This is a genomic window from Nesterenkonia pannonica (genome assembly GCF_019575955.1).
GTDB lineage: Bacteria > Actinomycetota > Actinomycetes > Actinomycetales > Micrococcaceae > Nesterenkonia > Nesterenkonia pannonica.
In genome coordinates this window covers 2,143,806-2,197,698 of the sequence record NZ_CP080575.1, presented here as the reverse complement: position 1 = coordinate 2,197,698, position 53,893 = coordinate 2,143,806, and the positions used below count along the sequence as shown (strand labels likewise).

The window sequence follows — 53,893 nt, the reverse complement described above, 5'->3', positions numbered from 1 at the left end:
GGATACAGCTGCGGCCCCGACCCGAGGAGGGGTTCGGGGCCGCAGCTGGAAGAGCGGTGCGGGTGGGATTTGAACCCACGGTAGGGATTGCCTACACGACATTTCGAGTGTCGCACCTTCGGCCGCTCGGACACCGCACCTCACCACTGCCCGGAGGCAGTGCCTGTCCACTATAGGCGCTTGGGCGGCTTCGGCTCAAAGCGAGGTCGCTCGCGACGTTTCGCGCCAGCGTCAGCAGTGAAAAAGTGTGTGCACGTCGTTTAGCGATCTCATGGCCCCTGAGGGCATCGACCTGCATCACCACTCCGACGCCGATGCTCTGTGCCCCCAGCTCGGCGATCAGCTGGCGGCAGGCGGCGATGGTGCCTCCGGTGGCGAGCACATCGTCGACGATGAGCACCCTGTCCTCAGGGGTGAGCACGTCCGGGGCCTCAATGGCGGCGGTGCCGTACTCCAGGCTGTATTCGACCCGAGCCGCAGGTGACGGGAGCTTGCCCTCCTTGCGCACGGTCAGAACTCCGGCCGGGCGGCCGCGTTCTGCGCAGAGGCCCGCCATGACGCCTGCCAGCAGAAACCCGCGGGATTCGATGCCTAGCAATATGTGTGAAGCGGCCCGCAAACGGCGCAAGCAGTCCTTCGGCGATGGTCCGCAGCCCCGTCGGGTCCGCCAGGACCGGAGTGATGTCCTGGAAGCTGACGCCCTGCTGCGGAAAGTCAGGCACGGTGTCGAAGAGGGAGCGCGCGTGGTCGAGGGCCTGACTCCGGGCATCGGGAACGATGAGGCTGGCATGGGGCGCAAGTTTAGCGGCGGAACGTCTCGAAGAAGGCGCGCAGAAGCTCCGCAGACTCCTCGGCCCGCACCGAGGGGATGGTCTCGGTGAAGTGGTTCAGCCGCGGCTCCCGCAGCACGTCGAAGACGCTTCCGGCCGCGCCTACTTCTCATCCCAGGCGCCGAAGACCACGGCCGCGATGCGTGTCTGGCTGATGGCGCCCGCGCACATCGGGCACGGTTCGAGCGTCACGACGAGGCCGCATCCGTCGAGGCGCCAGCTGCCCAGGGTGCGAGCCGCGGCCGCCAGCGCGTTCATCTCTGCGTGCCCGAGAGGGTCCCGGTCGCGCTCGCGGGTGTTGTATCCTCACCCAGCACCTCACCGTCCGGGTCCGTGACCAGGGCGCCTACGGGAACGTCCCCTGAGGGGGTCGCCTGCCCTGCCAGCTCGAGGCATCGGCCCATGAGGCGGTGCTGGACATCCGCGCTGCGCAGAATCATAGGGTCAGGCTACGCGGCGGGTGCGGTAGTTTTGCCCTATGCAGGTCCATGTTGTGGAGCATCCGCTCATCGCCCATAAGCTCACCCAGCTCCGTCGTACGGAGACGCCGTCGCACCAGTTCCGCGACCTCACCAAGGAGCTTGTGATGCTCCTGGCCTACGAGGCGAGCGAATCGCTGCCGACCCAGGGGTGGAGATCGAGACGCCGGTGACCCGTATGACGGGCACCAGGCTGGCCGGGCCCAAGCCTCTGGTGGTGCCGATCCTGCGTGCCGGGCTCGGCATGCTCGACGGCATGGCCGCCATGATCCCCACCGCAGAGGTCGGCTTTCTGGGCATGGCTCGGGACGAGCAGACGCTCGACATCGTGACCTACGCCGAGCGTCTTCCGCACGACCTGACCGGTAAGCAGGTGTTCGTGCTGGATCCGATGCTGGCCACCGGCGGGACCCTGGCGGCCGCTTTCCACTACCTGAAGGAGGCCGGGGCGGCGAGCATCACGGCCATCACGCTGCTGGCCGCTCCGGAGGGCATCGAGCGGCTTCAGCGGGAGGCCGGGGAGCTCGACGTTCGGCTGTACACCGCGGCGATCGACGAGAAGCTCAACGAGAAGGCCTATATCGTTCCAGGCTTGGGAGATGCTGGAGATCGGCTGTACGGCCTCGCCGAATAGCCGCTGAATCGCGGGAGAAGTCCGTCGAGACCGTCTAGACGTCTCACTATGTGGAACCTCCGCGCTTATGTTACTTGCATTCGAGATTTATTACATGGATGCTTGGGATCGCACATTTCCGGTCGTCACCGCCAGAAAGCTTGAGATTCCATGCCTGCATCGCCGAACTCGAACCCAGGCTATGTCCATGTGTCGGTTCGAAATGCGGCGCGACGGGCTGAGGCTGCGCGGCGCCGCCGTGACGGCAGCGGGGAGCGGGCGCCAAGAACGGCGTGCATCCGCCCCGCACCGCCCCTGTGCCCGTCGTAGCTTGCGCCGGGAGAGGAGCTCCGCGGCGCATCCTGATGTGGTGGCCCGCGGTTTCGTGATCTATGTGGGGCTCGATGAGGACACCGCTGCTGCGGAGGGAACCTCGCTGCACAAGATCGCCACTGAGCTCAGGGACTATGTGGAGCACATCGCCCCTGAGTCGCAGGTTCACATCGCTATGGCCATGGCCTCGGCGGCAGCCGAGGGCTCCGACTTGGAGGTGGTCCGGCAGGCGTTGGGCGACCCCACCGTCGCCCACCGGTAGGCGGACGCCCCATCGTCGCCTCAGACCGCGGCATCCCAGCCCGCCTCCAGCAACGGTGTCCTCATCGATCTCGCTCGCCGAGAAGTCCGGCTGGACGGGCAGGCGCTGAATCTCACCTATAAGGAGTTCGAACTGCTGAACTACCTGGTGGACAACTCGGTCCGCACGGTGGGCCGCGAGGAGCTGCTGAAGGCGCTGTGGCGCAGCATCGATGACGAGCAGATGCCCAACGAGCGCACCATCGACGTCCACATCAGGCGGCTGCGGTCCAAGCTGGGGCGCCTGGCCAACACGGTGCGCACTGTTCGCGGCCAGGGCTACAGGTTCTACGAACACCCTGAGGTGACCGTGTGGGCGGCCCCTGAGTACAGCATCTGATCGGGGCTGACTCGATGAAGAAGCTCCTCGTCCTTCGCCACGCCGAGGCTGGCATGAGCCTCTCCGGCGGGGACCATTCGCGTGATCTGACCGCCCGCGGTGAGGAGGAGGCGCGTCAGGTCGGCCGCCTCCTGCTCGAGCATAGCTATTGGCCTGATGCTGTGCTGGTCTCTGACGCGATGCGCACTCGGCAGACGGCGATCTGGATCGGTTCCGTGATGGGGGAGAAGGGCTCCACTCCTATGTGGATCCGCGTCTGTACCTCGGCTCGTCCCGCACTCTCTGCTCGATCCTCAATGAGACTCCTGAGACCGTGGACACGCTGCTTCTGATTGCCCATATGCCGGGCGTCCAGGATGTCAGCATGGAGCTGGCAAGCGTGAATTCAGTCGAAGAGGCTGTGATCAGCATGGCTGAGAATTGGCCTCCGGCGGACTGGCCGTGTTCGGCTTCCGCGGCATGTGGGCGGAGCTTGATCACCGCAACGCCGATCTTTTGGATTTTCACCGCCCTGCGGTGTGAGCAGGGCTGAGCACGGCAGCGGCCGCCCTCCCGCTGAGGAGAGAGCGGCCGCTGCGGCTGAGGGCCGTTCAGCCCACTCGGCGCTTGAGCTCGTCAAGCTCGGCGGTGATGGATGAGGGAAGGAGTCGCCGAACTCGTCGAACCATTCTTCGATGCCGGTGACCTCCTCCTTCCACTCCTCAGGCCGCACCGTGATGGAGTCTTCGAGCTCGGCCTCGCTGATGTCGAGGCCGTCGGTGTCGATGGCGTCCATGGTGGGGTTGTGGCCCAGGACGGTCTCCTGGGCCTCGGCGGTGCCCTCGAGGCGCTCGATGATCCACTTCAGCACCCGGGTGTTCTCGGAGAACCCGGGCCAGGCGATCTTGCCGTCCCGTCCGCGTCGGAACCAGTTCACCAGGAAGATCTTGGGGAGCTTGTCTGCCTCGGCCTCGCTGGAAACCTCGACCCAGTGCTTGAGGTAGTCCCCGGCGTCGTATCCGATGAACGGAAGCATGGCCATCGGGTCACGCCGCACGTTGCCGACTGCGCCCTCCTGCGCCGCAGTGGTCTCGGAGCTGAGGGTGGCACCGAAGAAGATGCCTTGGTTCCAGTCGCGCGCCTCGGTGACCAGGGGAACGGTGGTCTTGCGGCGTCCGCCGAAGAGGATCGCGTCGAGCTTCACGCCCTCGGGGTCGAAGTACTCGTCGGCGAGCATGTCGGTCTGGTCGATGGGCGTGCAGAACCGCGCATTGGGGTGAGCTGCCGGACGGTCCGCGTCGGGGGTCCAGTCGTTGCCCTGCCAGTCGATGAGGTGGGCGGGGGCTCTTCGGTCATCCCCTCCCACCACACGCCGCCGTCGTCGGTGAGGGCGCAGTTGGTGAAGACGGTGTTGCCCTTGGCGATGGCCCGCATGGCGTTGGCGTTGGTGTGCCAGCCGGTGCCGGGGGCGACGCCGAAGTAGCTTACTCAGGGTTGATGGCTCGGAACTCGCCGTTCTTCCCCGGTTTGATCCAAGTGATGTCGTCCCCGAGGGTTTCGGCCTTCCACCCCTCGAGGGAGGGGTCGATGAGAGCGAGGTTGGTCTTGCCGCAGGCGGAGGGGAAGGCCGCAGAGAGGTGGTAGCTCTTGCCTTGGGGCTGGTCAGCTTGAGGATGACCATGTGTTCGGCGAGCCAGCCTTCGTCCCGGGCCATGGCGGAGGCGATGCGCAGGGCGTAGCACTTCTTGCCCAGCAGGGCGTTGCCGCCGTAGCCGGACCCGTAGGACCAGATCTCACGGGTTTCGGGGAAGTGGACGATGTACTTCTCTTCGTTGCACGGCCACGGCACGTCCTCTTGGCCCTCGTCGAGGGGTGAGCCGACAGAGTGGACGGCTGGGACGAAGAACGCGTCGAGCTGCTCCATGCGGCGCAGGACGTCGGTGCCGATGCGGGCCATGATCCGCATGCTGGTGACGACGTAGCCGGAGTCGGTGATCTCGACGCCGAATTTGGGGTCCTCTGCGTCGAGGTGGCCCATGACGAAGGGGATGACGTACATGGTGCGCCCCTTCATGGCGCCTTCGAAGACGCCGCTGAGGGTTTCGCGCATCTCCTCGGGGTCCACCCAGTTGTTGGTGAACCCGGCGTCCCGCTCGTTCTCGGAGCAGATGAAGGTCCGGGATTCGACGCGTGCGACGTCGGCCGGGTCTGAGAAGGCCGCGAAGGAGTTGGGGAACTCGGGGCTGGTCAGCCGAGTGAGGGTTCCCGCGTCGACGAGCTCGTCGGTGAGGGTCTGGTATTCCTTCTCGGAGCCGTCCACCCAGTGGATGGCTGCGGGGTGGTGAGGTCAGCGATCTGCTGCACGAAGGCCAGAAGGCCTTGATGGTCTGTGGGGGCGTTCTTGGAAATATCCCTGGATGTGCTGAACCGGGCGCCGTTGCAACGGTGGTCACTGTTTTCCCTCCATTGGGTTACAGGTTGCTGTCTTCAATTGGGGTGGCTGTCTGCGCTGAGGGCTGTGCGGCGAGCGGGCCCGGCGAACCGGTGCGCGGACGTCCTTGTCCGTATTGACCCGCTGTCCGCTCAGGCTCCTGAGTGATGAACAGCTGCTCCAACTGTAACCGGCGTGTGTGACAGCCGCATGACAAGGGGCTTCAATGTGCAGGCTCACAGTCAGTGCGGGGATTTGTTGCCCGGGACCTATGGCGGTATAGTCTTAGAGGTCCACAGGGCAGTACGATGTACAGCTCAGGAACATGCGCCTATAGCTCAGCTGGATAGAGCGTCGGTCTACGGAACCGAAGGTCTGGGGTTCGAATCCCTATGGGCGCACCGAAGCGAAAAGCCTCGATCTCACCAGGGATCGGGGCTTTTCTTTCGTCTGTCGGGATGGTCTGCTGCATGGTCGCTTAGTAATGTCGCCGTGGTGGACCCGGCACCTGCGGGGTTGCAGAGCGTGCGCGGACCACCTCACCGGGTGGCGTTATGCACGCGCTCGAGTTCCTTAGTTTGAATGCCGGGGAGCTGCTCCTTGCGAGCCCGGTCGAACGCGGCCTGGTAGCTCGCTGCGGCACCGTCAAACTCGGCGACGTATGCCGCCCAGTGGGTCGCCTTCCTCAGGCTTGCCGCGAGATTCTCTGTCCCTGCGCAGAGTCCCGTCAGCAGAACACCGCTGAACGCATCGCCGCAGCCGGTCGTGTCGCGTGCCGAGACGGAAGGAGCGGCGCAAGTGACACGCTCTCCCTCTGCGGTATCCAGGATGGCACCGTGCGAGCCCCGCGTCATGACGACGGCGTCCACCCCGAGGGCCGTGGCCAGGTTCGGCTCCTCATGCCAAGCCTTGCCGAGGAGCTGCCCTGCCTCTCCCTCGTTGACCATGACGAGGTCAACGTAATCCAGGTCAGGGATGCTCCCGGAAAGAGGGGATGCATTCAGCGCTACCCGACACCCCGCTTGGCGGGCGAGCTCTGCCACCCGGTGTGCCGTCACCAGGGGATTTCCAAATTCAGCAGCACCCAGCTGTAGGCTGCGAAGCCTTCCACTGTGAAGCGGTCCACTGTGACCAGGGCGTTTGCGCCCGGATCAACGACGATGAAGTTCTCTCCGTCGCCACGGACGCAGATGTACGCAGAGCCAGTCGGTGCCGCGGGGGTTCGGACTACGCCTGCCGAATTGACCCCGTGAGCAGCGAAGAGCGTGAGCGCCTCATCGCCGCCCGAGTCCTGGCCCACGCAGCCGATCATCTCTACCTTCGCGCTTACCATGGCAGCGGCCAAGGCTTGGTTGGCGCCTTTGCCCCCAATGGTTCGGACTGAGTTTCGAGCCAGCAGTGTCTGACCTGCCGCAGGAAACTCCGCGACGCTCAGCGTCACGTCCTGATTGATGGAACCCACGACGGCGACGGTGGACGGGGCGTAGATCATGGGAGGACCCTTTCGGTGCGGCGGGCAGTGGATTCGCGAGGTCTCAGAGTGGGCTCAGGAGCCTGCACCACGCGAGGCTGGCCGCCGGGGTTGTCGAGGCAGTCGAGCAGGAGCTGTCCTGCGGTCTCCGCCATTTCAGGAAGATGCAGATCCAGGGCGGTCAGCGGGGGCTCGGATGTAGTCGCCCGAGGGCCGTCGAAATTGGTGCAGATCATGACATCGGTGGGAATCTGGAGGCCTGCCTGCCGCACCGCGTCAACGGCACCCAGCGCGAAAGCATCGATCGGAGCGTAGATGGCATCTGGCGGAGACGGCGACTGGAGGGCTTCGCGCGTTGCCCTGTAACCTCCGCTGACCCCGTCCGCAACTGGGATGTGGAGAACCTGCGTCTCCATGTGCCCCGCGTGCGGGTTCTGCTGGAGGTAGCGCTCGGCAGCGCCTGCAACCGTGTATCGCTCCACGGTCTGCAGGACGAGGACGCGTCGAGCGCCCTGCTCGAGCAGATGCTTAAGAGAAGTGTCCGCACCCCCATGGGCGCGATCCACCACCCCTCTTGCTGCGACGCCCTCCGCACGTCCGATCGTGACCAACTGGACCCCACGGTCCTCGAGCTCTCTGCAGCGCTCGTCGTTCGCCAAGGGTCAATGACGACAGCCCCATCAACATCGAGGTGCGCCAAAGCCTCGGATGGGTCTGCCACAGGGGGAAGAAGCAGTGTGGAGTACCCACGTTCGAGCAGCACTTTAGAGAGCGGGAGGGAAATCGCGAGAAGGAAGTTCAAATGCGACTCCTGCCTACCACGGCGTCAGGCAGCGCGCTCATGAGTGCCACTGACTCCGATGCCCCGCCACGCAGTCGACGGCCGCGCAGGCTTGGTCTGTAGTTCAGCTCGGTTGCAGCCTCCTTCACCCTCTTCCGGGTCGAGTCCGCCATGCGGCCCTTGCCATTGAGTGCCAGTGAGACGGTGCCTCGCGAGACTCCAGCCGCCGCAGCGACATCCGCAATAGTGGCCCGTCTTCCCGTAGCAGGCACGGTCCCTCCTTAAGTGCGTAGGTGCACAGCCACCGTAGTCTCCCGGCTTCACTTTGATGTAACACCAGGGTGGCGCGGATGAAACATTCGTTCCATACGTTGGGCGGAGCGCAGATGAAAAATCGATTTTGCAAGTGTATCGACCGAACTCTCTCCCGAGAACCGAGGTGATAAATCGATTCATCACTACGCAGCTCTCCACCCTGAAACAACCGAGGTCACTTTTGAAGGAGCACCCATGAGCGCCAACCCAGACACCTGCCTGTCACGCGACTTTGCCATACCGTCAGCGGTATCTTCGCCCATCAGCCGACGCCTGCGCCGCACGCTCGCTTAGCACCGCCTCCGTCCTGTCTCTCACCCTCTTGGCCGCCTGCGACAGCGGAAGCACGGCCGCAGGACAGGATCAGGCATCGGAAGGCGACGCGTGCGGAGAGCTCACCGACGTTGCGGTCCAGTTCGCCTGGCACCCCAACGTAGAGAACATGGCCACTATCGTCGCCGAGCAGAACGGCTACTTCGAGGACGAGTGCCTCGACGTCGAGATCCTCCCCGGCGGCCCGGAGGTCACTGCCGACGCGCAGATCGTTTCCGGCAACGCAGATATGGGCATTCTTTCTTCCGAGGCTCTGGCCAACGCCGTGGTCAACGAAGCGCCGCTGGTCGGCGTCGGAGTGGCCTACCAAAGCTCACCTTCTGCCATTGTGTCTCTGGCAGAGAGCGGAATCGAGGCGCTTACTGACCTGGAGGGGCGAACCTTCGGGGTGTCCCAGACCGACCAGCGCGTCTATGAGCCCTTCTTCGAATCTGTGGGAGTCGATTGGGATGCGATTGAGATGGTGGACACCGGTGCGGACCCGGCGGCGCTGGTCTCGGGCGAGGTGGACGCCATGAGTGCCGTGAGCGCAAACCAACCCGTTGTCCTGAGGAACCAAGGACACGAGGTCAATGAGATTCCTTTGGCCGACTATGACTACAACCGATGGTCCGGCGCGCTGGTCGTGCGTGAGGACTCGCTTGAAGATCCTGATCGCCGCGAGATCGTTATGGGCATGGCTCGTGCCGTCGAACGGGGCCTGCAAGCCGCAGCTGAGGACCCGGAGGCCGCCGGTGAGCTCGTCTTCGAGGCCTACGCTTCAGATCTCGGTCTGGAAGAGGAGACCCAGGTCGAAGGCGCCAAGGTCTGGGCCGACCTGACCACAGCTGATGAGCGGGATAGTGGGCTGCTGCTCATCGATCAGACCGGTGTGGAGTCTCAGCAGGAGTTCTTCGACAACACAGGTGTGGATGTCGACGCCAGTGAGATCTTCGACCTCGAAGCAAGCGAGGAGGCCTTCGGTGGGTGATCCGGGTGCAAGTGGTCTGAGTGCGGAGAACGTTGAAAGAACCTTCCAGTCGCGGGGCAGCTCCGTTCAGGCGCTGGACGATGTCAGCTTCACAGCAGCTCCCGGATCCTTCTCCGCGCTGATCGGCCCCTCGGGGTGCGGGAAATCGACACTTCTACGGATGTTCGCAGGGCTCGACGACCCCACCTCCGGCCGAATATCTGTGCTGGGACAGGACCCGCAGCAGGTTCAGCAGGACCACAGGATCGGGGTGGCCTTCCAGGACGCCGCCCTGCTTCCTGGCGCACAGTAGAGACAAACATCGCCCTGCCGATGCAGGTCGCAGGGCACAAGGTGGACAGGAAGGCCATCGCCGATCTCATCGCACTGACCGGGCTGAGCGGTTTCGAGAAGGCCCGGCCCTCTCAGCTTTCCGGAGGAATGCGTCAGCGAGTCGCAATTGCCAGATCCCTGGTGCTCGAACCCGATGTGCTGCTGCTGGACGAGCCTTTCGGGGCCCTCGATGACATGACTCGTCAACACATGAATATTGAGCTGCAGCGAATCTGGACGGAACGCCCCACTACTACGCTTCTGGTCACCCACAACCTCGAGGAGGCAGTCTTCCTCAGCGATCAGGTGATCGTCATGGCGGCTCGTCCCGGACGTATCGTTCGGGAGATCACCGTGGAGCTGAAGCGGCCCCGTCAGCCGGAGGTTCAGCACAGCAAGGACTTCCATCGCTACCACACAGAGCTTTCGGAGGAGCTCTTCGCGAGCAGAAGAGGGAGCACGGATCCATGAGGGCACCCTGGGCAGCGGCGACAATCAGTGTGATCGGCCTGTGGCTGGTTGTCGCGGCAGCGCTGCAGCATACGGGCTTGGTGCCTTACCCTGGCGCCTCGCTGACCAGATATTCCAGGACGTTGAGCTCCTGTGGCGGCACTCTGTTCCCACGCTGACGACTGCGTTCTGGGGTCTGCTGGTGGGCGTCGGCGTCGTCATTCCGCTGGCGGCGCTGGGTCTGATGATCCGACCAGCAGAAGCTGTGGTGCTCCGCATCGGCGTCTTCGTGAACGTTGTTCCCACAGTGGCGATCGCCCCCATACTGGTAGTCGCCCTTGACAACGAGACCGGACGCATCGTCATCACGGCCCTGCAAGTCTATTTTCCCGCACTGGTCGGCATCCTCTTCGGCCTCCGACAGGCCGACGAGCGGGCACTGGATCTTATCCGGGCCTCAGGCGGAGGCAGTTGGGCTGCACTGCGGTATGCGCGCCTGGCCGCCGCCGTGCCCAGCTTCATCTCGGCCCTGCAGATTGCTGTCCCGGCGGCGATCTTGGGAGCGCTCATCGCTGAGTTCTTCGGCGCTCACGAGGGACTCGGCTCATTGCTGGTCAACGCCCAGCAGGGCCTGCTTGTCGACCGCACCTGGGCCATCGCCGCTGTGGTCGGACTCGTGGCGGCTGCGGGATACGGGCTCGTGACCGTGGCGGCGAAACTGTTCGTTCCGTGGGCCGCCAGCGAAGCGTCTGTAGGCGTGTCAGTCGCCGGCGCGGATGCCAAGAAGCACTCCAGACTCGCCTCCGCCACGGCTTCGGCCGCGACCATCGGCATTCTGCTCGGAGGCTGGCAGTCCCTGCGCACGGTCTTCGACTTCGATCCCTTCTTCACCAAAGGGCCTATGGATGTCCTCACCTACATCACGCAGGGACACCCCATCCACGGAACCAGCGCGGGGACGTTCTGGGCGGAGTTCTCAGAAGCCCTGGGCCAGACCGCAGTCGATGCGGGAGTCGGCTTCGTGGTGGGGTCGCTCGTTGCGGTGGCAGCGGCGGTCATCCTGGATGCGTTCCCCACACTCGCCCGGGTCTTTATGCCTATGGCAGTCGTTCTGCGTTCAGTGCCGCTTGCCGCCCTGACGCCGCTGATCGTGCTGCTCTTCGGCCGAGGCATGCTTGGCGTCACGATCGTAGTGACCCTGGTGACGTTCTTCCCCACTCTGGTGACTGTCATGCAGGGCCTGCGCTCCACCCCGAAGGGGCCACCGATCTGGTGCGTGCCTCCGGTGGCACGTCCCGGCAAGCAGTCCGCTATGTACGACTCATGTATGCGGTGCCGTCAATGCTGGCCGCCGCACGTGTGGCCATTCCGGGCGCCATTGCTGGGGCAACCTTGGCCGAATGGCTCGCAACTGGCCAGGGGTTGGGCTATCTCCTCACGCTGGCCTCGACGCAGGCGGACTACTACATGCTCTGGACCGGAGGTGTCCTGCTCGCGGTGTTCGCGCTCGTGGTGCACGGCCTCTTAGGCATCACCGACCGCGCGATCACCCGCCGACTAGGCACCGAAGCCTAAGACCTTCTTCAAAGAGGAGAGTTCCCTATGACAGCTGAACATGACGGCATCGTGATGCCACGAAACATCGACACGCTGATCCAGAACGCCCACGTCGTGACATTCGACCACCATGGGACCGTGATCGCCGACGGTGCCATCGCTATTCACGAGGGACGGATCCTGGAGGTGGGGCCGACGAGCGTACTGACAGCGGCCTATGCGCCCGCCCGTCGCGTCTTCGCTGCTGGACAGGTCGCCATTCCGGGCCTGACTGATGCACACATACACACCGCGCAGACCCTCATGCGTGGGCTGCTCTCCACCCTCGGTCGCACCAGAGCGCTGCGGGTCCCCACATGGCGCGAGTACCTGGTGCCGTTTGAAGCTGCGTTGACGCCCGAGGACGTCGAACTCTCGGGGCAGCTCGCCTACACGTCTATGCTCGCCACCGGAACCACCTCGTTCTTCGAAGCGGGTGGCCCTCACCCTGAATCGATGGCGAGAGCGGCCGTGGACACCGGCATACGGGGGCCGTCTCGCTGAACACGATGGACGGCGGAGCGCGCATTCCGGAATCCATGCGGATGAGCACAGACGAAGCGCTGCAGCGCAATATCGACCTGGTCGACGCCTGGCCCCAAGACCCCACCGGTGGGAACCGCGTGACCGCATGCATGTCTCTGCGTCAGATCGTCACCTGCACACCTGAGCTCGTCACTAATATTCATCACGCCGCACAGGCGCGGGGAGTCAAAGTCCACACTCACCTCGTGGAGGGAACCTACGAAATCGACTACGCGCTGGAGAATTTTGGACGTCGGCCCGTCGAGCACCTCCTGGAGCTAGGAGTGTTCGACCATACGCTCCATGGTGCGCACTCCGTTCTGGCCAGCGTCGAAGACGTCGACCTCTACGCCCAGCACCAAGTCTCTGCCGCCCACTGCTCCAAAGGAAACTACGCCATAGGCGCCGCTCCGGCATTGAAGATGTGGCGCCGGGGCGTTCCGATCGGTCTCGGGACGGACGGTGTGGCCAGTGCCGGCACCCTCGATATGTTCCGCATTGCGATGCTGGCGCGCGTGGGCCAGCAATATATTGAGGGCACCCCTGTGCACAATCGCAACGGGGTGGGACTGGAGGAGCCTCTTCGGATGGCCGTCACCGGAGGAGCCCGCGCCATGGCCACGGACCGGTATACCGGCGTGCTGGAAGCGGACAAGCGAGCTGACGTCGTGCTGGTCGGCACTGACGGTCCGGATGCTGCCGGGTACTCTTCGGCCGAGGCGTTCCTGTTCGAATGCGCTTCGGGCCGCGACGTGAAGACGGTTCTGGTGGACGGGCAGATCGTCGTCGACGATGGGCAGGTCACCACCATGGATACGGAAGAGATCCGCGCCAAAGCGCAGGGGCGTCAGCAGGAGCTCGCCGTCGCCATCGCCTGAGCTGCAGAGACTGCGCGTGATCCGAGCCCCAACGAAGGAGATCTCCATGAACGACGACCGGCTCTACATCCTTGACTGTGACACGGGCGTCGACGACGCCATGGCCATCGGCTATCTGCTGGCCGAAGCTCCTCAGTCCTTCGTCGGCGTGACCACTGTCTTCGGCAACGTCGACGTTCCTCAGGCGACCACAAACACGCGCGCCCTGCTGGAGCTGGCCGGACGCAGCGATATCCCCGTGCACGCCGGTGCGGCCACGTCCCTGGACGGTGTGTTCCAGGGGTCCGGTCACCGGGTCCACGGGCAGAACGGTATCGGAGGAGTCGAGCCGCCGACGCCGCGGTCGTGCTCAGGGGAGGGAGAGACGGCGCCGTCATACCTCGTGAGGATGGCCAGGGAGAACCCCGGTGAACTGGTCATCATTGCGGTGGGTCCGCTGACCAATCTCGCCATCGCACTGAGTCTGGACCCAGAGATCGCTGAGCTTTTGGCAGAGATCGTCATCATGGGCGGAGCCGTAGGTCACCCCGGCAACGCCACCCCGGCTGCAGAAGCGAACATCTGGCACGATCCGGAGGCCGCAGATCGGGTGCTGCGCTCTGGAGCGCGAGTGCGGCTGGTGCCCCTGGATGCGACCATGCAGCAGCGGCTGACGGGGAGCAGCAAGAGGAACTCACTGGTGCGACCAGCCTGTTCGCGCAAGCCGTGGGCCAGGCCTCCGAGCACTACCTGGACTTCTATGCAGAGGTGTTTCCTGGACGGCAGTGTGCCCTGCACGACCCGCTGGCTGCCGCTCTTGCGTTGGAGCCGCAGCTCGTCACCGCGGAAGCAACGACCACCGTTGAAGTGCAGCTGGCGCCTGGCCCTGCGCGAGGACAGACGGTGGCAGACCTCCGGGGCTTCTACAAAGGCCCCGTGCACCGCGAGGGGCAGACCACCTCCGTCGTGCTGGAGACCCACGTCGATTTCAGCTATCGCCTTGTCCAGGCGCTCAAGTCCTTACCGTGATTCGTAGTCCGCTCTCTCAGTTGATGGTGATCTCATGACGCTCAGCGTGTATCTGGCAGGTCCGGAAGTCTTCTTACCCGACGGCGCGTCCGTGCTCGATATGAAGCGGCAGGTGCTCACCGAGCACGGCTTTGCACCCGTGCCTCCTCCCGCGGATCTCGGTCCGGCAGGAGATCTGCCGCCCCGAGCGCATGCCCTCGAGATCAGTCGGCGCAATGAGGAGCTTGTCGCCGCTGCCGATGTCTGTCTAGCGAATCTGACGCCGTTCCGCGGGGCGAGCGCCGACGTAGGAACGGTCTATGAGCTGGGCTGTGCCGCAGGTATGGGCAAGCATGTGGCGGCTTACAGCAACGACCCTCGGGTGTATAGGGAACGGGTAGTCGAGCAGGGAGAGGGAGCGGCAACCGTGAGGCGTGACGCTGGGAAGCTCTGGGACTCAAAGGGCGTGATGATCGAGGATCACGAGATGAGTGACAACCTCATGCTGGAGGGCGGGCTCGCACTGCGCGGGGTGTCATGGTCGTGGCACGGACCTGCCCCGGCGATCCTGCACGGGACCTAGTGGCCTATACCGAAGCCGTTCGTCTGCTGGCGAAGCAGCTGCTGGAGTAGGGCGATGCTCAGAAGCGGCACCCTAACTGCGCCTGGTCAGTGCCCTTCGCCCAGGTTTCCGCTGAGCCGGTCGTGGCGTGCGGCGCTCTGGCTGTCCATGCCGACGATGGTGACGTTCTTGCCCTTGGACTCGTACTTCATGCGGACCGCGTCCAGAGTGGCCACCGTGGAGGCGTCCCACACGTGGGCTCCTGACATGTCGATGACGATCTCCGTCGGGTCGCCGGTGTAGTCGAACTGGTACACCAGGTCATTCGACGAGGCGAAGAACAGCTCACCCTCCACCCGGTACACGCGCTGGTTGTCGTCGTCGCTCTTGTCCAGCCGCACCACCCGGGTGAAGTGGGCAACCCGCTGGGCGAACAGCACCATCGCCACGAGCACGCCGACACCGACGCCGTAGGCCAGGTTATGCGTCCACACCGTGACCACCACCGTCGAGGCCATCACTGTGGTCTCCGCGAGCGGCATGCGGCGCAGGGTGGTGGGGTGAATGCTGTGCCAGTCGAACGTGGCCCATGAGACGAAGATCATCACAGCGACCAGGGCGGCCATGGGGATGATGGCCACGATGTCGCCGAGGGTGACGACCAGGATCAGCAGGAACACGCTTACCAGGAACGTGGAGAGCCGGGTCCGTGCGCCGGAGGCCTTCACGTTGATCATGGTCTGGCCGATCATCGCGCAGCCTCCCATGCCCCCGAAGAAGCCGGTGATCATGTTGGAGGCGCCCTGGCCCCAGGACTCGCGGGTCTTGTTGGAGTGCGTATCGGTGACGTCGTCGACCAGCTTCGCCGTCAGCAGCGACTCGAGGATGCCGACCAGGGCCATCGTCAGCGCGAACGGGAAGATGATCTGCAGCGTCTCCATGGTGAGCGGGACGTTCGGAATGAACAGCTCCGGCAGCGAATCCGGCAGCTCGCCCTCGTCGCCCACCGTGGGCACCGCAATAGCTGCAGCCACCGTGATGATCGTCAGCACGACGATGGCGACTAGAGGCGCGGGGACCGCGGTGGTCAGCTTCGGGAGCAGGAAGATGATCAGCAGTCCGGCAATGGCCAGCACGTATACAGGCCACGGCACGTTCGTCAGGTGCGGAATCTGAGAAGTGAAGATGAGAATGGCCAGCGCGTTCACAAACCCGACCATCACCGAGCGCGGGATGAACCGCATGAGCTTGGCCACGCCGATCACCGCCAAGAGGATCTGAAGCACCCCGGCGAGGATCACCGTCGCGATGAGGTAGTCCATGCCGTATTCCCGTGCCACCGGTGCGATCACCAGAGCAATCGCTCCCGTCGCCGCCGAGATCATGGCGGGCCGCCCGCCCAGGAACGCGATGGAGACTGCCATGGTGAAGGAGGCGAAGAGGCCCACGCGAGGGTCGACGCAAGCAATGATGGAGAACGCGATAGCCTCCGGGATCAGTGCCAGAGCGACGACGAGCCCGGCAAGAACTTCGATGCGCAGGCGCTTCGGTGATTTCAGCGCCGCCCAGATCGACTGCGAGCGGTCCACCTCCGGCGCGCCGGTCACTTCCTGAGGCTCGGCGGCGGGGTCGGGCACGGGGGCAGAGGACACAGATGTCTCCTTCGGAAGTTTGGCGCTTTTGCCAGTGTCGAGTGAGGGGCCGCCGGAACTCTAAGGTCTGAGGACTGGCGTCAAGAGCCTCTCAGGGCGAACGGGGAAACCCTACCTTAACGTGAAGTTAGAGTCCCGACTCAAATGTGGGCAGAATGTACTGCATGACTCATGACGGCGCTGCCACTGATACGACGGATGCCTCTGGTGCGTCGAACGGGGTCGGGGACACCATGCACATCGGCACTGTCGCCGAAATGACAGAGCTCTCATTGCGGACACTGCGGCATTACGACGAGGTTGGCCTCGTGCGTCCCAACGGTCGGACTGCAGGAGGTTTCCGGCTCTACACCCACGATGACGTGGAGCGCATTCTGCTGATTCGCCGCATGAAGCCCCTGGGGTTCTCCTTAGAGGAGATGCGTGAGCTTCTCCACCTCATCGACGCTGAGGATGGGGGTCCACGGAGGACCAACGGCGCAGCCTCGAGGAGTTCATCGCCGACGCCCGCAGCAGACGGGACAAACTGGCGCGGACGTTGTCGATGGCTGACGAGTTCATCGAACGGCTCCAATCCGAGGCACAGAGCCGAGCCTCGTAGCTGCGGCCTACCGATCTAGGATCGGACCATGAACTCATGGTGGGACGCAGTGAGCCACGGGGCGCCTCCGGCGGGCTGGGTCAGCGCATTGTTGATGTGCTCGCGCTTACCGTGCACCAGCACATCAACCTGATGAACTCTTCGGGCATCATCGTCGCCTCCACAGATCCCGAACGGATCGGCGCTGAGCACCGGGCTGCCGTCGAAGTCCTGCGGACCGGGCGGGCTGTCACGGTAAGCCAGCCGGTGGAGGGAATCCCTGACAAGCCTGGGATCAATCTGCCGCTGACCATCGACGGCGGGCTCAGCGGCGTCATCGGCATCACCGGCGACCCGAGCGAGGTGGAGCCGGTGGCCCAGGTCGTCGTGCTCACTGTCGAACTGCTGATCGAGCAGGAGCGCGAGCACCGCAGCTCCATGGCAGCCCGCAGCCGCGCCTGGGAGATCATCGCCGCCCTGGTCTCCGACGGGCAGTCGCTCGCCAAGGCTCAGGAGCTGCTCGCCGCCGCAGAGATCGGGACGGGGCCCTGGTGCCTAGGCGTCTGGGCGTCCGCCCATCCCCGGCAGGACGGTTCCGCGCAGCCGCCCGAGAAGGCGGAGCAGCTCGTGATGGCGATCAATGACGGCACCGCACCTCGCGTCCCCGGCCCGCCCGGGCCGTCGTGGCGCGGCCTGCTGTGGGCCGTCGCGGCCCGAGGCGCGTTCGACGAGGACCTGGCGGGCAGCGACGCTCGCAGGCTGACCGTCAGCGGCATCCCGGATCTGTCGACCCTGCGATCCTGGGGACAGGACATGGCCGCCCTGGGCCGGACGGCGGGCCTGCTGCCCAAGCCTGACCAGACCGAGCATGTCCCAGCAGAGCTGGCGATCGCCGTCGCACACCTTCCTCAGACCACGAGGGGCGGTTCGCAGAAATCGGCGGACGGCTCTCCGTCCCGCACCGAGAGACAGTGCGCGCTGTGACGAGCGCCGGGTCTCTGGCCGAGGCAGGACGTCAGCTCTATATTCACCGAAATACACTGCTTCAGCGCATCGCCCGGATCCGCACCGTGACCGGCCTGGACCTCAAGCGGGCGGATGAGGCGACGCTGCTGCGCCTGGCCCTGATGGCCGCTGAGTCCGCTCCCGCATCCGTTTGACCCTGATGCACATATATAGGCGGGGTATTCGCGAGTGATTATGTTCATTCTGACGTGTCGCGAGTCACAGGTGGTCCCCTACTCTGTGATGCATGCCATCGACAATGCCGTCGTCTTCGCCGCTGCGCATCGCAGTCATCCCGGACTCCTTCAAAGGCAGCGCCACCGCCGCTGAAGCGGCTCGGGCCATGGGCGAAGGCGCGGACCGCGCCGCCGAAGCCAACGAGCGGAGCGTCGAGCTCAGCATTCTGCCCTTCGCCGACGGTGGTGAGGGCACCCTGGACGCCATCTGCAGCGCATGGGCGGTGGAGCCGCAGCAGGTCGCAACCACCGACGCCCTGGGCCGTCCCGCGCAGGCACGGTTCGCCGTCTCGGAGGTCCGCGGCAAGCTGACCGGGCTGATCGAAGCCGCCGAGGCCAACGGACTGCCCACCGTGAGCGACATGCCCCTGCAGCCCCAAGAGGCCACCAGCTATGGGGTCGGCACTGTCATCGCCGCCGCGCTCGACGCCGGATGTGAGGAGATCCTCCTGTGCATCGGCGGCTCCGCGAGCACAGACGGTGGGGCGGGCATCCTGCAGGCCCTCGGTGCGCGGCTGCTGAACACCGCTTACCAGGAGATCGGACCGGGCGGGGAGCCCTCCAAGACCTGGCGCGCATCGAGACGCAGAGCCTGCACCCGCGTGCGTCGAAGGTCCGGTGGCGCATCGCCTGCGACGTCACCAACCCGCTGCTGGGACCAGAGGGTGCTGCCGCCGTCTTCGGCCCGCAGAAGGGCGCGTCCCCGCAAGACATCGAAGCCCTTGAGGCCGCCCTCACCACATTCGCCGACATACTCGCCGCCGAGGCAGGCCACGATGTGCGGGACGAGCCTGGCATGGGGGCAGCCGGCGGGATACCAGCACCGCTCGTCAGCCTCTTCGATGCCGAGATCGTGCCCGGCGGAGAGCTCGTTGCGGAGTCCTTGGGCGCCCATCGCGTCCTCGAGGAGGCCGATCTCGTCCTCACCGGGGAAGGGCGCCTGGACTCACAGTCGCTGAACGGCAAGGTGGTGGGGACCGTGCGGCGCCTCACGCCTGAGCAGATCCCGGTGATAGCGCTCGTCGGCGCGGTGGACCTCGACTCCTCGCAGTGTGCGGCAGCAGGTCTGACCGCAGCCTTTTCCATCGCGGCCCGCCCAGAGTCGCTGGATGAGCTCTGCGCGGAAGCGACCAGCCGCATCAGCAGCACGGCCGAACAGGTCCTCAGGGTCTTCCTCAGCGCCCAGCCTACCTCACACCCACAGAAGAACACGGAACAAAGGAGTTCTGCGCCATGATCGATCTGCTCATCCTCATCGCCCTGGTGGCCGCCATCGTGCTGGTCACCGCCCGTTGGAAGGTCAGTCCGTTCCTCGCCCTGCTGGGTGCGGCCCTTCTGGGGACATTCCTGTACCGGATCCCCTGGAGGAGAGCGTCTCCACCGTCACGGAGGCCTTCGGGAGCACTCTGGGCAACATTGGTCTGGTGATCATCTTCGGCACCATGATCGGTGTGATCCTGAACGCTCCGGGGCCGCCATCGCCATGGCGGACGTGATCATCAAACTGATCGGCCAGCGGTTCCCAACCTGACGATGACGCTCATCGGCTACATCGTCTCCATTCCGGTGTTCTGCGACTCCGGCTACGTGATCCTGAACTCCCTGCGGAAGGCGATCACCGCTCGGGTAAGCATCTCCGCGCTGGCGACCTCCACCGCATTGATGACGGGCCTCTTCGCCACCCACAACCTGGTGCCGCCCACCCCGGCCCGCTGGCCGCCGCCGAAGAGCTGGGCGTCACCAGCGAGCTCGGCCTGATCATCCCGCTTGGACTGCTGGTCTCCCTGGTCGCCGCAATGGCCGCCCTGCTGTTCGCCTCACGCCTGTCCCACAAGGAGTTCGCCGCCCTGCCCGCCGAGCGCGAGGACGACATCGAGGTCCAGAACTACGACGCTCTGCGCGCCTCCTACGGCAAGCTCCCGCACCCGGCGCTCGCCTTCCTGCCCATCGGTCTGCCGCTGGTGCTCATCTGCCTGGGGTCTGTGGCGCAGCTGCCCGGAGAGCCCTTCGGCGCTTAAGCACTCTGACGGAGGCCCTGATCTTCCTCGGCACACCGGTCATCGCCCTCATTCTCGGCCTGATCGCAGCCGTCTTCCTCGTCTCAGGACGGGACCGGCTGAAGCGGTTCAACGAGGACATCACCGAGGCGATCCGGGTGGCGGCACCCATCCTGCTGATCACCGGTGCCGGTGCGGCCTTCGGTGCGGTGCTCAACGCTTCGCCGCTCACCGACTTCCTCGCGGACAACATCGCAGAACTCGGACTCGGCCTTCTGGTGCCGTTCCTCATCGCGGCGGCGCTGAAGTCCGCGCAGGGCTCCTCGACGGTCGCGATCGTCACCGGCTCCGCACTGGTCGCACCCCTGATGGGCTCGCTCGGACTGGACTCCACAGAAGGAGCAGTGCTCTCGGTCCTGGCTGTGGGCTCGGGCTCTATGATGGTCTCCCACGCCAACGACTCGTTCTTCTGGGTGGTCTCCCAGCTCAGCCGCATTCCTGTGGGCACCGCCTACAAGACGCTCACCACGGCCACGGCCATCCAGGGAATCACAGCATTCGCCACCGTCTGGCTGCTCAGCCTGGTCATGCTGTAAATGGAGTGAGATCATGTAGGGACTGACACTTCGGTTGGTCGACCCGCTCAGTGAGGAGTTTGGGATGAGTTCAGCGCTGGCGGACATGCTCGCGGACGAGGCCATTCTGCTGGACGCGTCAGCAGCTGACTGGCGGGACGCCATTCGGCAGGCCGGAGCGCTTCTGGACAGGAGCGGAGTTGCAGGGGAGGACTACACCCGCGCGATGATCGACTCCGCTGAGGAGCACGGCCCCTACATTGTTCTCACACCCGGCTTCGCCCTGGCCCACGCACGCCCTATTGAGTCCGTGCGGCGGACTGGGCTTTCTTGGGTCCGACTGTCCGAACCGGTCGAATTCGGCCACGCGGAGAACGACCCCGTGAGCCTTGTGGTGGGGCTTGCGGCCGTGGATGACTCCTCGCACACCAGCGCCATGGCGGAGCTGGCAGGCGTGCTCGCAGACGAGTCGGCGATGGCCCGGCTCCAATCGGCGCAGACGCCCGCTCAGCTGAAGGCCGTTCTCAGCGGCGACGAGGCGCCCTCCGGCGCCGCTTACGCAGCGGGGAGCCGGAGCGTGGATCAGCACCTCATCCTCACGGTGTGCGGCAACGGTCTGGGCACCTCTCTTCCTGAAGAACACTCTCGAAGGGGTGCTCTCGACGTGGGGCTGGGGCAAGCACGTCACGGTCGAAGCTACCGACACCATCTCGGCTCGGGGCCGCGCGAAGGAAGCTGCTGCCATCCTGACCTCCGGTGAGATCGCCAAGACGCTCGGGGACGTCGGAGTTCCCGTGCGCGTGATCGGAAACTTCACCAGCACCGCCGAGCTCGACGGCGCTCTGCGCGACATCTACGACGTTTAGGGAAGGCACCATGGACTGGCTGATCGTCTTCGCAGAGTTCCTCGTCAACGAGATCCTCTCCGTGCCCGCATTCCTCATCGGAATCATCGTCGCTGTCGGACTCATCGCCCTGAAACGCTCCAGCGGGCAGGTCATCGGAGGGGCGGTGAAGGCGACCCTCGGCTTCCTGCTCATCGGTGCCGGTGCGGGCCTGGTCGTCGCCTCCCTGGACCCGCTCGGGTTCATGATCCAGGGAGCCACCGGCGCCCAAGGTGTCATCCCCACCAACGAGGCGATCGTCGGAATCGCGCAGGAGCAGTTCGGAGCACAGGTTGCCTGGCTCATGATCCTCGGGTTCGCGCTGAGCCTGGTGCTGGCCCGCTTCACCCCGCTCGGCTACGTCTTCCTCACCGGCCACCACATCCTCTTCATGGCGACCCTGCTGACCATCGTTCTCGCGACCGCCGGATACTCGGACCTTGTCACTGTGGGGGTCGGCGGCGCCCTCCTGGCGATCCTGATGGTGTCGCTGCTTAAGCATTCTCACAGCCCTGGACGCGGCGCATCACCGGGGACAACACCATCGCCATGGGGCACTTCGGCACGGCTTACTACATAGCGGCCGGTGCAGTGGGAGGGTGACCGGCGGCAGGCGCAGCCGATCCACCGAAGACCTCAAGCTTCCGGAGGGGCTGCGCTTCCTCCGCGACTCCATGGTCGCGACCGCCCTGTCGATGGTGCTGATGTACGTGATCGTCGCGCTCATCTTCTTCGCACGCGAGGGCGAGGCCGCGTACGAAGCCTTCGAAGGCGGGGCGGAGAACCCCGGCAACTTCATCATGCAGTCATTGACGCAGGGTCTGCAGTTCGGCATCGCCGTCGCAGTGATCCTCTTCGGCGTCCGAACGATCCTCGGCGAGATCGTTCCGGCCTTCCAAGGCATCGCAGCCAAAATCGTGCCCGGTGCGACGCTTACTCTGGACGCACCGATCGTCTTCCCCTACGCCCAGAACGCGGTGCTCATCGGCTTCGTCTCCAGCTTCGTCGGAGGGCTGATCGGCCTGGCTGTGCTCTCGCTGTGGCTGAACCCCGCCCTGGGCCTGGCGCTGATCCTCCCGGGCCTGGTTCCACACTTCTTCACCGGCGGCGCGGCGGGCGTCTACGGAAACGCGACGGGCGGACGCATCGGGCCCTGGTAAGCGGCTTCGTGAACGGCCTGCTGATCACCTTCCTGCCCGCGGTGCTTCTGCTGGTCTTGGGAGACTTCGGAACAGCGAACACGACGTTCGGGGACACAGACTTCGGGTGGTTCGGCATCCTGGTCGGCTACGGAGCCGGGATCGGATCCCTGGGCGGGCTCATCGTCGTCGCTGCGCTCGGTCTGCTGATCCTCGGCGCTGCCATCCTCGTGCAGGTGAAGGTGGTCAACGTGGGCTGGGACCCGTCGCCTCACCGGTCCTGGGCCGGTGGGGGCGACAGCGAGGCCCCAGCCGATGGGGTCGCGCCACTAACACGGCTGCGTCCTATTCGAAGATCACGCCGCCCAAGGGAGCTCCTGCTCCGCCTCCGCCCCCGCAGTAGCCCACCTCTCAGCTGCTGGGTGAGCTTGTCATATCCCTTCGCCACACAGCCAGTCGCCCGCTGAGCGGGGAGGAGTGGGTGTCGGCGCCCAGGTGGCGGGCGACGGCACCCGTCTCCGCGAGGACCAGGTCACCCGGTGCGGGTTCCGGGTCGAAGCCCAGAGCGATGAGTGAGTCCATCACCCGGTGCTCGCCGAGCATCCCCGGGTCGGGTGCAGCAGCATCAGCCGCGAGATCCTCGAAAAGGATGTCGCTAAGCGTCGTCATAGGCGTGGGTGGTGCTGCGCAGCTGTCCGCCCGTCTCACCGGACCGGCCCCACACCAGCGTCTCCCGGATCAGCGCCCGAGCGCCCGCAGCCATCTGCACGGAGGTGGTCCGCTGCACATCCGCGGACTCCGCGATGACGAACGGAAGGCCCTCCCACACCAGTCTGGCGTCCTCCGCCAGGCGCAGCGACACGTGCCACTCCGCCGGGGGCCGGGCTCCTGCGGGCGACGGCGCGGGTAGGCGACCATCCCGCCGATGTCCTCCAGGTGCAGCGTGCAGCCGGGGCCGACCTCCACATCCAGATGCACGCGGTCGGCATCAAGCAGGATCATCTCCGCCGCGGTGATCCCCACGTGGACCCGGTCGGGGTTCTGGAGATCAGCCGCGGCGCCAGCTTCCCGACCACCAGCTGCGCCCGCGCCCGGGACGCGTCCCGCTGGACCCGGATGCGAGTATCAGGCGTGGCTGTGGACATGCCCGCCTTCGGGATGCTCCTCATCGGCGTGGAAATGCGGTGCCATGGGGCCCGGGTCCTGGGGAATGTGCTCCCCGGCGCGGTGCGCAGCGAGCACCGTCAGCACCCAGCGGCGCAGGGCGGCCACCGAGTCCTCATCCTGCTTCGAGAGCGCGAGCACTGCGCGGCCCTCGCGAGCCTCGCCGGCGTCAGCGACCATCTGCTCCACATCCACGCCCACATAGGGAGCGAGGTCCGTCTTGTTGACCACCAGCAGGTCAGCGCGGCCGATGCCGGGACCTCCCTTGCGGGCGACGTCGCCCCCGCCTACCACATCCAGCACAAAGATCTGGGCATCCACCAGGGCAGGGGAGAAGGTGGCGGTGAGGTTGTCTCCGCCGGACTCGATGAGCACGACATCAAGCGGCGCGAAGTCCCGTTCGATGTCCTCAGCAGCCATCAGGTTCACCGTCACATCGTCGCGGATGGCGGTGTGGGGGCAGGCGCCTGTCTCGACGGGGCGGATCCGCTCCGGATCCAGGACGCCCGCTGAGCGGAGGAATCGAGCATCCTCGTCGGTGTAGATGTCATTGGTGATGACGCCCAGTCGCAGCTCCTCGCCCAGAGCGCGGCAGACGGAGGCGATCAGCGAGGACTTGCCCGTCCCCACAGGGTAGGCTGATGCCCAGCCTCAGGGCGCGGTCCTTCGGGGCGGACGGGGTGGCAGCAGTGTTCTCAGGCACGGAAGAGCCTCCTTGTGGTGCGGGCATGATTCTCGATCCAGTGTTCCATCTGGGGCGCGGACGCAGCGGGCATGTCCGCGGGGTCAGTGAGAGCAGCGATTCCAGGGACCTGCTCCTCCACGGAGGCGCAGGCGTCAAGGACCAGGCTCATGGCCTCGGCGGGATCGCCGGGGTCAAGCTTCAGCAGAGCGGCCGCAGCGGCTGCGGCGTCGTCGTAGATCACCAGACGAACCAGCTCCTCCGCCCCGATGGCGGCATGGGCTCCGATGGCGCCCATCACTGCAGGACAGGAGGGCCGCCTGCCCAGCGGCTGGAAGGTGGCGCATCGGGCCAGAGGGATGTGGCCAGACGCACCAGGCCCCGCCCCAGTTCGGCGGCGATCTGCCGCGCCGCGCCGCTGGGCGTCCGCGCAGCCCAGGCGCGATCCGTCCGCAGCAGGGCTGCGGACGGATCAGGCTGATGCGTCAGGGCGTGGCGGACCATCACGGCGCACGCAGCGTCCGTCAGGGCTGCGGTGCGCGCACGCACAAGCAGAAAGTCGCCTACCTGCGCTCGGGCCAGCCCGCCCATCAGAGCAGGCTCCAGCCCGGAGGAGGAGACATGGCCGCCGGAGGGCAGGCGTGAGTCGGCGAGAAGCAGCCCCACCGTCTGCGCGGCAGGGGATTGGGCGGCGGTGGGCATCAGAACATGCAGTAGAACTGGGCCAGCGGCAGCTTCTCCGCTTACTGCTGCTCCACCTGCTCCCCGTCGATCGAGATCTCGAAGGTGTCCGGCTTCACCTCAATGCGAGGCAGCGCATCGTTGTTCTTCATGTCCGCCTTGCCGATGTCGCGGGTGGGCTCCACCGCGCGGACCGTCCTTCGCAGTCCCAGCGACTCCTCGATGCCGTCCTCCAGAGCGGCAGGGGAGACGTAGGTGACGGAGAAGTCTCCCGCGTTCAGATCGGCGAATGCCACCGCTGCAGGATGGGCTGCGGGGTGGGGATGGAGGCGTTGGGGTCCCCGAGGGAGGCCCACGCGATCGCCCCGCCCTTGATCACACTGGAGGGTCGGATTCCGAAGAAGCGGGGTCCCACACATTCAGGTCAGCGAGCTTGCCCATCTCCACCGACCCGAGGTCGTAGGAGATGCCGTGGGCAACCGCCGGATTCACCGTGTACTTGGCCACATAGCGGCGGGCCCGCTCATTGTCGGTAAGCAGTCCGCCGTGCAGGCCTCCCAGACGGTGCTTCATGGTGTGCGCCACCTGCCACGTGCGGGTGACCACCTCACCGATGCGGCCCATCGCCTGAGCGTCGGAGGAGGTGATCGACAGGGCCCCATGTCGTGGAGGATGTCCTCGGCCGCGATGGTGGTCCCGCGGATGCGCGACTCGGCGAATGCGAGATCCTCCGGCACGTTGGGGAGAGGTGGTGGCAGACCATCAGCATGTCCAGGTGCTCCGCGACCGTGTTGGTGGTGTGCGGAAGGGTGGGGTTCGTCGAACCGGGAATGATGTGCGGCAGCGAGGCCAGCGTCAGAATATCCGGGGCGTGCCCGCCGCTTACTCCCTCGATGTGGAAGGCGTGGATGGAGCGGCCGTCGATGGCGCGGATGGTGGAGTCCACGTAGCCTACTCATTCAGCGAGTCCGAGTGCAGGGCGACCTGCAGCCCCCACTTCTCCGCGGCGGTCAGCGCGGCGTCCACGGCGGCGGGGTGGAGCCCCAGTCCTCGTGGACTTTGAATCCGGCAGCCCCGCCGAGGGCCTGCTCCGCGAGACCGGCGGTCGAGACCGTATTGCCCTTGCCGAGCAGGAGGACGTTGACGGGGATGGAGTCCAGGGCGCGGTGCATCTTCTCCAGATGCCACGGCCCGGGAGTCACCGTGGTCGCCTTCGAGCCCTCTGAGGGCCCGGTGCCGCCGCCCACCACCGTGGTGATGCCGGTGGCCAGGGCCTCGTGGAGCTGGGACTGGGAGAGCAGGTGGACGTGGGAGTCAATGGCGCGCATGGTGACGATCTTCCTCCCCGGCGATCACATCGGTGCCCGGTCCGATGATCAGGTGCGGGTCCACGCCGTCGGCGATGTCCGGGTTGCCCGCTTTGCCGATCCCCGCGATCCGCCCGTCACGGATGCCGATGTCGGCCTTCACGATTCCCCACCAGTCGAGGATGATCGCGTTGGTGATCACCGTGTCCAGGGCGCCCTCTGCCCGGGAGGCCGTTCCTTGGGCCATCGATTCGCGGATGGATTTGCCGCCGCCGAAGACGGCCTCCTCGCCGCCCACGGTGAGGTCCTTCTCCACCTCGATCCACAGGTCGGTGTCGCCGAGCCTGATCTGATCGCGCATGGTGGGCCTGAACATGACTGCGTAGGCGTTGCGGTCGATGCTGACCATCAGGATTCCTCCCCGTTCGAGGTGCTGTCGGAGTCTCGTCGGATCTGCAGGCCTGCGACGTGTCGGCGGCCTCGGAGTGCGACGCAGTCGAGCTGCCGCGATGCCCCGGGCTCGAACCTTTGGGACGCGCGCATGGGCACGTCGAGGCGGAAGCCTTCGGCGGCCTCCCGGTCGAAGTCCAGGGCCGGGTTGGCGGCCGGAAGATGCAGGTGGGAGCCGATCTGGATGGGTCGGTCGCCGGTGTTGGTGAAGACCAAAGTGATGCGCTCGTCGTCGCGCCGGTCTGCGTTGAGCTCGATCGTGCCCGGCTTCACCCGGACTGCGCCGGGTCCTGCTGAGGATGCGCCTGCCATTGTCTCTGCCTTCCTCGTCGGATCAGTCGATGGGGTGGTGGAGCGTCACGAGTTTGCGTCCGTCCGGGAACGTCGCCTCGACCTGGATGTCGGTCAGGGCCTCCGGGACACCCTCCATGACCTGATCCCGGGTGAGCACGGTGCGCCTGTCCTCCATCAGGGCGGCCACGGTGCGCCCCTCGCGGGCACCCTCGATGACCCAGGAGGAGAGCAGAGCCACGCACTCCGGGTAGTTGAGCTTCACGCCGCGGGAGAAGCGGTCCCGGGCCACCATGGCGGCAGTGGCGAGCATCAGCTTCTCCTGCTCGGCGGGGTGAAGTGCATAGGAGTCCTTCCGGTGTCGTATCGCTGTCAGGATCCTGCCACGGGAATGTTTCACGGAATTTTCCGCGTATCCCCACGTCGGGCTTTGATCCCTTTTCTGGAAAGGGAAGCAGGCTTCTCAGCAGCGATATTCGTTTACATCCAGGAAATGGCCGAGCAACGTCAGAGTAATGCCACTGACGCAGGCTGTTGCCAGCCCGCTGAAGGATTCGGCCTTCAGGGAGCTTGAGCAGCCACCACTCGCATTCTTGACGATCGGAGAGCAACATGAGGGAAAAGAGAAGTCACTCCCGCCTCAAAGCATATGCCGCGCTCGGCGCAGCGGGAACCCTGCTGCTGTCGGCCTGCGGTGCACGCGCCGGGGATGACGCAGAGAATGGTGCCGCCGCAGAGTCCTGCGTCGACACCGACGGCGACACCATCAAGATCGGCTTCATCAACTCGCTCTCCGGCACCATGGCGATCTCGGAGACCACCGTCAACGACGTGCTGCACCTGGCCGCGGACCAGATCAATGAGGACGGAGGAGTGCTCGGCTACGAGCTCGAGATCGTCGAAGAGGACGGCCAGTCCGACCCAGCCACCTTCTCGGAGCGGTCCGACGCCCTGCTGAACCAGGAGTGCGTGGCAGCGGTGTTCGGCGGCTGGACCTCTGCCTCCCGTCAGGCCATGCTTCCCGTCTTCGAGGGCAACAACGGTCTGCTGTTCTACCCCACCCAGTACGAGGGCCTCGAGGCGTCGGACAACATCTTCTACTCCGGCGCCACCACCAACCAGCAGATCATCCCCGCTCTGGAGTACCTCTTGGAGGAGGAGGAGATCGAGTCGATGTACCTGGTCGGCTCCGACTACGTCTTCCCCGCACGGCCAACATGATCATCCAGCAGTGGGCCGATGAGAACGACGTCGAGATCCTCGGCGAGGACTACACCCCGCTGGGCTCCACCGACTTCACCACCATCGCCAACCAGGTGGCCTCATCGGACGCCGACGCTGTGTTCAACACGCTCAACGGCGACTCCAACGTCGCGTTCTTCAACCAGTACAACGACCTCGGACTCTCCGCCGAGGAGATGCCCGTCATGTCAGTCTCCATCGCCGAGGAGGAGGTCGACGGCATCGGGGCCTCCAACCTCGAGGGGCAGCTCACCTCCTGGAACTACTACCAGACCCTCGACAACCCCGAGAACGAAGAGTTCGTCTCCGCGTTCCAGGACGCCTACGGCGACGACCGGGTCACCTCGGACGTGATGCAGTCCTCCTACAACAGCCTCTTCCTCTGGGCCGCGATGGCTGAGGAGGCTTACTCGTTCGACGTCGATGAGATCCGTGACGTCGCCGACGGGACCAGCTTCGACGCGCCTGAGGGCACCGTCACCATCGACGGGGAGACCCAGCACGTCACCAAGACGCCCCGCATCGGCGTCATCAACTCCGAAGGCCTGATCGACGCAGTCTGGGAGGGCGAGCTCACCGACCCGGACCCGTTCCTCGACACCTACGAGTGGGCTGACGACGAAGAGGCCGCAGAGTTCGCCGAGGAAGCTGAGGAAGACGCCGACGCCGACACCGAGGACGAGTGACGTCTTCCATGGACGCGCTGCTTCCTCAGCTCGTCGCCGGGATCAGTGTCGGGTCGATCCTGCTTCTCGCAGCGATCGGCCTGGCACTGACCTTCGGTCAGATGGGCGTCATCAACATGGCCCACGGGGAGTTCATCATGATCGGGGCCTACGTGGCCTTCGTCATGCAGGGGCTCTTCGGCGCGGGCATCAGCCTCATCGTCGCGATACCGGCGGCATTCCTCGTCGGAGGAATCTTCGGGGTGCTGCTGGAGCAGATCCTCATCCGGCACATGTACCACCGCCCTCTGGATACCCTGCTGGCCACGTTCGGCGTCGGACTGATCCTCCAGCAGCTGGCTCGGGACATCTTCGGAGCCCCGCTGTGGAGGTGGCCAACCCCGCCTGGCTCTCCGGCTCGGTGCAGATTCTGGGGACCAACGTGCCCCTGACCCGCATCTTCATCCTGGGCCTGGTCATCGTTGTGGTCGCAGGACTCTCCGCGCTGATGGCCTACACCAGCCTCGGCCGCCGCATCCGCGCCACCGTGCTCAACCGCAGCCTCGCCGAAACGTCCGGCATCTCCACGCGGCGGACCGACCGGACCACGTTCTTCATCGGCTCCGGACTCGCCGGAGTCGCCGGAGTGACCATCACCCTCATCGGCGCGACCAGCCCCACCATCGGCACCAGCTACATCGTCGACGCGTTCCTGGTGGTGGTCGCCGGAGGCATCGGCAAGATCAAGGGTGCCGTCATCGCCGCCTTCAGCCTCGGAATCCTGCAGGCGTTCATCGAATTGTCGACGACTGCGTCCATTGCGAAGTTCCTCGTGCTGATCATCGTCGTCGCCTTCCTCCAGATCAGGCCGCAGGGTCTCTTCAGCGTCCGCACAAGGAGCCTCGCATGACAGCCACCGCCGCAGCACCCAAAGCCGCCTCCACCCCCACGAAGGGAAAGCTCGCCGCCATCAGTGCGGCTTACCCAGCCCCGGGGTCCCCAGGCCGCGCACCGCCTACATCGGAATCGGCCTGATCGCCCTCGGCCTGCTCGTCCTGGCTCCCGCACTGCTGACGCCCTTCGAGCTGAGGCAGATGGGCCGCTTCGTCTGCTACGCCATGGTCGCCGTCGGCATCGGCCTCGCATGGGGCCGAGGCGGAATGCTCACCCTGGGCCAGGGCGTGTTCTTCGGGATCGGCGCCTACTGCATGGCCATGCACATGCAGCTCGAGGACGCCGCCCTGCGCGGGGAGGAGACGCCCCAGTTCATGTCCACCTTCGGCGTGGACCTGCCCTGGTTCTGGGAGCCGTTCCACTCGCCCATCCTCACCGTGCTGCTGATTCTGCTGCTGCTTACCGCCCTGGCTTTCGCCCTGGGGTTCTCGGTGTTCAAACGACGCGTCAAGGGCGCGTACTTCGCCATCCTGAACCAGGCCATGGTGTTCGCGTTCGTCACCCTCCTGGTGGGGCAGCAGGCCACGCTCAACGGCTCCAACGGGCTCTCCGGCTTCCAGTCGTTCTTCGGCTTCGCCATCAACGACCCCGCCAACCGACAGATGATCTACATGATCGCCGCCTACCTGCTGATCGTCATGCTGCTGGTGGCCTACTGGATGATGCGCAGCCGATTCGGCGAACTGCTGGTGGCCACCCGCGACGCGGAGGAGCGAGTCCGCTTCCTCGGCTACGACCCCGCCATGATCAAGACCATCACGTTTGTGGTGGCGGCGGTGATGGCGTCAGTGGCCGGAGCGATGTTCGTCCCCCTCGTCGGGATCATCTCGTAAGTAGGCATCGGAGTCGTCCCCTCCATCGCATTCGTCATCGGTGTGGCCATCGGAGGCCGGGCCACCCTCTTCGGCCCCGTGCTGGGAGCGTTCGCCGTCGCCTGGGCCGAGACCACACTGGCCGAGAACTTCCCTCCGGCTGGTCCTACTTCCAAGGCCTGCTGCTGATCCTGGTGATCGCGCTGCTCCCCGGCGGCATCGCCTCGGTGGGCCGGTACTTCCGATGGAGACGAGCAGGAAGCAACTTCCGAAAGAAGGCAGAGGCATGACAGCACCCGCCACACTCAGCGTCGAGGACCTCAACGTGACCTTCGGCGCCTTCACCGCCGTCGGCGGCGCAAGCTTCCGCGCAGACCCCGGCGAGGTCCACTTCCTCATCGGCCCCAACGGGGCTAAGCAAGACCACCTGCGTCGATGCGATCACCGGCCTGGTGCGAGGCACCGGCAGCGTGAAGCTCGGCACCGACGACGTGCTCGGCAGGCCGGTCCAGAAGATCGCCCGGCTCGGGGTCGGACGGACCTTCCAGACCGCCAGCGTCTTCGAGCAGCTGACCGTCCTGCAGAACCTCGACATCGCCGCCGGAATGCACCGGTCCGCCTGGTCGCTGCTCGGGCGGCGCCGCAGCATCGACAGCCGCATCGCAGACGCCATGGAGCAGACCCAGCTGGAGGACCTGCAGCACCAGCCCGCCGGAATCCTCTCCCACGGGCAGAAGCAGTGGCTCGAGATCGGGATGCTCCTGGTCCAGGACGCCCGCGTTCTGATGCTCGACGAGCCCGTCGCCGGCATGAGCCTGGAGGAGCGCAACGCCACCGGCGAACTGCTGCACCGGGTGAAGAAGGACCGGGCCGTCGTCGTCGTCGAGCACGACATGGAATTCATGCGCAGCTTCGCCTCCCGGGTCACCGTGCTGCACCAGGGCCAGGTCCTCTCCGCAGGCTCCGTGGAAGAGGTCCAGGCCGACCCCAAGGTCCAAGAGGTCTACCTCGGCACCGCATCCATGTCCGAGGACGACGCGGCGCAGGCCCCAGCGCTCGCCGCAGCCAATCCAGGAGGCACCCATGCTTGAGCTCAGCAGCGTCCACGCAGGCTACGAGCGCACCCAGGTGCTCAACGACGTCAGCCTCACCAGCGCCGACAACGGCATCGCAGCCGTCCTGGGACACAACGGTGCAGGCAAGACCACCCTGCTGCGCGCCGTCGTCGGCATCATCAGGCCCACCATCGGCACCATCACGTTCAACGGCGAAGACATCACCCAGGCCGCCCCGAGCAAGAGGGTCAAAATGGGTATGGCCTACGTGCCGCAGGGGCAGCAGTCGTTCGAGCAGCTCAGCACCCTGGAGAACCTCCAGGTCGTCGCCGACGGCAAGCCGCGCTCCCGGCGCCGAAAGCTCGTCGACCACGCCCGCGAGCGGTTCCCCGCCCTCAACGAGGTGATCGACAAGAAGGCAGGGCTGCTCTCCGGGGCAGCGTCAGCAGCTGGCCATCGCGCGCGCACTCATCACCGAGCCCAGCATGCTCATCCTCGACGAGCCCACCGAAGGAATCCAGCCCTCAGTGGTCACTGAGATCGAGCGGACGATCACCGGTCTCGCCGCCGAGGACGGACTCTCCGTGCTCCTAGCCGCGCAGCACGTCGGCTTCGCCCTGAACAGCGCGTCGAAGTACTTCGTCCTCGCTTCCGGGAGGATCACCAGCACCGGTGACGGAGGCAGCGCGGCCCAGGACCAGGTTCGCGACGCCATGGCCATCTGAGACGATTCAGAGCATGCCGGACGCCTCGCGGGCACGACGAGCGGCGGAGGACAGCCTCGAGGACTACGCCTTCCGCTACGTTCCGCGCACCTTCCGCCGCTGGTCAGCGCCCGCGGTCGGGGGCGCAGCCCTGGGATCGATGGCGTTCCTCGCCGACTTCTCCATGGGCGCCACCGTGGGACTGGAGCACGGCACGCTGAACGCGGTCGCCGGCATCGCCCTGGCCTCAGCCATCATCTTCACCGTCGGGCTGCCCATCGCCTACTACGCGGCGCGATTCAACCTCGACGTGGATCTGCTCACCCGCGGCTCCGGCTTCGGATACCACGGCTCCGTCATCACCACGGTCATCTTCGGCGGCTTCACCTGCATCTTCTTCGCCCTCGAGGGGGCGATCATGGCTCAGGGCTCTACGCCGGGCTGGGCGTCCCGCTGCCGCTGGGCTACCTGCTCTCCACCGTGGTGGTCATTCCGATCGTGATCTACGGCATGCGAGCCTTGGAACGGCTCCAGTTCTGGACCACACCCCTGTGGCTGGTGCTGGCACTGGTGCCGCTGGTGGGGGTGGTGCTGACTGAGCCGGAGGTCGTCGAAGCCTTCCTCACCTTCGAAGGCGCTACTCCGGAGATCTGGAGCTCGGGGCCGTCGTCGCCTCCGCGGCGGTCTGCTTCGCACTCATGCCGCAGCTGGCCGAGCAGCTGGACTACATCAGATTCATGCCGCCGCGCACGCGCGCCAACCGGAAGGTCTGGTGGGCATCGATGCTGCTGGTTAGGCCCGGGCTGGGTGATCTTCTCGGGACCAAGCAGCTCCTCGGCGTGCTGCTCGCCGTCTACGTGCTGGTGAAGATCGACCCCACGCTCGGCTCCCGGGCGGCGGAGCCGGTGGTGCAGTTCCTGGGCGTGTACGAGCAGCTCATGCCGGACTGGCTCGCCGTGATCCTGGCGCTGCTGCTCATTGTCATCGCCCAGGTGAAGATCAACGTGACCAACGGGTACTCCGGCTCCTTGGCGTGGCTCAATGCCTACACCCGGGTGACGCGGCGGTACCCCGGACGCACCGTGTTCGTGCTCTTCAACCTCTCCATTGCGCTGGGGCTGATGCTCATGGACGTCTTCGGCCTGATGGCCTGGGTGCTCAGCCTCTACGCCAATTTCGTCATGGCGTGGCTGGTGACCATCTCTGCGGACATTGCGATCAACAAGTACATGCTGAGGCTGTCCCCGATGCGGCCCGAGTTCCGACGGGGCATGCTCCACAACTGGAACCCGGTGGGCCTGGTCTCCGTGACCGCCGCCTCGGTGCTGTCGCTCGCGGCGTTCTTCGGGCTCTTCGGAGCAGTCGTTCAGCCCTTCGCTGTGCTCATCTCCATCGGCACCGCAGCACTGCTCACGCCGCTGACGGCCGCGGCCACACGAGGACGGTACTACCTGCGTCGCCGCAGTGACGGCGTGGACCTGCCCATGTACGACGAGGATGGAAACCCCTCCGCCGAACGTCTGCGCTGCCATGTGACCGGATACACTTTTGAGCGCCCAGACATGTTGGCATCAGCGGTGCGCGGACCGCTGGGAGAGACTCAGTACGTCTCCTCCTTGGCACTGACCCTCATGCTTACTCCGAACACCATGTGCTGCCCCTGAGACCCGGACGGAGAGCGATGAGCGACGCAGCTGACACCGCCGGAGCCCTCGTCGCCGCCGCGGCAGCCCAGCTCGGCCGGACAGAGTTCGACGAGATCACCTACAAGGCCCTCGGCGCCGAGGTCGGTGTCTCCGAACGCACGGTCTACCGGCACTTCCCCACACGCGCGCACCTGCTGGTCTGTGTGGCGCAGACTGTGGAATCGCGACTCTTCGCTCCTTCGGCGTTCACCACATGGGAGGGGCTCTACGGGGCCGTCGCGGCACGCTTCGACGCCTTCGACGCACATCCGGCCGAGGCATTCATCCTGGCCCGCTCCGCCTCCCTGTCCCCGGTCCACACCGCCAGCCCAGCAGGACAGTCGCACTCCTTCTTCGCGGGCGCTGTGGGGGCGCTCGTCGACGAGTCTGCTCCGGGGCTGAACCCGCGCGATCGCCGGCGCACCGCATCGGCTCTGTGCTACTTCGCCTCCGCGCAGTTCTGGGTGCGCGTACGGGTGGGCTTCGACCTGGATGCGGAGGCTGCGATGCGCCACTTTCGGGCGGCGGCCCACCAGGTCCTCCGCGCGGTGCCCGAGGGGACCTGGCCTCACCCCGCATACGACGGCGTCGTGAGCTGAGGCGCCCGTGATCGGCCAGACGCCTGAAGCGGACGAAATTGCCGAGCGGCTGGGCCTCAGCCGCACCTCCGCGGGGATCCTCGCCGCCTATGTGGAGCTGATCGAGGAGCTCGGCACCGATGATGTGTCCCTGAAGCTGATTGCCCGGCGGGCTGGCGTGGGGAGCGGACCATCTTCCGCCACTATCCGACCCGCTCGGACCTGCTCCTGGGAGCCGTGGCGTGGGCCGACCATGTGGTGTTCGCGCGGCCCAGCTTCGACTCCGTATTCGACCTTCCGCTGGCGCTGCGCCAGACGATGGCCGCCTACAGCCAGAGGCCCGAGCTTGCCTTCCTCGTTGCTGAGACGACCATGCGCGGGGCCGCTGCAGCGAATCCGGCTCCCTCCCGCGTCCACGTGGAGCAGCTTCTCGACGCGGAGATCCCTGACCTCGGCGCTGAGGAGCGCGAACGGGTTGCCGCAGCCCTGTGCCACCTGGACTCTGCTGGGGCGTGGGCCGCGCTGCGCCGCGAATTCGGCATGGCGGCCATCGACGTCGCCGATGCTGCTGCCTGGACGGCCGAAGCTGTGCTGAACCCCTGCGCTCCCGGGCGGTGAGCGGATGAGCGGGCGCGCCCACCACCGTCACCACCACGGGCAGACGGAGGAGCTCGTCGAGACCGCCCTGCAGACGCTCCGGGAGCACGGCGAGCGCGCCACCTCCGCCCGGCAGGCGGTGCTCCAGACACTGGCGACGCATCACCGGCACCTGTCCGCGGACGAGGTCGCCGAGGAGCTGAGCAGTCATAGCATCCACCGCACCACTGTCTACCGAGCGTTGGAGCGGTTCGCCGAGCTCGGGATCGTGGCTGTGCGACAGGTGGCCGGGAAGCCGCATCCTTCCACTTGGCGACCTCCACCCATGTGCACGGCCACTGCCGCAGCTGCCAGGCCGTGGTGGCGCTGCCCCGGAGAGCTTCGCCGCGGCCGCAGAGGCGCTCGAGGCGGACGCGGGGTTCCAGCTGGATCTGCACCAGTCCACCATCACGGGCCTCTGCGCGCACTGCCGCTGAGCTGGACCGCCTCTCGCTCTGTCCCGTCTCCTACCCCGTCCGGTGATCGCCCAAACGGCTGTCGCCGCGCCCTGCCGTCCGCCCCGCGCCCTGCTGTTCGCTCCACCGCTCGCGCGCGGACCCCTTCCGTTCGCTGCTGGACTTTCGCAGCGAATCGCCTGCTGAACGGCCTGGATGCTGCGGCTTTCCAGCACCGAACGGGGCCATTAAGCCGCTGAGACTCGAATCCCCGCCGCTTGAACCAGCATGTGACCTGGGCGTAATAGGTCGCCGCTAGCCTGAGGAGCAGGAGGTTCACATGCCGCTCTACGAATTCCAGTGCGCTTACTGCGGGTCTTCGACGCGCAGCACCCCATGGCCGAGGTGCCCAAGGAACGAGCCTGCCCCCAGTGCGCCGAACCGGCGCGTCGCATCTTCTCCGCCGCCGGTCTCACCCGCCTGAGCGACCCCGGGCCAAGGCCATCGACCACGCCCGCAGATCCGCCTCTGAGCCGGAGGTCGTGCAAGGACCCGCTGGTCGGCGTCGTGCCTCGCCCGTCACCTCTGATCCGAGGCACCTCAAGCTGCCTCGCCCCTAGTTCCCGTCCGCCGTCCGCGCAGAACTGCAGAAACGAGAGGAATGTCATGCCTGAAGTGCTCTTTCCGCTGGACTCATCCAAGCCGTTCACCGAGCAGGAGAAGCTCGGCCACAACAGGTGGCACCCCGAGGTGCCTCCGGTGGCCACCGTGAAGCCAGGCGACAGCTTCCGCGCCGAAGTGCGCGAATGGTTCGACGGGGCCATTAAGAATGATGACTCCGCGGAGGACATTCGGGACGCTCCGCTGAACAGCGTCCACTGCTTGTCCGGCCCCTTCGCCGTGGAGGGTGCGCAGCCCGGGGACCTTCTAGTGGTGGACATCCTCGACATCGGTCCGATTCCCCAGGAGGAGGGCCCGTTGGCCGGTCAGGGGTGGGGTACACCGGCGTGTTCCCCCAGAACAACGGCGGCGGCTTCCTGACCGAGCACTTCCCCGACGCGTACAAAGCCGTGTGGGACTTCTCCGGGCAGACCGCGACCTCCCGCCACATCCCCGGCGTCAGCTACACCGGCATGACCCACCCCGGACTGATGGGCACGGCGCCCTCAGCGCAGCTGCTGGCCAAGTGGAACAAGCGTGAGGGCGACCTCATCGCCACCGACCCCCAGCGCGTCCCTCCGCTGGCCCTGCCGCCGGAGCCGGACCAGGCGATCCTCGGCGGCGTGCCCGCGGAGGAGTTCGGCCGCGTCGCAGGGGGAGGCCGCGCGCACCGCGCCACCGCGTGAGAACGGCGGAAACCAGGACATCAAGAATCTGACCAAAGGCTCGCGGGTGTTCTACCCGGTATTTGTGGAGGGCGGTCACCTCTCAGTGGGCGATCTGCACTTCTCCCAGGGCGACAGGGAGATCACGTTCTGCGGTGCCATCGAGATGGGCGGCTTCATCGATCTGCACGTCGACATCATCAAGGGCGGCATGGAGACCTACGGGGTCTCGGAGAACGCGATCTTCATGCCGGGGCGCACCGACCCGCAGTACTCAGAGTGGCTCGCCTTCTCAGGCACCTCCGTGACGCTTGAGGGGAGCAGAAGTACTTGGATTCGCAGCTCGCCTACCAGCGCGCGATCCTCCACGCCATCGACTACCTGACCACCTTCGGCTACACGCGCGAGCAGGCGTACCTGCTTCTCGGAGCGGCGCCCATCGAGGGGCGGTTCTCCGGAGTGGTCGACATCCCGAACTCCTGCGCGACCGTGTACATCCCCACCGAGATCTTCGATCTGGACCTGCGGCCCTCCGCGGACGGGTAAGCCCAAGTCACGCAGGGCGTGCCGGTGCCGAGGGCGGCCAATCCCTCGCTCTGACACCGCCCTCCGTCGGTAAGCCCCGCGCTGAGCGCCGTACACTGCTTCGGCCCCACGCGTGCGCCCCTTCGGCCGCCCACGTCGTTAGGTGCTGGACTTTCGCAGCGGTTGACCGGCTGAGAGGCTCAATCGCTGCAGCTTTCCAGCACCGAACGGCGGCGGTCAGTCTTCGGGGTCCTCTGCACCAACAGGGATCACGATGGTCTCCATGGAGAAGCCCTCGTCATCGATGAGCTCCAGGTAATGCTCGCCCCCGAGTTCGCCGCCTGGGATCGACTCGACGTAGTAGCTCATGGAGTCGGGGGCCAGGGTGGGAGTGCCCTGGGTCATTTCTGATTGGCTCTGCCGTCCCGAGGGATTCCTGTAACTGCCCCAGGGCATCATCATTCCGGAACTGCCGCTGCGCAGCTCGTAGCCGATCAGGAGATGCGTACCAGCACCATTTTCGTACGCAGATATGAACGTCACTTCGCTCCCTGCGGGCCCGTCAAAGGTGCTTTCACCATCGGCCACCAGGCGCTCCTCCAGTGGGCGGTCTTCGATGTAAAGACTCTCGATCAGCCCCTCGTCACCGCTGAAGTCGGTGAACGTCAGACACTCCTCCGAAGTGGAGTAGGACTCACACAGTTCGAAGCTCTCGTCGTCGTGGTCCAGCTGGGACTGCGGTTCTGGGCCGAGTCCGGCGTCGCGCGAGGACTCGCCTAAGTGGCGCAGATAGATCAGATAACCCTCCGCGGGGCTGCCAAGTGCTGTGAGGCTCTCAGCGTCCTCAAGTTCGGAGGGTGAGTTGCTTACCACTGCTTCCATATACGCTTCGACGTCCTCGTCCGAGGGAGACCCTGTTCATGGGTCGCTTCCGGGGTCCGTGCCGCAGTGGAGGCCCCACTCATCTCATCTTCACTGCTGGCCTGGCCCTGAGGTTCGCGAGTCTCCTGGTCAGATATGGCGGTCTCCGGGTCGGAAGCACAGGCAACGAACCCGAGCGTTCCAATCAGCGTCACAGGAATAAGGGGTCGGAAATGTCTTTGCATGCGTCTTTCAAACTGTGAGTGATGTGAGCATCGCATCCCTCATGGTGGATGCTCCGAACGGCACTAGCCTATGGCTAATACACTCGGGCACATGGCATTCCGGGCAGGGGATGGGATTTTCACTGTGGTGCTGCTTCAGGCCCGGCGGAAGAGGAGCTGGGTGGTGGCGTCCTCGGCGGCGACTCGCTCGATGCTCACGTCGTAGACGGGCTCGAGGGTGGACTGGTTCAGGACGTCATCGGGGCGGCCTTCGGCGTGGACACGGCCGTTGGAGAGGAGCACCACCCTGTCGCAGTAGCGGGCGGCGAGGTTGAGGTCGTGCAGGACAACCACGGCGGTGATGCCGAGCTCTTTGACCAGGTGGAGGACCTGGTGCTGGTAGCTGATGTCGAGGTGGTTGGTGGGCTCGTCGAGCAGCAGGCACTCGGCCTGTTGAGCCAGGGCCCTGGCGATCAGCACCCGCTGCTTCTCCCCACCCGAGAGGCCGCTGAACTCCCGGTTCGCCAGGCGCCGCAGCCCGACCCGGTCCAGAGCCTCCTCAGCGACACGCTCATCCTCGAGGCCCTGGCGGCTGAACATGCCGAGGTGCGGGGTTCGGCCCAGCAGCACCATGTCAGCCACGGAGAGCATGAGCTCGCTGGGCGGCTCCTGCACTACGACGGCGACCCGCTGGGCGAGCCTCTTCGGCGGGATGCGCCTGACCTCTGCACCGTCGAACTCGACGCTGCCAGCATCGGGTCGCAGGGCTCCGTAGAGAGTGCGCAGCAGGGTGGTCTTGCCGCTGCCGTTGGGTCCGATCAGGCCCACCACCTCGCCTGGTTCGGCCCGCATGGACACGTCGTGGAGGACGGTCTTCTCCCCGTAGGAGTGGGTGATGCTGGAAATTTCCAGCATCATTCCGTCCCGCTTCCCTGGAAGCGTTCGGAGATGATCTCCAGCCCGTCGACGGAGAGGGGAGTGGCGGGTTCGGTGAAGTTGAACAGCTGGGTGTGGATCTGCTCCTCCTGCACGGCTGTCATCGTCTCCGCGCCGGGCAGCTCCACGATGGTCTCCTCGACCCCGTCGACATCACCCTGGTAGAGGAGGATGAGCACGTCAGGATCCCGGTCGACGAGCTCCTCGATCTGGACTTCGAAGACGCGTTCGTCCGTGTCGCTGAAGACGTTCTCGAACCCGGCGGCCTCCAGCTGCGGCTGGGCCATCGACCGGCTGCCGTAGGCGTAGGAGCTGCCGCCGCCCACTGTGGGGTACAGCACGGCGGCGGTCCGGTCCTCATATTCGGCGCGCTCGGCGACGTCCTCCACACGGGCGTCCAGCTCGGCGATGAGCTCATGCGGCCTCCTGCTCTGCGCCGAAGATCTCCCGTAGGTCTCGATCTCGGCATAGAGCGTCTCGTAGGAGGCGTCCACGGTCGGCTCGGGGCAGTAGAGCTCCTGGATGAGCATGCTGATCCCCGCGGGCGCGAGGCCCTCACGGCTCACGCCGTCGGGCTGGCCCAGGGCGAGGTCCGGGTCGTGTGCGACGACCTCCTCCTGGGAGATCATCAGGTGGCCGGAGGCATCCAGTTCCTCCGAAAGGGACTCGATGCTCTGGATCCGGCTGTAGAGCTCCTCGTCGTAGTACTCCTCAGGGAACGCGCCGGCGCGGGCCACCGCACGGTCCATGAGGCCGAGCCCGTCGAGGATGGTGACCGGTGCGGTCTCCAGGAGAATGATCCGTTCAGGCTCGGCGTCGAAGGTCACCGATTGGCCGCAGTTCTCGATGGTGCGCGGGTAGTCCTGGCCGGTGTCCTCGTGCGCTCCGGCTGCGTCGTCCGCGGCTGCGTCGTCCGCGCCGCCGCAGGACGTCATGGTGAGCACCGCGATCCCTGCGACGGCGAGTGCTGTGCTGGTGCGGCGCGTGCGGGATTGGGTCATGGTGGGCTCTCAGGCAAAGGGGTGGGAGGTCATGGCATGCGCGCATTCATGCGGCGGATCAGAATCAGAAGGAAGGGGCGCCCACCAGGGCGGTGATGATGCCGATGGGCAGTTCGCGCGGCTGCATGAGGACTCGGGCGCCTGCGTCGGCCCAGATCAGCAGGATGGCCCCGATCAGGGCGACGACAGGGATCAGCCGACCGTGTGCGGCTCCCACGAGGCGGCGGCCGAGATGGGGACCACCAGGCCGACGAAGCCGATGGCGTAAGCGGCGGCGACCACCGCCCCGGTGCAGAGCGAGACCACGGTCAGCAGCTGGATGCGGGTGGCCATCGGCGGCACACCGAGGGCACGTGCGGTGTCGTCGCCGATGGAGAGGGCGTCGAGGCGGCGGGCCCAGAGAACCAGGAATGCGGTGCTGGCCAGAGCGATGGCCAGCACCAGCATGAGGAAAGCATCCCAGCGTGCCAGGGCAAGTGATCCCAGCAGCCAGAACATCACCGACCGGGATCCTTCGGCGTTGTCTGAGGCGAAGATGAGGAAGCTGGTGGTCGCTGAGAGCGCGTAGCCCACAGCAATGCCTGCCAGCAGCAGCCGGATGGAGGTGACGTGCCCGTTGGCGCGGGCGAGGAAGAACACCAGCAGGGAGGCTCCCAGTGCGCCGAGGAAGGCGCTGACCGGCAGGGCGTACTGCCCCGCTCCGGCGGCGAAGCCGAAGAGGATCGATGCCGCCGCTCCGGTGGAGGCGCCCCGAGATTCCGAGAATGTAGGGGTCCGCGAGGATGTTGCGGACCATGCCCTGCAGGGCGGCACCGCATACGGCCAGGCCCGCGCCGACTGCTAGGCCCATCAGGACCCGGGGTGCGCATCTCCCAGACGATGGACTGCTCGGCATCGGTCCATGTCTGCTCGATGGGCAGGCCGATGCCGTGCCCGATGATGGCCAGCACGGTGGTGGGGGCGACGGGAACGGGCCCAATGCCGACGCAGAGAGCAATGGTCACCAGGAGCAGGAGCATCAGTCCGCCGGTCCACAGGGCGGCCCGTCGGCGCGTGCCCCGTCCGAGGCCGCCAGCTGTGGAGGCCTCCGGGCCTGAGGTGTTCGCCTTCTGCAACATCGTTGCAGCTAGCCTAGAGGGTGAGAGATGACGACGCGGCCTCGGGCTTCTTGGCGCGGATGCGGTACTGCATCTGGACGTCGTGACCGGGAGCGACGCCGTGCGCTCTGTCGGCCTCCATGACGGCGGGCAGCTCATCGACAGTGACATCGACGAACCCGGCCGCCCGGATGCGGCTGGCGAACGCGTCGATGGAATCCGCCTCAGCCAGCGGCAGGTCTTGCTCCTGGCCCCGGTAGGTCTCCCGAAAGTCGCGTGCACGTTCGCTGCTGGCTTCTCCCTGGCAGGCCAATCCTTGCGGGAACCAGAGCGAGTCCACAGCGACGAGGACGCCCCGGGCCTGAGGATGCGCAGCCATTCGGCGAGGGCCTGCTCCGGCCCGCGCAGGGTCCAGAGCACGTACCGGGCGGTGAGTGCGTCGAAGGTCTCGTCGTCGAACTCCGGCGTGGAGGCATCGCCCCGTCCGAACATCGGGTTGGAGGAGTAGCCGGAGCGTCGCCGGGCCTCAGCCAGCATGCCCTCCGCAAGGTCGATGCCCGTGACCTGATGCCCCATGCCCGCCAGAAGAAATGCGACCGCTCCCGAGCCGGTTCCGAGATCGAGGACCTGCGCAGGCGGCTGGGGCAGAGCGGCGTTCCATACGTCCTCCCAGACAGAGGTGCCTCCGTCCGTCTCACGGCGGGCGGCCTGGTGGGCTTCGTAGTCCCTCGCCCACCGCGACCAGTAGTCGTTGATGCGACGCTGCTCCGCCGTGTGCGACGCCATCTGGTGTCCCTTCTCCGCGGCTGTGAGTCTCACGTCGTGGGCGAGCTCGGATGCGTTCTTCATCGGGGTGCCCTCCTGGTCCGCACGGGTGAGGCGCTTGGGACCGTCACTCAAGGTTCTGCAACATTGTTGCAAGAAGACTAGAGATCCTGGGTTACGCCGCTGTTTCAGTGACGAAACGTTTCGTCACTCCGTTTCAGCTTATAGTTGGCCTATGTCCGCCTCCCGTCAGCCTCGCCGCGTCCGGCTGAAGGACGTAGCTGAGAAGGCGGGCGTCTCGGTGGGCACCGCCTCGGATGCCCTCTCCGGCCGCGGGAGAATCACGGGGAGACGCGGCAGAAGGTCGCCGACGTCGCAGCGGAGCTGGGCTACGTCGCCAATGCGCTCGCCTCCGGACTGCGCACGGGGCGCACGCGCACCATCGGGCTGCACCGCCAATCCCCGACGGAGCAGCTCGACAAGCCATATTTTCGGCAGTTTCTTGCCGGGGTGCTCGAAGTGGGGCAGCGTCACGACTATGATGTCTCCATACTGTCCGCCAACGCCGACATGCCCCGCAGCACTGCAGCGCGCGTGGACGGGGTCATCGTGGTGGACCCCCTCAGCGACGATCTGCGCGCCCGTGAGCTGATGCTCTCTGCTCTGCCCGTCGTTGCAGGCGAGCATCTGCCTCCAGGCCTGCCCGAGTGCGAAGTCGTCGCCGTCGACCATCGCAGGGCGCTGAGTGAGCTCTTGGCCCCCGAGGCCGCGCGCGGCGTCACGCGGCCGCTGCTGGTGGCGCCCGACGAGCATTCCGGGTGGGGCAACCTGCTCCGCGATGTCTTCGATGCCTGGGCTGCGGACCTCGGCGCTGCACCGGCTCACGGGTATGTGCGGTTCGGCGGCTGGGACGACAAAGAGGGGTTCCGGGAGGTGCTTCAGCCGATGCTGCAGGCTGATGAGGAGGCCGACTTTGTGCTGGTCTCAAGTCCCTACGGGGTGTTGGCTGGCCTGGAGTTCCTGGCGGAGCATTCGCCCACGCGAGCCGTCCGCTTCGCCAGTGCGGGACCCGACGTCGGCGGGCTGCTCGACCACGTTCCCGAGGTGGGGTTCGTGGATCTTCCTGCCCGGGCTCTGGGAGCGGCCTGCGCCGAACGGCTCATCGAACTCTTGGAGGCTGGTAGGCTCAGCCCGGGTCTCCGGCACCACGCTCATCCAAGCGCCTGTGCATCTCCCGCAGTAAACACTGCGTTAAATCCTGGCCAGGGGTTGCCCACCCCATTGACGAATCGTTTCGGCATGCGCAGTCTGGAGCCATCATCATTCGTCACGCTCCAGGAGGTGCGCTGTGGGAAAGGTCCCTGCCCATGAGGTCCAGCACACCCGGCTGAGAGACCTGTCCGCTGCCTACTGGTGGCTGTGGTTCGCCGAGCTCGTCATTTGGATAGGACGGTTCGTCGTCCCGTTCATGACGCTCTTTCTGACGCGTGATGTGGGTCTGTCCGCTTCTGCCGCCGGGCTGGTGGTGTCCGGCTATGGGCTGGGGTGGTGGTCTCTGCGATGGTGGGCGGGATTCTCGCCGATCGGCTGGGCCGCAAACGCACCCTGCTCGGCAGCCTGGTCCTCTCAGCGGCCACCGTGATGCTGATCCCCTTCGCGCAGGAAGCCCTTCTGATCTGCATCCTCCTGTTCGTCTACGGGCTGTTCAACGGGGCGGCCCAGCCGGTGATGGTGACGATGGTGGGCGACATGGTGGAGCCCAGGCACCGCCGCACCGCCTACAACTACACCTTCTGGGCGGTGAACCTCGGGTACGCCATCGGTCCGCTGATCGCAGGATTCATGGCCGACCGCACCTTCGTGCTCGTCTTCTTCGGCCAGGCGGCGCTGCTGCTGACCGCCACCGCCATTGTCGCGGCCAAGGTGCCGGAGTCGCACAGCGCGGGACGGGCGCGGCGGAGCCCCCGCCGCCGCATGCTCCAGCGGCGACCATGCGGCGTCCAACACTGCAGAATCGATTCAGTCCTCCCCGCCCGTTCCCCAGCCGGGCAGGGGAGCATCGTCAGAGTCCTCACGGATGGGGTCTTCATGACGTTCGCCTGTGTCATGCTGCTGTACTCCATCGTCTACGTGCAGTCGATGACCACTCTTCCGCTGGTGATGGCCGACCAAGGCTTTTCCCCGGTGTCCTACGGGTATCTGCTCACGCTCAACGGCCTCCTGCTCTGCCTCCTCCAGATCCCCACGGCCAAGTGGCTGAACCGGTTCAGCCGTGACGCCGTCATTGTGGTGGCAATTCTTGTCACCGGTCTGGGGTCGGCTCTCAGGCAGCGGCTGCCACATTCCTCTACTACTGTGCGGCGGTGGCGGTATGGACCCTGGGAGAGATGGGATCCCACCCCCAGGCCCAGTCGGTTGCGGCCGACCTCGCGGACCACACGCAGCACGGCAGGTATCAGGGCGTGTACTCGCTGAATCATTCGATAGCGATGGTCGTCGGCCCCATTCTCGGCAGGGCGGTGCTGGATGGGTTTGGGCACGAGGCCCTCTGGCTCGGCAGCAAGCGGGTCTGCGTGCTTGCAGCGGTCCTGCTGGCGGTGACAGGACCGGCGAGACGACGCCGTCTGGGCCAACGCTATGAAGAGGACAGGTTACGAAGATATGACGCTGAAGCTGCCCTGTAAAAGACGTGTAAACATCCTGTGAAAGCCATTGACGAAACGTTTCGCCAACCACAGTCTTAATGTCCAACAGCACTCCGGCGCCTGTCCGGAGCACCGCAGATATGGAGGCCCCGCCCGTGGGACACGATCACAGCCACGACCACAACCATGATGTTTGGCCTGAAGGGTTCTGGGAGCAGCCCCGTCGGCTGGGAGGGACTCGAAGGACATGGCGCGGTGGACAGCTACAACGTGGACCGCAAGCCCGGCCTTCTCCACGTCAACCGTCAGCGCGAGGAGGCTTCGCCGGCATCCAGACCTTCGCCAAGCTGCCCGTGGCACTCACCCCCGAGGACCTGAAGGCCGCGGAGATCGACGTCGCGGTCTGCGGTGTGCCCTGGGACTCCACTGCAGGCGGTCGCAGCGGCACGAACCACGGCCCGATGGTTATCCGCTCCTGCGACTACAAGGGCGGCTACGGGCCGCGCCCGCACTTCTCCCTGGACACCCATGTGGATGCCTTCGCTGAGCTGAACATGTGCGACTACGGGGATTCGCCGATCATGCTGGGCAACACCCCGGGCACGTTCGAGGAGATCAGAAAGTTCGTCGGCACCATCGTCGACTCCGGTGCGATCCCCATCATCATGGGCGGCGACCACGCCATCACCTGGCCTGCCGCCACAGCGGTGGCGGACCACTACGGGTACGGCAAGGTCGGCATCGTCCATTTCGACGCCCATGCAGACACCGGCACGGACATGCCGGGCTCACTGGCCTCCCACGGCACCCCGATGCGCAAGCTCATCGAGTCGGGCGCGGTCCCCGGCAAGAACTTCGTGCAGGTGGGGCTGCGCGGCTACTGGCCGGACCAGGAGACGCTCGACTGGATGGACGAGCAGGAGATGCGGACGCACTTCATGGCGGAGATCAACCATCGCGGCTTCTACGAGGTGCTCGAGCGGGCCGTGGACGAAGCTCTCGACCAGGCGGACTACCTGTACCTGTCCCTGGACATCGACGTCGCTGACCCGGCCTTCGCCCCGGGCACCGGGACCCCAGAGCCCGGGGCTGACCAGCGTCGATGTGCTCACCGCAGTGCGGCGCCTCTGCGCGGAGGTCGGCGTGGTCGGCGTGGACGTGGTGGAGGTCTCCCCGCCCTATGACGACAAGGGTGAGATCACCGCGCTGCTGGCCAACCGGGCCATCCGTGAGGCGATGACCGGCATCGCGATGCGCCGACAGGGACTCACGGAGCCCAACTTCGTGCACCCGTATGCGCTCGGAGAAGGACTGGACAGCCAGGGAAGGAGAGGAACCGCACCTTCCGCGCCCGATGACCGCACACCGACCCCTATTCATCATTCGCATCGCACCAGTGAAGGAAGACCATGAACAACGCACGTTTCCAGCCTGAGGAAGACACACTCCTGCGACGACGATGCCTGCCCGGCACGCTGAAGGCAGCCGGTGTTCTCTCCATTGCTGCACTGACCCTCTCAGCATGCGGGAATGGGGGCGAGGCCGAAGCTGACCCGGACACCGCCGGGGGCGACACCGCCCAGGCTGCGCAGGAGCCGCCCGAGGACAGGGTGCTGAGACTGGGCGTCCTTGACGACATCGGTCAGCCGCCGGACCCGGACATCTACTACTCCGGCAACGGCCTCGCGCTCACCACGAATCTCTACGAGGGCCTTGTCCGCTACGAGCCCGGCAATCACGACGAGGCCACCGTGATTCCGCTGCTGGCCGAGGAGTGGGAGATCAACGACGAGTTCACCGAATTCACCTTCCAGCTGCGTGAGGGTGACATTCCACGACGGCGCCGCGTTCAACGCGGAGGCTGTCGAAGCGTCCTTCCAGCGGCGCCTCGATGTTGATCTTAAGCCCTGCCTACATGGCTGCGGGCGTGGATGTGCAGGCTGAGGACGAGTACACGGTCACGATGGTGCTGGAGGAGCCGAACTCCGCGTTCCTCGACTACCTGGCGTCGCCGTACGGGCCGCGGATGATCAGCCCCGAGGTGATCGAGGAGCACGACGAGGACAACGCTGAGGGCTACATCGCGGAGAATTCTGCGGGCACCGGGCCATACACCTTGGCTGAGGCCTCCGTCGGCGACGGCTACACCCTGGAGGCCTTCGAGGACTACTGGGACGAGGACCTGGCTGACCCGGAGTTCCACACCATCGACCTGCCCGTCTACACCGAGATCTCGGCGATGCAGTTGGAGCTGGAGCAGGGTGATCTGCATGCCCTGCTGCAGGGAGTCCCGTCCTCGTCGCGCGGTGACTACACGGACGACGAGGCGCTGTCGGCGTTCGCTCTTCCCTCCTACCAGCTCTCCAACTTCCTGATGAACCCGAATCAGGAGATCCTCTCCGATCCGGAGGCACGCGTGGCCCTCTTCGAAGGGATCGACTGGAACCAGTACACCGAGGACATCCTCGGTGACAGTGCCGTGCCAGCAACGGGCGACTTCCGCAGGGCGCCCTCCCTGATTACGAGGACCGGGAGCTCACGCACAGCCCCGAGGCCCTGGCTGAGTGGGCCGCGGAGAACGAGGGGAGGAGATCGTCATCGGGCACAGCTCCGCCTCCACCGACTCCGAGCAGATGGCGAACCTGGTCGCCGCAGAGCTGCAGGGTATGGGCCTGAATGCCACGGTCACCTCTCACCAGTCCTCCGAGATCTTCGGGGACTTCTACGAGGACGCGACCGCGTCCCCGACGCGTTCGTCTACTCCGGCACCTGGCCCGACTCGAACAACCCTTATATGCACGGCCACGTCTTCTGGGGCGAGTCCGGCGGCCTGAACCACCTGCAGTGCTCCAATGAGGAGATCGACGAGCTGCTCGACGAGGCCCTGGTCACCGATGACGCCGAGATCTTCAACGAGGCGGGTGAGGCGGCCTACGAATACGGCTGTGCACCGACCTTCGCCTGGGTCAGCGACTTCATGGTGTTCCAGCCCTGGATCTCAGGCGTCGAAGAGGCTCACAGCATCGCGGCACCGGCGACGGTGGACTTCGCCCGACTGTCCATCGACGAGTAGTCCGGATTCCCAGTGGCCACCGCACCGAGCCTCTCGGAGGCCGCGTCGACCAGCAGTCGTCTGAGAGACCTCCCCGGTCCCTTCTGGTGGCTCTGGCTCGTCCGACTGATCATCATGGTGGGGCACTTCGTGGTCCCCTTCATGACCATCTTCCTGACGTCCGAGGTTGGGCTGACGGCGGGATCGGCGGGCCTGGTCGTCGCGGCCTTCGGGGTCGGTGTGGTGGTCTCAGGGCTGGTCGGCGGCGTCTTGGCCGACCGCATCGGCCGCAAGATCACCCTGGTCGGCAGCCAGCTGCTCTCCGTCGTCGTGCTGCTGTTCATTCCGGCGGCGGAGGGCCCTCTGCTGATCTCCGGGCTGCTGGCGCTCTACGGGCTGTTCAACGGCTGCTCCTACCCGGTGATCGCCACCATGATCGGTGACCTCGTGGAGCCCGCGCACCGACGCTTGGCCTTCAACTACAACTACTGGGCGGTGAACCTCGGCTACGCGATCGGTCCGCTGCTCGCGGGATTCATGGCAGACAGTCGCATCGAGCTCATCTTCTACGGGCAGGCGGCCATGCTGACTGCCTCAATGGCTGTGCTGGTGGCCAAAGTGCCCGACTCCAACGCTGCGGGAGCCGTGGCGGGAAAGCGCCGGCGCCGCCGCGGGCAGGAGCCGGACGCCTCGATGCGCGTAAGCATCCAGAACAGCCCGCCGGTGGAGAAGGGCGGGCTGCGCCAGGTGCTCAGGGACAGAACGTTCATCACATTCGGCCTGGTGATGCTCATCTACTCGATCGTCTACGTGCAGTCGACCACCACCCTTCCGCTGGTGATGGCCGAGCAGGGGTTCCCCTCCTCGGCCTACGGGCTGCTGCTGACCCTCAATGGGGTGCTGCTGTGCATCCTGCAGATCCCCACTGCTCGGCTCTTCGGGCGACTTCCGCGAAATGTGTGCGTGGCGCTGTTCATTCTGGTGACGGCTCTGGGGTGGGGCTCCAGGCCGCGGCGACCACCTTGGTCGTCTACTTCATAGCAGTGACGATTTGGACGCTGGGGAGATGGGCTCGCACCCGCAGGCCCAGTCCTGGCCGCAGACCTCGCAGAGCCCGCTCGACGGGGCCGCTACCAGGGATCTTCTCCATGCATAAGTCCTTGGCGATGGTGATCGGGCCCGTGCTCGGCGGATTCGTGCTCGAAACGTTCGGCGCCTCAGTGCTCTGGCTCGGAGCGGCCGGTTTCTGCGCCATCGCTGCTTAAGCCTGCTGATGCTCACGTCCCGGTCAGGCAGCAGCGAGTCGAGGAGATCGTCGCTGCGGACATCTCCCAACGAGAGGCCGCCAAGCAGCGTGCCTGGGAACACCATTCTGTCCGAACGACGAAGGAAGAGACGCGATGACAGCCTTGAAGGAGAAGTAAGCCCCGCTCCGACGCAGAGAGCCGCAGAGCCGGTCGCCAGCCTGAAGAATCTGCACATCAGCCTCGAGCGCAATGGGGTCCGCTCTGATGTGCTGAAAGGCATCGATCTGGAGATCGGCAGAGGTGAAATCGTCGGCATCGTCGGAGAATCCGGCTCCGGAAAATCCGTGATGACCATGTCGATGATGAAGCTGCTGCCGGAATCGTCCCGTCCGCACATCGACGGCGAGATACGAGCTGCTGGGCACGACATGAGCGCCATCAGCCCAAAGGCGCTGCGGGAGCTGAGACGGCACCGGATCGGCGTCGTATTCCAGGATCCTATGAGTTCACTGAACCCCACCATGCACGTGGGCAGCCAGATCACGGAGAAGTCAGGTTCGGCCGAGGAGTCCATCCGCCTGATGGAGGCGGTCGGCATCCCTGAGCCCCGCCGAAGGTACAGGTCCTATCCCCACGAGCTCTCCGGCGGACAGCGTCAGCGGGCGATGATCGCGATGGCTGTGGCAGGCGACCCGGAGCTGATCATCGCCGATGAGCCCACCACTGCGCTGGACGTCACGGTGCAGGCGCAGGTCCTTGCGCTGCTGAAGCAGACGCAGCAGCGGCTGGGGTGCAGCGTCGTCATGGTGACCCACGACCTTGGGGTCGCCGGCCAGATCGCGGACCGGATCGTGGTGATGAACGCGGGCGAGATCGTGGAGCAGGGACCCAGCCACCAGATCCTCTCGGCCCCGAAGGCCGACTATACGAAACGACTGCTCGCGGCCAGGCTCTCCCTCGACGTGCCGGGCCCGCCTCCTGCCCCGGGCGTGACCTCGAAGGGGAGCCGCTGATCGCCGCCCATGACATCGAGTGCACCTTCGCGGTCAGGGACGAGAAGGGCCGCCGCACCACCCTTCGTGCTCTGCGTGGGGTGACGCTCTACGTCCAGCCCGGCGAGTCGATCGCAGTGGTGGGGAGTCCGGCTCCGGAAAGTCCACCATTCTGCGAGCCGTGGGCGGCCTGCAGAAGAAGATCGCCTCCGGCACGATCACCGGGCCCACCAGCCCCGATGTGCAGATGGTCTTCCAGGACGCCGGATCCTCTCTGACTCCCTGGATGACGGTCAGGAGATGCTGCTCGAGCGCTTCCCCGCAGCGTGGGCGCGGACGAGAGGCGGGAGCGCATCGCTGACATGATCGGACACGTAGGTCTGCCGCTCTCCGTGCTGGACGCGAAGCCGGGGAGCTCTCAGGCGGTCAGCGGCAGCGAGTGGTTCTGGCCCGTGCCGCCATCGTCCCGCCCAAGGTGCTCCTCTGCGACGAGCCGACCTCCGCCCTGGATGTGTCGGTCGCCGCTGAGGTGCTCGAGCTGATCAATCAGCTGCGCATCGAGCTGAGCATCGCGGTCGTCTTCGTCACCCACGACCTCGCGGTCGCCCGCATGGTCAGCGACCGCATCGCTGTGGTGCACCACGGCCGTGTGGTCGAGCTCGGCCCAGCTGACAGCATCATCGATGATGCCCGGCACCCCTATACGCGCCAGCTGCTGGCCGCCGTGCCGGACCCGAGGCGCCCCAGGCGATGCGGTCGTCGCGCATCAGGGCGCCTAGCCCGCCCGAGGGCACACCTTCGACCGTCCGGCAGGATACGGAGAAGGTCCGCTTCCTGATGACCAGGAAGCTGACCTGATAGCGCTCAGCACCGCAGTGCCCCGTGCGCTCCGGCATTCCGTGGCCTGCTTCGTCCCCGAGGGAGCGGACGATGACCGCAGCGCCCCCTCTCTCCACGGCAGCGGGTGCCGCACCCGAGGGCCCGCCTCCCCGGAGCCCAGGTTCCGGATGCTGGGTCGGATGAGTCCGGTCGCGTGGTGGAGCAGCCGCGGGGCCGCAGCAGACTGGGCGTTCATCAGCCTGCTGGTGATCATGACCCTCGTGGCTGTCGCAGCTCCTTGGCTTGCACCTCACGACCCGGTCCAGCCGGTCGGCGCGCCGCGGCAGCCGTGGTTCAGCGACGGTCACCTTCTGGGAACGGACATGCTCGGCCGTGACCTCCTTTCGCGCACCCTGATGGGACTGCGCACCTCATGGCTGCTGGCGATGATCGTCACCGTCGTCGGGCTGATCATCGGAATGGTCGTCGGCCTGGTCGCCGGGATGCACGGCGGTTGGGTCGACACCGTGCTGATGCGGTTCACGGAGGTCTTCCTCGCCCTGCCGTCGATGATCGTCGCCGTAGCGGTCGCCGCGGCTCTGGGTCCCGGGCTGACCAACACGTTCATAGCCGTGACGATCGTCTGGTGGCCCTACTACGCGCGCATCATCCGCAGCGAGGTCCGCGCACTGGCTGTGCGTCCGCATGTTGAGGCCGCACGGATGGTAAGCGTCGGCTGGTTCCGCATCATGTGGCGGCATCTGCTGCCGGGCACGGTGCCTACGGCGATCGTGACCGCCAGCCTGGACATCGGAAACGTAGTGCTCGTGCTGGCCACCCTGTCCTTCCTGGGGCTGGGGCAGCCCGCTCCGGCCCCGGAGCTGGGCGCTGACACCTCGCGGGGCATGGCCGAAATCCTCAACGCCTGGTGGGTGCCGGTCATCCCGGGTGCCTGCGTGGCCCTGCTCAGCCTGATCTCCAACCTCGCGGCGACGGCGTCCGCAATCGTCTCGCGAACAGGAGCTGATCCGATGATCTCCGCACGGCTGCGCTTTCTGCTCATTCGCTTGGCCTCCTGATCGGTCTGCTCTGGGTGCTGGCCACGGTGATGTTCATTCTTCAGGAGATCTCGGGGCAGGACCCGGTGGCCGCGACCATCGGTGCGACCGCCTCCCCGGAGGCGATCGCCGCCGCCAGGGAGCGCTACGGACTCGATGACCCGCTTCTGGTCCGCTACGTCAGCTTCCTAGGAGGGCTCCTGGTGGGAGACCTGGGCATGTCCTTCCGCACCCGACGGCCGGTGATGGACGATCTGCTGGCCTACATGCCCGCGACCCTCGAACTGGTCCTCTTCGCCTTCGTGCTGGCGCTGATCCTGGGGGTGGCGTTCGCGGTCTCCTCGATGCTTCGCTGGCCCGGCGCCTCACTCTTCCGGGGCTGCTCTTCGTCGGCTCGACCATTCCCACGTTCCTGGTCGGCATCCTCAGGCTCATCATCTTCTATCGCAACCTCGGGATCCTTCCCTCGAGGGGCGAGGCCCGAGTCCGGATGGTCCCAGCGGGTTCTACACGCTGGACGCCCTGCTCACCGGCCAGCTGGAACTTCTGTCTCAGGCGCTCCACCACATGGCTATGCCTGCGGTGGCGCTGGCACTGGCCCCGGCGCTCGCCGTAGGACGGGTTCTGCGCTCCTCGCTGATGGAGACCTACGGTCAGGACTACATCCGGACCGCTGACTCCAAGGGTCTGCGCGGGACCAGTGTGCTGTTCCGTCACGTGCTGAGGAACTCCGTCAATGCGGCCCTGTCGATGGGGCTCTGCAGCTGGGATTCATGCTCGGCGGGGTTCTGGTGGTCGAGGAGGTGTTCAGCTGGGGCGGCATGGGCTCCTACCTCGGCGCAAGCCTCAACGTGGCGGACTTCCTGCGGTGGTAAGCGTCACGCTGATCCTCGGCGCAGTGTACGTGGTGGCCAACACGGCAGCGGATGTTCTTCAGTCAGTGGCCGACCCGCGCATTGCAGTCAGCTGAGCCGCGGAGCATCGGCTCGTCCGGAGGCGGCGCGGCGGCTTCCCGCCTCTCTTCGGGGCCCTCCTAACGGTGGTAGGGCGTGCAGATCGCTAGGTGAGCCGAGAGGCTGGCCGCCGCCGCGCCTGCACCCGCTGCAGCGAAGCACGGTGCCGCGTCAGGTGCACCGCACAATATATACGGCGTCCCTCCGAACGGGCTGACGACGCGGGACGATGCCGCCTTGGTCCGCTCCGGGCTCAGTCCGGCAGCGTGTGCCCGTAGCGCTCGCCGCAGAAGCTCCGCAGCCGCAGAGCCAGTTCGTGCAGTGCCTCCGCTGCGTGGTGGTCCGTGCGCCACTGGACGCTGAGTCCGACGGTGAGTAAGCTGCCCCGGTGATGCAGCCGCAGCGGGCGAAGGTCGAAGTGTGCGTCGTCCGAGACCACTGCGACGCCCCGGCCCGCAGCCGCTAGTGCCTGCGCCACCCGGCCGTGCTTGGTCTCCACGCGGCCCAACGGCGCTGTCCCCTCCAGCTGCAGGGCCGCG

At 66.0% G+C, this 53,893-nt stretch carries 65 protein-coding genes, 2 tRNA genes and 14 pseudogenes (1 of these 81 running past the window's edge); 57 read left to right on the top strand and 24 right to left on the bottom strand.

Annotated features, from left to right (window positions below; translation table 11 throughout):
- Positions 1–54: 54 nt before the first annotated feature.
- The 3 genes and pseudogenes from K0H76_RS15710 to K0H76_RS15700 form a co-directional block, all read right to left on the bottom strand.
- Positions 55–140, bottom strand: a tRNA-Ser gene (locus K0H76_RS15710).
- 134 nt (positions 141–274) lie between these two features.
- Positions 275–779 (bottom strand): annotated as a pseudogene (locus K0H76_RS15705) (adenine phosphoribosyltransferase); the annotation flags it as partial.
- Positions 780–801: 22 nt separating this feature from the next.
- Positions 802–1,234: pseudogene (locus K0H76_RS15700) on the bottom strand (nucleoside deaminase).
- A gap of 74 nt (positions 1,235–1,308) precedes the next feature.
- Here K0H76_RS15700 and upp point away from each other — a divergent pair.
- The 3 genes and pseudogenes from upp to K0H76_RS15685 all read left to right on the top strand — a co-directional run bounded on the left by upp (position 1,309) and on the right by K0H76_RS15685 (position 3,227).
- Positions 1,309–1,943: pseudogene (gene upp, locus K0H76_RS15695) on the top strand (uracil phosphoribosyltransferase).
- Positions 1,944–2,093: 150 nt separating this feature from the next.
- Positions 2,094–2,895 (top strand): annotated as a pseudogene (locus tag K0H76_RS15690) (winged helix-turn-helix domain-containing protein).
- A gap of 14 nt (positions 2,896–2,909) precedes the next feature.
- A complete protein-coding gene (locus K0H76_RS15685; protein ID WP_258933580.1) occupies positions 2,910–3,227 on the top strand; it encodes a histidine phosphatase family protein in 318 nt (105 codons plus the stop codon).
- Positions 3,228–3,485: 258 nt separating this feature from the next.
- Here K0H76_RS15685 and K0H76_RS15680 read toward each other — a convergent pair.
- A pseudogene (locus K0H76_RS15680) lies at positions 3,486–5,283 on the bottom strand (phosphoenolpyruvate carboxykinase (GTP)).
- A gap of 349 nt (positions 5,284–5,632) precedes the next feature.
- Here K0H76_RS15680 and K0H76_RS15675 point away from each other — a divergent pair.
- A tRNA-Arg gene (locus K0H76_RS15675) sits at positions 5,633–5,706 on the top strand.
- Positions 5,707–5,844: 138 nt separating this feature from the next.
- Here the strand turns inward: K0H76_RS15675 and K0H76_RS15670 are convergent.
- The 4 genes and pseudogenes from K0H76_RS15670 to K0H76_RS15655 form a co-directional block, all read right to left on the bottom strand.
- Complete coding sequence (locus K0H76_RS15670; protein WP_258933579.1) at positions 5,845–6,348, bottom strand: PfkB family carbohydrate kinase; 504 nt, start codon at positions 6,346–6,348, stop codon at positions 5,845–5,847.
- A gap of 11 nt (positions 6,349–6,359) precedes the next feature.
- Entirely contained in the window at positions 6,360–6,797 is a 438-nt protein-coding gene (locus K0H76_RS15665) for a PfkB family carbohydrate kinase (protein ID WP_258933578.1), read from the bottom strand.
- Positions 6,794–7,387, bottom strand: coding sequence for a substrate-binding domain-containing protein (locus tag K0H76_RS15660; protein ID WP_258933577.1), 594 nt, complete (start codon positions 7,385–7,387; stop codon positions 6,794–6,796). Before K0H76_RS15660 ends, K0H76_RS15665 begins: the two co-directional genes overlap by 4 nt.
- A 316-nt stretch (positions 7,388–7,703) precedes the next feature.
- A pseudogene (locus tag K0H76_RS15655) lies at positions 7,704–7,829 on the bottom strand (LacI family DNA-binding transcriptional regulator); the annotation flags it as partial.
- Between the two features lie 485 nt (positions 7,830–8,314).
- On the opposite strand from K0H76_RS15655, the gene K0H76_RS15650 reads away from it, so the two are divergent.
- The 8 genes from K0H76_RS15650 (at position 8,315) to K0H76_RS15615 (ending at position 14,506) form a co-directional block, all read left to right on the top strand.
- Positions 8,315–9,175: an ABC transporter substrate-binding protein gene (locus K0H76_RS15650; RefSeq protein ID WP_258933576.1), complete on the top strand. Its 861-nt coding sequence runs from the start codon at positions 8,315–8,317 to the stop codon at positions 9,173–9,175.
- Positions 9,168–9,467, top strand: coding sequence for an ATP-binding cassette domain-containing protein (locus tag K0H76_RS15645; protein WP_258933575.1), 300 nt, complete (start codon positions 9,168–9,170; stop codon positions 9,465–9,467). Before K0H76_RS15650 ends, K0H76_RS15645 begins: the two co-directional genes overlap by 8 nt.
- Before the next feature lie 20 nt (positions 9,468–9,487).
- The gene (locus K0H76_RS15640) at positions 9,488–9,958 is read left to right on the top strand and encodes an ATP-binding cassette domain-containing protein (RefSeq protein ID WP_258933574.1); all 471 of its coding nucleotides are present in this window, start codon (positions 9,488–9,490) and stop codon (positions 9,956–9,958) included.
- 181 nt (positions 9,959–10,139) lie between these two features.
- Entirely contained in the window at positions 10,140–11,465 is a 1,326-nt protein-coding gene (locus K0H76_RS15635) for an ABC transporter permease subunit (protein ID WP_258933573.1), read from the top strand.
- A 74-nt stretch (positions 11,466–11,539) separates the two neighbouring features.
- Positions 11,540–12,037, top strand: a complete 498-nt coding sequence (locus K0H76_RS15630; RefSeq protein ID WP_258933572.1) for an amidohydrolase family protein — start codon at positions 11,540–11,542, stop codon at positions 12,035–12,037.
- A 5-nt stretch (positions 12,038–12,042) separates the two neighbouring features.
- Complete coding sequence (locus K0H76_RS15625) at positions 12,043–12,936, top strand: amidohydrolase family protein (protein ID WP_258933571.1); 894 nt, start codon at positions 12,043–12,045, stop codon at positions 12,934–12,936.
- A 46-nt stretch (positions 12,937–12,982) separates the two neighbouring features.
- Positions 12,983–13,951 (top strand): nucleoside hydrolase, encoded by a 969-nt coding sequence (locus K0H76_RS15620; protein ID WP_258933570.1) that lies wholly within the window; start codon positions 12,983–12,985, stop codon positions 13,949–13,951.
- Between the two features lie 93 nt (positions 13,952–14,044).
- Entirely contained in the window at positions 14,045–14,506 is a 462-nt protein-coding gene (locus K0H76_RS15615; protein WP_258935444.1) for a nucleoside 2-deoxyribosyltransferase, read from the top strand.
- An 86-nt stretch (positions 14,507–14,592) separates the two neighbouring features.
- On the opposite strand, the gene K0H76_RS15610 is transcribed toward K0H76_RS15615, so the two are convergent.
- Positions 14,593–16,092 (bottom strand): SulP family inorganic anion transporter, encoded by a 1,500-nt coding sequence (locus K0H76_RS15610; RefSeq protein ID WP_258935443.1) that lies wholly within the window; start codon positions 16,090–16,092, stop codon positions 14,593–14,595.
- A gap of 278 nt (positions 16,093–16,370) precedes the next feature.
- On the opposite strand from K0H76_RS15610, the pseudogene K0H76_RS15605 reads away from it, so the two are divergent.
- The 12 genes and pseudogenes from K0H76_RS15605 (at position 16,371) to K0H76_RS15550 (ending at position 22,956) form a co-directional block, all read left to right on the top strand.
- A pseudogene (locus K0H76_RS15605) lies at positions 16,371–16,738 on the top strand (MerR family transcriptional regulator).
- A 36-nt stretch (positions 16,739–16,774) separates the two neighbouring features.
- Positions 16,775–17,701 carry a hypothetical protein gene (locus K0H76_RS15600; RefSeq protein WP_258933569.1) on the top strand — a complete coding sequence of 309 codons (927 nt, stop codon included), beginning with the start codon at positions 16,775–16,777 and terminating at the stop codon, positions 17,699–17,701.
- Positions 17,689–17,877, top strand: a complete 189-nt coding sequence (locus K0H76_RS15595; RefSeq protein WP_258933568.1) for a helix-turn-helix domain-containing protein — start codon at positions 17,689–17,691, stop codon at positions 17,875–17,877. The genes K0H76_RS15600 and K0H76_RS15595 overlap by 13 nt, the downstream gene beginning before the upstream one ends.
- A gap of 188 nt (positions 17,878–18,065) precedes the next feature.
- A pseudogene (locus K0H76_RS15590) lies at positions 18,066–18,473 on the top strand (glycerate kinase); the annotation flags it as partial.
- Positions 18,410–19,195: a glycerate kinase gene (locus tag K0H76_RS15585; protein ID WP_258935442.1), complete on the top strand. Its 786-nt coding sequence runs from the start codon at positions 18,410–18,412 to the stop codon at positions 19,193–19,195. The pseudogene K0H76_RS15590 and the gene K0H76_RS15585, both read left to right, overlap by 64 nt.
- A complete protein-coding gene (locus K0H76_RS15580; protein ID WP_258935505.1) occupies positions 19,192–19,386 on the top strand; it encodes a hypothetical protein in 195 nt (64 codons plus the stop codon). The genes K0H76_RS15585 and K0H76_RS15580 overlap by 4 nt, the downstream gene beginning before the upstream one ends.
- Positions 19,365–19,454, top strand: a complete 90-nt coding sequence (locus K0H76_RS15575; protein WP_258935441.1) for a hypothetical protein — start codon at positions 19,365–19,367, stop codon at positions 19,452–19,454. Before K0H76_RS15580 ends, K0H76_RS15575 begins: the two co-directional genes overlap by 22 nt.
- 37 nt (positions 19,455–19,491) lie before the next feature.
- The gene (locus tag K0H76_RS15570) at positions 19,492–19,716 is read left to right on the top strand and encodes a hypothetical protein (protein WP_258933567.1); all 225 of its coding nucleotides are present in this window, start codon (positions 19,492–19,494) and stop codon (positions 19,714–19,716) included.
- A gap of 2 nt (positions 19,717–19,718) precedes the next feature.
- Positions 19,719–19,976, top strand: coding sequence for a hypothetical protein (locus K0H76_RS15565; protein WP_258935440.1), 258 nt, complete (start codon positions 19,719–19,721; stop codon positions 19,974–19,976).
- Between the two features lie 20 nt (positions 19,977–19,996).
- Positions 19,997–20,551, top strand: coding sequence for a hypothetical protein (locus K0H76_RS15560; protein WP_258935439.1), 555 nt, complete (start codon positions 19,997–19,999; stop codon positions 20,549–20,551).
- A 64-nt stretch (positions 20,552–20,615) separates the two neighbouring features.
- A pseudogene (locus tag K0H76_RS15555) lies at positions 20,616–21,396 on the top strand (PTS sugar transporter subunit IIA).
- A gap of 10 nt (positions 21,397–21,406) precedes the next feature.
- Positions 21,407–22,956: pseudogene (locus K0H76_RS15550) on the top strand (PTS ascorbate transporter subunit IIC).
- Between the two features lie 8 nt (positions 22,957–22,964).
- Here K0H76_RS15550 and K0H76_RS15545 read toward each other — a convergent pair.
- The 8 genes and pseudogenes from K0H76_RS15545 to K0H76_RS15510 all read right to left on the bottom strand — a co-directional run bounded on the left by K0H76_RS15545 (position 22,965) and on the right by K0H76_RS15510 (position 27,441).
- Positions 22,965–23,222: a hypothetical protein gene (locus K0H76_RS15545; protein WP_258933566.1), complete on the bottom strand. Its 258-nt coding sequence runs from the start codon at positions 23,220–23,222 to the stop codon at positions 22,965–22,967.
- Positions 23,209–23,415, bottom strand: a complete 207-nt coding sequence (locus K0H76_RS15540) for an urease accessory protein UreD (RefSeq protein WP_258933565.1) — start codon at positions 23,413–23,415, stop codon at positions 23,209–23,211. Before K0H76_RS15540 ends, K0H76_RS15545 begins: the two co-directional genes overlap by 14 nt.
- Before the next feature lie 263 nt (positions 23,416–23,678).
- Positions 23,679–24,420 (bottom strand): annotated as a pseudogene (ureG, locus tag K0H76_RS15535) (urease accessory protein UreG).
- Positions 24,413–24,697 (bottom strand): hypothetical protein, encoded by a 285-nt coding sequence (locus tag K0H76_RS15530; RefSeq protein WP_258933564.1) that lies wholly within the window; start codon positions 24,695–24,697, stop codon positions 24,413–24,415. Before K0H76_RS15530 ends, ureG begins: the two are co-directional and overlap by 8 nt.
- Positions 24,697–25,101: a hypothetical protein gene (locus tag K0H76_RS15525; protein ID WP_258933563.1), complete on the bottom strand. Its 405-nt coding sequence runs from the start codon at positions 25,099–25,101 to the stop codon at positions 24,697–24,699. The genes K0H76_RS15530 and K0H76_RS15525 overlap by 1 nt, the downstream gene beginning before the upstream one ends.
- Before the next feature lie 41 nt (positions 25,102–25,142).
- A pseudogene (locus K0H76_RS15520) lies at positions 25,143–26,796 on the bottom strand (urease subunit alpha).
- On the bottom strand, positions 26,796–27,149 hold the full coding sequence (ureB, locus tag K0H76_RS15515) for an urease subunit beta (RefSeq protein WP_258933562.1): 354 nt from the start codon (positions 27,147–27,149) through the stop codon (positions 26,796–26,798). Before ureB ends, K0H76_RS15520 begins: the two are co-directional and overlap by 1 nt.
- A 22-nt stretch (positions 27,150–27,171) precedes the next feature.
- Positions 27,172–27,441, bottom strand: a complete 270-nt coding sequence (locus tag K0H76_RS15510; RefSeq protein ID WP_258933561.1) for an urease subunit gamma — start codon at positions 27,439–27,441, stop codon at positions 27,172–27,174.
- A gap of 299 nt (positions 27,442–27,740) precedes the next feature.
- Here K0H76_RS15510 and K0H76_RS15505 point away from each other — a divergent pair, with 299 nt between their 5' ends.
- The 18 genes and pseudogenes from K0H76_RS15505 (at position 27,741) to K0H76_RS15420 (ending at position 37,725) form a co-directional block, all read left to right on the top strand.
- Positions 27,741–28,349, top strand: coding sequence for a transporter substrate-binding protein (locus tag K0H76_RS15505; RefSeq protein WP_258933560.1), 609 nt, complete (start codon positions 27,741–27,743; stop codon positions 28,347–28,349).
- A complete protein-coding gene (locus tag K0H76_RS15500; protein WP_258933559.1) occupies positions 28,346–29,056 on the top strand; it encodes an ABC transporter substrate-binding protein in 711 nt (236 codons plus the stop codon). The genes K0H76_RS15505 and K0H76_RS15500 overlap by 4 nt, the downstream gene beginning before the upstream one ends.
- An 8-nt stretch (positions 29,057–29,064) precedes the next feature.
- Positions 29,065–29,487 (top strand): hypothetical protein, encoded by a 423-nt coding sequence (locus K0H76_RS15495; protein ID WP_258933558.1) that lies wholly within the window; start codon positions 29,065–29,067, stop codon positions 29,485–29,487.
- Positions 29,427–29,945: a branched-chain amino acid ABC transporter permease gene (locus tag K0H76_RS15490; protein WP_258933557.1), complete on the top strand. Its 519-nt coding sequence runs from the start codon at positions 29,427–29,429 to the stop codon at positions 29,943–29,945. Before K0H76_RS15495 ends, K0H76_RS15490 begins: the two co-directional genes overlap by 61 nt.
- Entirely contained in the window at positions 29,942–30,070 is a 129-nt protein-coding gene (locus K0H76_RS15485) for a hypothetical protein (protein ID WP_258933556.1), read from the top strand. The genes K0H76_RS15490 and K0H76_RS15485 overlap by 4 nt, the downstream gene beginning before the upstream one ends.
- A 59-nt stretch (positions 30,071–30,129) precedes the next feature.
- Positions 30,130–30,822, top strand: coding sequence for a hypothetical protein (locus tag K0H76_RS15480; RefSeq protein WP_258933555.1), 693 nt, complete (start codon positions 30,130–30,132; stop codon positions 30,820–30,822).
- Between the two features lie 42 nt (positions 30,823–30,864).
- Positions 30,865–30,990 (top strand): hypothetical protein, encoded by a 126-nt coding sequence (locus K0H76_RS15475; RefSeq protein ID WP_258933554.1) that lies wholly within the window; start codon positions 30,865–30,867, stop codon positions 30,988–30,990.
- A 263-nt stretch (positions 30,991–31,253) separates the two neighbouring features.
- A complete protein-coding gene (locus tag K0H76_RS15470; RefSeq protein WP_258933553.1) occupies positions 31,254–31,892 on the top strand; it encodes an ATP-binding cassette domain-containing protein in 639 nt (212 codons plus the stop codon).
- Complete coding sequence (locus K0H76_RS15465) at positions 31,885–32,394, top strand: ATP-binding cassette domain-containing protein (protein WP_258933552.1); 510 nt, start codon at positions 31,885–31,887, stop codon at positions 32,392–32,394. The genes K0H76_RS15470 and K0H76_RS15465 overlap by 8 nt, the downstream gene beginning before the upstream one ends.
- Positions 32,312–32,581 carry a hypothetical protein gene (locus K0H76_RS15460; RefSeq protein WP_258935438.1) on the top strand — a complete coding sequence of 90 codons (270 nt, stop codon included), beginning with the start codon at positions 32,312–32,314 and terminating at the stop codon, positions 32,579–32,581. Before K0H76_RS15465 ends, K0H76_RS15460 begins: the two co-directional genes overlap by 83 nt.
- Before the next feature lie 13 nt (positions 32,582–32,594).
- A complete protein-coding gene (locus K0H76_RS15455; RefSeq protein ID WP_258933551.1) occupies positions 32,595–33,062 on the top strand; it encodes a hypothetical protein in 468 nt (155 codons plus the stop codon).
- Positions 33,041–33,427, top strand: a complete 387-nt coding sequence (locus K0H76_RS15450) for a hypothetical protein (protein ID WP_258933550.1) — start codon at positions 33,041–33,043, stop codon at positions 33,425–33,427. The genes K0H76_RS15455 and K0H76_RS15450 overlap by 22 nt, the downstream gene beginning before the upstream one ends.
- Entirely contained in the window at positions 33,400–34,224 is an 825-nt protein-coding gene (locus K0H76_RS15445; RefSeq protein ID WP_258933549.1) for a hypothetical protein, read from the top strand. Before K0H76_RS15450 ends, K0H76_RS15445 begins: the two co-directional genes overlap by 28 nt.
- Before the next feature lie 17 nt (positions 34,225–34,241).
- Positions 34,242–34,844, top strand: coding sequence for a TetR family transcriptional regulator (locus tag K0H76_RS15440; protein WP_258933548.1), 603 nt, complete (start codon positions 34,242–34,244; stop codon positions 34,842–34,844).
- A 216-nt stretch (positions 34,845–35,060) separates the two neighbouring features.
- Complete coding sequence (locus K0H76_RS15435) at positions 35,061–35,441, top strand: hypothetical protein (protein WP_258933547.1); 381 nt, start codon at positions 35,061–35,063, stop codon at positions 35,439–35,441.
- A gap of 4 nt (positions 35,442–35,445) precedes the next feature.
- On the top strand, positions 35,446–36,114 hold the full coding sequence (locus K0H76_RS15430; protein ID WP_258933546.1) for a transcriptional repressor: 669 nt from the start codon (positions 35,446–35,448) through the stop codon (positions 36,112–36,114).
- An 80-nt stretch (positions 36,115–36,194) separates the two neighbouring features.
- Positions 36,195–36,338 carry a hypothetical protein gene (locus tag K0H76_RS15425; RefSeq protein WP_258933545.1) on the top strand — a complete coding sequence of 48 codons (144 nt, stop codon included), beginning with the start codon at positions 36,195–36,197 and terminating at the stop codon, positions 36,336–36,338.
- Between the two features lie 182 nt (positions 36,339–36,520).
- Positions 36,521–37,725, top strand: a pseudogene (locus tag K0H76_RS15420) (acetamidase/formamidase family protein).
- Between the two features lie 216 nt (positions 37,726–37,941).
- Here the strand turns inward: K0H76_RS15420 and K0H76_RS15415 are convergent.
- The 6 genes and pseudogenes from K0H76_RS15415 to K0H76_RS15390 form a co-directional block, all read right to left on the bottom strand.
- Positions 37,942–38,577, bottom strand: a complete 636-nt coding sequence (locus K0H76_RS15415) for a hypothetical protein (RefSeq protein ID WP_258933544.1) — start codon at positions 38,575–38,577, stop codon at positions 37,942–37,944.
- Positions 38,578–38,945: 368 nt separating this feature from the next.
- On the bottom strand, positions 38,946–39,707 hold the full coding sequence (locus K0H76_RS15410; RefSeq protein ID WP_258933543.1) for an ABC transporter ATP-binding protein: 762 nt from the start codon (positions 39,705–39,707) through the stop codon (positions 38,946–38,948).
- Positions 39,704–40,726: an ABC transporter substrate-binding protein gene (locus K0H76_RS15405; RefSeq protein ID WP_258933542.1), complete on the bottom strand. Its 1,023-nt coding sequence runs from the start codon at positions 40,724–40,726 to the stop codon at positions 39,704–39,706. The genes K0H76_RS15410 and K0H76_RS15405 overlap by 4 nt, the downstream gene beginning before the upstream one ends.
- Positions 40,727–40,755: 29 nt before the next feature.
- Positions 40,756–41,745 (bottom strand): annotated as a pseudogene (locus tag K0H76_RS15400) (iron ABC transporter permease).
- Between the two features lie 112 nt (positions 41,746–41,857).
- Positions 41,858–42,202 carry a hypothetical protein gene (locus tag K0H76_RS15395; RefSeq protein WP_258935504.1) on the bottom strand — a complete coding sequence of 115 codons (345 nt, stop codon included), beginning with the start codon at positions 42,200–42,202 and terminating at the stop codon, positions 41,858–41,860.
- Positions 42,203–42,837: 635 nt separating this feature from the next.
- Positions 42,838–43,122 (bottom strand): hypothetical protein, encoded by a 285-nt coding sequence (locus tag K0H76_RS15390; protein ID WP_258933541.1) that lies wholly within the window; start codon positions 43,120–43,122, stop codon positions 42,838–42,840.
- Between K0H76_RS15390 and K0H76_RS15385 the strand changes: the two genes are divergently transcribed.
- The 15 genes from K0H76_RS15385 (at position 43,108) to K0H76_RS15315 (ending at position 53,078) form a co-directional block, all read left to right on the top strand.
- Entirely contained in the window at positions 43,108–43,959 is an 852-nt protein-coding gene (locus K0H76_RS15385) for a hypothetical protein (RefSeq protein ID WP_258933540.1), read from the top strand. The genes K0H76_RS15390 and K0H76_RS15385 overlap by 15 nt on opposite strands.
- Entirely contained in the window at positions 43,937–44,230 is a 294-nt protein-coding gene (locus tag K0H76_RS15380; protein ID WP_258933539.1) for a hypothetical protein, read from the top strand. Before K0H76_RS15385 ends, K0H76_RS15380 begins: the two co-directional genes overlap by 23 nt.
- A complete protein-coding gene (locus K0H76_RS15375; protein WP_258933538.1) occupies positions 44,149–45,063 on the top strand; it encodes an MFS transporter in 915 nt (304 codons plus the stop codon). Before K0H76_RS15380 ends, K0H76_RS15375 begins: the two co-directional genes overlap by 82 nt.
- A 356-nt stretch (positions 45,064–45,419) precedes the next feature.
- Entirely contained in the window at positions 45,420–45,611 is a 192-nt protein-coding gene (locus K0H76_RS15370; RefSeq protein WP_258933537.1) for a hypothetical protein, read from the top strand.
- A complete protein-coding gene (locus K0H76_RS15365; protein WP_258933536.1) occupies positions 45,587–46,417 on the top strand; it encodes an agmatinase family protein in 831 nt (276 codons plus the stop codon). The genes K0H76_RS15370 and K0H76_RS15365 overlap by 25 nt, the downstream gene beginning before the upstream one ends.
- A complete protein-coding gene (locus tag K0H76_RS15360; RefSeq protein ID WP_258933535.1) occupies positions 46,338–46,646 on the top strand; it encodes an arginase family protein in 309 nt (102 codons plus the stop codon). Before K0H76_RS15365 ends, K0H76_RS15360 begins: the two co-directional genes overlap by 80 nt.
- Entirely contained in the window at positions 46,643–47,131 is a 489-nt protein-coding gene (locus K0H76_RS15355) for a hypothetical protein (RefSeq protein ID WP_258933534.1), read from the top strand. Before K0H76_RS15360 ends, K0H76_RS15355 begins: the two co-directional genes overlap by 4 nt.
- Positions 47,132–47,148: 17 nt before the next feature.
- Entirely contained in the window at positions 47,149–48,306 is a 1,158-nt protein-coding gene (locus tag K0H76_RS15350) for an ABC transporter substrate-binding protein (RefSeq protein ID WP_258933533.1), read from the top strand.
- A gap of 12 nt (positions 48,307–48,318) precedes the next feature.
- Complete coding sequence (locus K0H76_RS15345) at positions 48,319–49,326, top strand: MFS transporter (protein ID WP_258933532.1); 1,008 nt, start codon at positions 48,319–48,321, stop codon at positions 49,324–49,326.
- A gap of 2 nt (positions 49,327–49,328) precedes the next feature.
- Positions 49,329–49,550, top strand: coding sequence for a hypothetical protein (locus tag K0H76_RS15340; protein ID WP_258933531.1), 222 nt, complete (start codon positions 49,329–49,331; stop codon positions 49,548–49,550).
- Positions 49,551–49,558: 8 nt separating this feature from the next.
- Complete coding sequence (locus K0H76_RS15335; RefSeq protein WP_258933530.1) at positions 49,559–50,545, top strand: ABC transporter ATP-binding protein; 987 nt, start codon at positions 49,559–49,561, stop codon at positions 50,543–50,545.
- Positions 50,546–50,705: 160 nt separating this feature from the next.
- Positions 50,706–50,885, top strand: coding sequence for a hypothetical protein (locus K0H76_RS15330; protein ID WP_258933529.1), 180 nt, complete (start codon positions 50,706–50,708; stop codon positions 50,883–50,885).
- 78 nt (positions 50,886–50,963) lie between these two features.
- On the top strand, positions 50,964–51,362 hold the full coding sequence (locus tag K0H76_RS15325) for an ABC transporter ATP-binding protein (RefSeq protein WP_258933528.1): 399 nt from the start codon (positions 50,964–50,966) through the stop codon (positions 51,360–51,362).
- Positions 51,363–51,543: 181 nt separating this feature from the next.
- The gene (locus K0H76_RS15320) at positions 51,544–52,422 is read left to right on the top strand and encodes an ABC transporter permease (protein ID WP_258933527.1); all 879 of its coding nucleotides are present in this window, start codon (positions 51,544–51,546) and stop codon (positions 52,420–52,422) included.
- Between the two features lie 14 nt (positions 52,423–52,436).
- Positions 52,437–53,078: a hypothetical protein gene (locus K0H76_RS15315; protein WP_258933526.1), complete on the top strand. Its 642-nt coding sequence runs from the start codon at positions 52,437–52,439 to the stop codon at positions 53,076–53,078.
- Positions 53,079–53,607: 529 nt separating this feature from the next.
- Here the strand turns inward: K0H76_RS15315 and K0H76_RS15310 are convergent.
- Positions 53,608–53,893, bottom strand: partial view of a LysR family transcriptional regulator gene (locus K0H76_RS15310; protein ID WP_258933525.1) — the final stretch only. 617 nt of this gene lie beyond the right edge of the window; only the last 286 of its 903 coding nucleotides appear in the window; its start codon lies beyond the right edge, outside the window; the stop codon is at positions 53,608–53,610.

Excerpts from the sequence above, each read along its gene's own strand:
- K0H76_RS15685 (WP_258933580.1), top strand. The coding sequence starts at position 2,910 with ATGAAGAAGCTCCTCGTCCTTCGCCACGCCGAGGCTGGCATGAGCCTC.
- K0H76_RS15665 (WP_258933578.1), bottom strand. The coding sequence starts at position 6,797 with ATGATCTACGCCCCGTCCACCGTCGCCGTCGTGGGTTCCATCAATCAG.
- K0H76_RS15650 (WP_258933576.1), top strand. The coding sequence starts at position 8,315 with ATGGCCACTATCGTCGCCGAGCAGAACGGCTACTTCGAGGACGAGTGC.
- K0H76_RS15640 (WP_258933574.1), top strand. The coding sequence starts at position 9,488 with ATGCAGGTCGCAGGGCACAAGGTGGACAGGAAGGCCATCGCCGATCTC.
- K0H76_RS15630 (WP_258933572.1), top strand. The coding sequence starts at position 11,540 with ATGACAGCTGAACATGACGGCATCGTGATGCCACGAAACATCGACACG.
- K0H76_RS15625 (WP_258933571.1), top strand. The coding sequence starts at position 12,043 with ATGGACGGCGGAGCGCGCATTCCGGAATCCATGCGGATGAGCACAGAC.
- K0H76_RS15620 (WP_258933570.1), top strand. The coding sequence starts at position 12,983 with ATGAACGACGACCGGCTCTACATCCTTGACTGTGACACGGGCGTCGAC.
- K0H76_RS15615 (WP_258935444.1), top strand. The coding sequence starts at position 14,045 with ATGAAGCGGCAGGTGCTCACCGAGCACGGCTTTGCACCCGTGCCTCCT.
- K0H76_RS15600 (WP_258933569.1), top strand. The coding sequence starts at position 16,775 with ATGGTGGGACGCAGTGAGCCACGGGGCGCCTCCGGCGGGCTGGGTCAG.
- K0H76_RS15580 (WP_258935505.1), top strand. The coding sequence starts at position 19,192 with ATGATCGATCTGCTCATCCTCATCGCCCTGGTGGCCGCCATCGTGCTG.
- K0H76_RS15570 (WP_258933567.1), top strand. The coding sequence starts at position 19,492 with ATGACGCTCATCGGCTACATCGTCTCCATTCCGGTGTTCTGCGACTCC.
- K0H76_RS15545 (WP_258933566.1), bottom strand. The coding sequence starts at position 23,222 with ATGACGACGCTTAGCGACATCCTTTTCGAGGATCTCGCGGCTGATGCT.
- K0H76_RS15530 (WP_258933564.1), bottom strand. The coding sequence starts at position 24,697 with ATGGGCGCCATCGGAGCCCATGCCGCCATCGGGGCGGAGGAGCTGGTT.
- K0H76_RS15525 (WP_258933563.1), bottom strand. The coding sequence starts at position 25,101 with ATGCCCACCGCCGCCCAATCCCCTGCCGCGCAGACGGTGGGGCTGCTT.
- ureB (WP_258933562.1), bottom strand. The coding sequence starts at position 27,149 with ATGGCAGGCGCATCCTCAGCAGGACCCGGCGCAGTCCGGGTGAAGCCG.
- K0H76_RS15510 (WP_258933561.1), bottom strand. The coding sequence starts at position 27,441 with ATGCTCGCCACTGCCGCCATGGTGGCCCGGGACCGCTTCTCCCGCGGC.
- K0H76_RS15505 (WP_258933560.1), top strand. The coding sequence starts at position 27,741 with ATGAGGGAAAAGAGAAGTCACTCCCGCCTCAAAGCATATGCCGCGCTC.
- K0H76_RS15500 (WP_258933559.1), top strand. The coding sequence starts at position 28,346 with ATGATCATCCAGCAGTGGGCCGATGAGAACGACGTCGAGATCCTCGGC.
- K0H76_RS15495 (WP_258933558.1), top strand. The coding sequence starts at position 29,065 with ATGGACGCGCTGCTTCCTCAGCTCGTCGCCGGGATCAGTGTCGGGTCG.
- K0H76_RS15485 (WP_258933556.1), top strand. The coding sequence starts at position 29,942 with ATGACAGCCACCGCCGCAGCACCCAAAGCCGCCTCCACCCCCACGAAG.
- K0H76_RS15480 (WP_258933555.1), top strand. The coding sequence starts at position 30,130 with ATGGGCCGCTTCGTCTGCTACGCCATGGTCGCCGTCGGCATCGGCCTC.
- K0H76_RS15465 (WP_258933552.1), top strand. The coding sequence starts at position 31,885 with ATGCTTGAGCTCAGCAGCGTCCACGCAGGCTACGAGCGCACCCAGGTG.
- K0H76_RS15455 (WP_258933551.1), top strand. The coding sequence starts at position 32,595 with ATGCCGGACGCCTCGCGGGCACGACGAGCGGCGGAGGACAGCCTCGAG.
- K0H76_RS15440 (WP_258933548.1), top strand. The coding sequence starts at position 34,242 with ATGAGCGACGCAGCTGACACCGCCGGAGCCCTCGTCGCCGCCGCGGCA.
- K0H76_RS15430 (WP_258933546.1), top strand. The coding sequence starts at position 35,446 with ATGAGCGGGCGCGCCCACCACCGTCACCACCACGGGCAGACGGAGGAG.
- K0H76_RS15425 (WP_258933545.1), top strand. The coding sequence starts at position 36,195 with ATGCCGCTCTACGAATTCCAGTGCGCTTACTGCGGGTCTTCGACGCGC.
- K0H76_RS15410 (WP_258933543.1), bottom strand. The coding sequence starts at position 39,707 with ATGATGCTGGAAATTTCCAGCATCACCCACTCCTACGGGGAGAAGACC.
- K0H76_RS15405 (WP_258933542.1), bottom strand. The coding sequence starts at position 40,726 with ATGACCCAATCCCGCACGCGCCGCACCAGCACAGCACTCGCCGTCGCA.
- K0H76_RS15395 (WP_258935504.1), bottom strand. The coding sequence starts at position 42,202 with ATGGCTGCGCATCCTCAGGCCCGGGGCGTCCTCGTCGCTGTGGACTCG.
- K0H76_RS15375 (WP_258933538.1), top strand. The coding sequence starts at position 44,149 with ATGGTGGGCGGGATTCTCGCCGATCGGCTGGGCCGCAAACGCACCCTG.
- K0H76_RS15370 (WP_258933537.1), top strand. The coding sequence starts at position 45,420 with ATGATGTTTGGCCTGAAGGGTTCTGGGAGCAGCCCCGTCGGCTGGGAG.
- K0H76_RS15355 (WP_258933534.1), top strand. The coding sequence starts at position 46,643 with ATGAACAACGCACGTTTCCAGCCTGAGGAAGACACACTCCTGCGACGA.
- K0H76_RS15350 (WP_258933533.1), top strand. The coding sequence starts at position 47,149 with ATGGCTGCGGGCGTGGATGTGCAGGCTGAGGACGAGTACACGGTCACG.
- K0H76_RS15335 (WP_258933530.1), top strand. The coding sequence starts at position 49,559 with ATGCTCACGTCCCGGTCAGGCAGCAGCGAGTCGAGGAGATCGTCGCTG.
- K0H76_RS15320 (WP_258933527.1), top strand. The coding sequence starts at position 51,544 with ATGAGTCCGGTCGCGTGGTGGAGCAGCCGCGGGGCCGCAGCAGACTGG.